The organism is Akkermansia muciniphila, from assembly GCF_018709685.1.
Classification (GTDB): Bacteria; Verrucomicrobiota; Verrucomicrobiia; order Verrucomicrobiales; family Akkermansiaceae; genus Akkermansia; species Akkermansia muciniphila_E.
In genome coordinates this window covers 1-55,177 of record NZ_JABDHQ010000010.1, presented here as the reverse complement: position 1 = coordinate 55,177, position 55,177 = coordinate 1, and the positions used below count along the sequence as shown (strand labels likewise).

General features: G+C 60.1%; 52 protein-coding genes. 25 read left to right on the top strand and 27 right to left on the bottom strand.

What is annotated here, in order from left to right; translation table 11 throughout:
- Positions 1-20: 20 nt before the first annotated feature.
- Both HHJ06_RS07940 and HHJ06_RS07935 read right to left on the bottom strand, forming a co-directional pair.
- Positions 21-743 (bottom strand): EpsI family protein, encoded by a 723-nt coding sequence (locus HHJ06_RS07940; protein WP_215428810.1) that lies wholly within the window; start codon positions 741-743, stop codon positions 21-23.
- Between the two features lie 14 nt (positions 744-757).
- Entirely contained in the window at positions 758-1,708 is a 951-nt protein-coding gene (locus tag HHJ06_RS07935) for an exosortase/archaeosortase family protein (protein ID WP_215428809.1), read from the bottom strand.
- Between the two features lie 82 nt (positions 1,709-1,790).
- Here HHJ06_RS07935 and HHJ06_RS07930 point away from each other — a divergent pair, with 82 nt between their 5' ends.
- The 6 genes from HHJ06_RS07930 (at position 1,791) to HHJ06_RS07905 (ending at position 8,100) form a co-directional block, all read left to right on the top strand.
- The gene (locus HHJ06_RS07930) at positions 1,791-2,720 is read left to right on the top strand and encodes a ribose-phosphate diphosphokinase (protein WP_102714780.1); all 930 of its coding nucleotides are present in this window, start codon (positions 1,791-1,793) and stop codon (positions 2,718-2,720) included.
- Between the two features lie 133 nt (positions 2,721-2,853).
- On the top strand, positions 2,854-3,459 hold the full coding sequence (locus HHJ06_RS07925; protein ID WP_215428808.1) for a 50S ribosomal protein L25: 606 nt from the start codon (positions 2,854-2,856) through the stop codon (positions 3,457-3,459).
- Positions 3,460-3,598: 139 nt separating this feature from the next.
- Positions 3,599-4,825, top strand: coding sequence for a hypothetical protein (locus HHJ06_RS07920; protein WP_215428807.1), 1,227 nt, complete (start codon positions 3,599-3,601; stop codon positions 4,823-4,825).
- A 279-nt stretch (positions 4,826-5,104) separates the two neighbouring features.
- Positions 5,105-5,695 carry an imidazoleglycerol-phosphate dehydratase HisB gene (gene hisB / locus HHJ06_RS07915; RefSeq protein ID WP_215428806.1) on the top strand — a complete coding sequence of 197 codons (591 nt, stop codon included), beginning with the start codon at positions 5,105-5,107 and terminating at the stop codon, positions 5,693-5,695.
- 4 nt (positions 5,696-5,699) lie between these two features.
- Positions 5,700-6,308 (top strand): imidazole glycerol phosphate synthase subunit HisH, encoded by a 609-nt coding sequence (hisH, locus tag HHJ06_RS07910; RefSeq protein ID WP_215428805.1) that lies wholly within the window; start codon positions 5,700-5,702, stop codon positions 6,306-6,308.
- A 244-nt stretch (positions 6,309-6,552) separates the two neighbouring features.
- Entirely contained in the window at positions 6,553-8,100 is a 1,548-nt protein-coding gene (locus HHJ06_RS07905) for a serine hydrolase (RefSeq protein ID WP_215428804.1), read from the top strand.
- Between the two features lie 122 nt (positions 8,101-8,222).
- Here the strand turns inward: HHJ06_RS07905 and rpsF are convergent, their stop codons facing one another.
- Positions 8,223-8,507, bottom strand: coding sequence for a 30S ribosomal protein S6 (rpsF, locus tag HHJ06_RS07900; RefSeq protein WP_102714517.1), 285 nt, complete (start codon positions 8,505-8,507; stop codon positions 8,223-8,225).
- 212 nt (positions 8,508-8,719) lie between these two features.
- Here rpsF and HHJ06_RS07895 point away from each other — a divergent pair, with 212 nt between their 5' ends.
- The gene (locus HHJ06_RS07895) at positions 8,720-9,694 is read left to right on the top strand and encodes a hypothetical protein (protein WP_215428803.1); all 975 of its coding nucleotides are present in this window, start codon (positions 8,720-8,722) and stop codon (positions 9,692-9,694) included.
- Here HHJ06_RS07895 and pdxA read toward each other — a convergent pair.
- The 3 genes from pdxA to HHJ06_RS07880 all read right to left on the bottom strand — a co-directional run bounded on the left by pdxA (position 9,691) and on the right by HHJ06_RS07880 (position 11,404).
- Positions 9,691-10,560, bottom strand: a complete 870-nt coding sequence (gene pdxA / locus HHJ06_RS07890; RefSeq protein ID WP_215428802.1) for a 4-hydroxythreonine-4-phosphate dehydrogenase PdxA — start codon at positions 10,558-10,560, stop codon at positions 9,691-9,693. The two genes, HHJ06_RS07895 and pdxA, sit on opposite strands and share 4 nt — an antisense overlap.
- A 22-nt stretch (positions 10,561-10,582) precedes the next feature.
- Positions 10,583-10,843, bottom strand: a complete 261-nt coding sequence (locus HHJ06_RS07885; protein WP_215428801.1) for a hypothetical protein — start codon at positions 10,841-10,843, stop codon at positions 10,583-10,585.
- A gap of 150 nt (positions 10,844-10,993) precedes the next feature.
- The gene (locus HHJ06_RS07880) at positions 10,994-11,404 is read right to left on the bottom strand and encodes a thioredoxin family protein (protein ID WP_215428800.1); all 411 of its coding nucleotides are present in this window, start codon (positions 11,402-11,404) and stop codon (positions 10,994-10,996) included.
- Positions 11,405-11,577: 173 nt separating this feature from the next.
- On the opposite strand from HHJ06_RS07880, the gene HHJ06_RS07875 reads away from it, so the two are divergent.
- On the top strand, positions 11,578-12,549 hold the full coding sequence (locus HHJ06_RS07875; protein WP_215428799.1) for a D-alanyl-D-alanine carboxypeptidase family protein: 972 nt from the start codon (positions 11,578-11,580) through the stop codon (positions 12,547-12,549).
- Between the two features lie 44 nt (positions 12,550-12,593).
- Positions 12,594-13,673 carry a 6-phosphofructokinase gene (locus tag HHJ06_RS07870; protein ID WP_215428798.1) on the top strand — a complete coding sequence of 360 codons (1,080 nt, stop codon included), beginning with the start codon at positions 12,594-12,596 and terminating at the stop codon, positions 13,671-13,673.
- Positions 13,674-13,740: 67 nt separating this feature from the next.
- Here the strand turns inward: HHJ06_RS07870 and HHJ06_RS07865 are convergent, their stop codons facing one another.
- From HHJ06_RS07865 to HHJ06_RS07845, 5 genes are all read right to left on the bottom strand, one after another.
- Positions 13,741-14,949 (bottom strand): DUF805 domain-containing protein, encoded by a 1,209-nt coding sequence (locus HHJ06_RS07865; protein ID WP_215428797.1) that lies wholly within the window; start codon positions 14,947-14,949, stop codon positions 13,741-13,743.
- Positions 14,950-15,049: 100 nt separating this feature from the next.
- Positions 15,050-15,862 carry a zinc transporter ZupT gene (gene zupT, locus HHJ06_RS07860; protein WP_215428796.1) on the bottom strand — a complete coding sequence of 271 codons (813 nt, stop codon included), beginning with the start codon at positions 15,860-15,862 and terminating at the stop codon, positions 15,050-15,052.
- 51 nt (positions 15,863-15,913) lie between these two features.
- Positions 15,914-16,936: a thioredoxin family protein gene (locus tag HHJ06_RS07855; protein ID WP_215428795.1), complete on the bottom strand. Its 1,023-nt coding sequence runs from the start codon at positions 16,934-16,936 to the stop codon at positions 15,914-15,916.
- 18 nt (positions 16,937-16,954) lie between these two features.
- Complete coding sequence (locus tag HHJ06_RS07850; RefSeq protein WP_215428794.1) at positions 16,955-17,959, bottom strand: hypothetical protein; 1,005 nt, start codon at positions 17,957-17,959, stop codon at positions 16,955-16,957.
- Between the two features lie 22 nt (positions 17,960-17,981).
- A complete protein-coding gene (locus tag HHJ06_RS07845) occupies positions 17,982-18,461 on the bottom strand; it encodes a hypothetical protein (RefSeq protein WP_102714497.1) in 480 nt (159 codons plus the stop codon).
- 90 nt (positions 18,462-18,551) lie between these two features.
- Here HHJ06_RS07845 and HHJ06_RS07840 point away from each other — a divergent pair, with 90 nt between their 5' ends.
- From HHJ06_RS07840 to gmk, 3 genes are read left to right on the top strand one after another with little or no spacing between them, the layout of a single operon-like run.
- Positions 18,552-19,826 (top strand): valine--pyruvate transaminase, encoded by a 1,275-nt coding sequence (locus HHJ06_RS07840; RefSeq protein ID WP_215428793.1) that lies wholly within the window; start codon positions 18,552-18,554, stop codon positions 19,824-19,826.
- A 20-nt stretch (positions 19,827-19,846) separates the two neighbouring features.
- Positions 19,847-20,722, top strand: a complete 876-nt coding sequence (locus HHJ06_RS07835) for a YicC/YloC family endoribonuclease (protein ID WP_215428792.1) — start codon at positions 19,847-19,849, stop codon at positions 20,720-20,722.
- A gap of 5 nt (positions 20,723-20,727) precedes the next feature.
- Positions 20,728-21,324 (top strand): guanylate kinase, encoded by a 597-nt coding sequence (gene gmk, locus HHJ06_RS07830; RefSeq protein WP_251841464.1) that lies wholly within the window; start codon positions 20,728-20,730, stop codon positions 21,322-21,324.
- Positions 21,325-21,524: 200 nt separating this feature from the next.
- Here the strand turns inward: gmk and HHJ06_RS07825 are convergent, their stop codons facing one another.
- The gene (locus tag HHJ06_RS07825) at positions 21,525-23,399 is read right to left on the bottom strand and encodes an SLC13 family permease (protein ID WP_215428790.1); all 1,875 of its coding nucleotides are present in this window, start codon (positions 23,397-23,399) and stop codon (positions 21,525-21,527) included.
- 132 nt (positions 23,400-23,531) lie between these two features.
- On the opposite strand from HHJ06_RS07825, the gene gluQRS reads away from it, so the two are divergent.
- Entirely contained in the window at positions 23,532-24,377 is an 846-nt protein-coding gene (gluQRS, locus tag HHJ06_RS07820; RefSeq protein WP_215428789.1) for a tRNA glutamyl-Q(34) synthetase GluQRS, read from the top strand.
- 49 nt (positions 24,378-24,426) lie between these two features.
- Here the strand turns inward: gluQRS and HHJ06_RS07815 are convergent, their stop codons facing one another.
- The 7 genes from HHJ06_RS07815 to HHJ06_RS07785 form a co-directional block, all read right to left on the bottom strand.
- Positions 24,427-24,912, bottom strand: coding sequence for a hypothetical protein (locus HHJ06_RS07815; protein ID WP_215428788.1), 486 nt, complete (start codon positions 24,910-24,912; stop codon positions 24,427-24,429).
- 6 nt (positions 24,913-24,918) lie between these two features.
- Complete coding sequence (locus HHJ06_RS07810; protein WP_102714483.1) at positions 24,919-25,350, bottom strand: hypothetical protein; 432 nt, start codon at positions 25,348-25,350, stop codon at positions 24,919-24,921.
- Between the two features lie 39 nt (positions 25,351-25,389).
- Complete coding sequence (gene menA, locus HHJ06_RS07805; RefSeq protein WP_215428787.1) at positions 25,390-26,316, bottom strand: 1,4-dihydroxy-2-naphthoate octaprenyltransferase; 927 nt, start codon at positions 26,314-26,316, stop codon at positions 25,390-25,392.
- 27 nt (positions 26,317-26,343) lie between these two features.
- Positions 26,344-27,051 carry a type I 3-dehydroquinate dehydratase gene (locus HHJ06_RS07800; protein ID WP_215428786.1) on the bottom strand — a complete coding sequence of 236 codons (708 nt, stop codon included), beginning with the start codon at positions 27,049-27,051 and terminating at the stop codon, positions 26,344-26,346.
- 179 nt (positions 27,052-27,230) lie between these two features.
- Positions 27,231-28,157, bottom strand: a complete 927-nt coding sequence (locus HHJ06_RS07795; RefSeq protein ID WP_215428785.1) for a ThuA domain-containing protein — start codon at positions 28,155-28,157, stop codon at positions 27,231-27,233.
- A 158-nt stretch (positions 28,158-28,315) separates the two neighbouring features.
- Positions 28,316-29,236, bottom strand: a complete 921-nt coding sequence (locus HHJ06_RS07790) for a phage capsid protein (RefSeq protein WP_215428784.1) — start codon at positions 29,234-29,236, stop codon at positions 28,316-28,318.
- A gap of 227 nt (positions 29,237-29,463) precedes the next feature.
- Positions 29,464-30,153: a polyphenol oxidase family protein gene (locus HHJ06_RS07785; protein WP_215428783.1), complete on the bottom strand. Its 690-nt coding sequence runs from the start codon at positions 30,151-30,153 to the stop codon at positions 29,464-29,466.
- Positions 30,154-30,340: 187 nt separating this feature from the next.
- Between HHJ06_RS07785 and HHJ06_RS07780 the strand changes: the two genes are divergently transcribed.
- The 3 genes from HHJ06_RS07780 (at position 30,341) to secD (ending at position 34,765) form a co-directional block, all read left to right on the top strand.
- The gene (locus HHJ06_RS07780; RefSeq protein ID WP_215428782.1) at positions 30,341-31,030 is read left to right on the top strand and encodes an outer membrane lipoprotein-sorting protein; all 690 of its coding nucleotides are present in this window, start codon (positions 30,341-30,343) and stop codon (positions 31,028-31,030) included.
- A gap of 137 nt (positions 31,031-31,167) precedes the next feature.
- A complete protein-coding gene (locus HHJ06_RS07775) occupies positions 31,168-32,136 on the top strand; it encodes a polysaccharide deacetylase family protein (protein WP_215428781.1) in 969 nt (322 codons plus the stop codon).
- A 196-nt stretch (positions 32,137-32,332) separates the two neighbouring features.
- Positions 32,333-34,765, top strand: a complete 2,433-nt coding sequence (gene secD / locus HHJ06_RS07770) for a protein translocase subunit SecD (protein WP_215428780.1) — start codon at positions 32,333-32,335, stop codon at positions 34,763-34,765.
- A gap of 304 nt (positions 34,766-35,069) precedes the next feature.
- Here the strand turns inward: secD and HHJ06_RS07765 are convergent, their stop codons facing one another.
- The 3 genes from HHJ06_RS07765 to HHJ06_RS07755 all read right to left on the bottom strand — a co-directional run bounded on the left by HHJ06_RS07765 (position 35,070) and on the right by HHJ06_RS07755 (position 38,744).
- The gene (locus HHJ06_RS07765) at positions 35,070-36,230 is read right to left on the bottom strand and encodes an EF-hand domain-containing protein (RefSeq protein ID WP_215428779.1); all 1,161 of its coding nucleotides are present in this window, start codon (positions 36,228-36,230) and stop codon (positions 35,070-35,072) included.
- Between the two features lie 281 nt (positions 36,231-36,511).
- Complete coding sequence (locus HHJ06_RS07760) at positions 36,512-37,627, bottom strand: prepilin peptidase (protein ID WP_215428778.1); 1,116 nt, start codon at positions 37,625-37,627, stop codon at positions 36,512-36,514.
- Positions 37,620-38,744: a TIGR00730 family Rossman fold protein gene (locus HHJ06_RS07755; protein ID WP_215428777.1), complete on the bottom strand. Its 1,125-nt coding sequence runs from the start codon at positions 38,742-38,744 to the stop codon at positions 37,620-37,622. Before HHJ06_RS07755 ends, HHJ06_RS07760 begins: the two co-directional genes overlap by 8 nt.
- A 210-nt stretch (positions 38,745-38,954) precedes the next feature.
- Between HHJ06_RS07755 and HHJ06_RS07750 the strand changes: the two genes are divergently transcribed.
- The 3 genes from HHJ06_RS07750 to fabD all read left to right on the top strand — a co-directional run bounded on the left by HHJ06_RS07750 (position 38,955) and on the right by fabD (position 41,617).
- Entirely contained in the window at positions 38,955-40,079 is a 1,125-nt protein-coding gene (locus tag HHJ06_RS07750) for a DNA-directed RNA polymerase subunit alpha (RefSeq protein ID WP_102714459.1), read from the top strand.
- Between the two features lie 36 nt (positions 40,080-40,115).
- Positions 40,116-40,526: a 50S ribosomal protein L17 gene (rplQ, locus tag HHJ06_RS07745; protein ID WP_102714457.1), complete on the top strand. Its 411-nt coding sequence runs from the start codon at positions 40,116-40,118 to the stop codon at positions 40,524-40,526.
- A gap of 164 nt (positions 40,527-40,690) precedes the next feature.
- On the top strand, positions 40,691-41,617 hold the full coding sequence (gene fabD, locus HHJ06_RS07740) for an ACP S-malonyltransferase (protein WP_215428776.1): 927 nt from the start codon (positions 40,691-40,693) through the stop codon (positions 41,615-41,617).
- 145 nt (positions 41,618-41,762) lie between these two features.
- Here fabD and HHJ06_RS07735 read toward each other — a convergent pair whose 3' ends face one another.
- The 3 genes from HHJ06_RS07735 to HHJ06_RS07725 form a co-directional block, all read right to left on the bottom strand.
- Positions 41,763-42,194 carry a DUF4339 domain-containing protein gene (locus HHJ06_RS07735; protein WP_215428775.1) on the bottom strand — a complete coding sequence of 144 codons (432 nt, stop codon included), beginning with the start codon at positions 42,192-42,194 and terminating at the stop codon, positions 41,763-41,765.
- 68 nt (positions 42,195-42,262) lie between these two features.
- The gene (locus HHJ06_RS07730) at positions 42,263-42,946 is read right to left on the bottom strand and encodes an HAD family hydrolase (protein WP_215428774.1); all 684 of its coding nucleotides are present in this window, start codon (positions 42,944-42,946) and stop codon (positions 42,263-42,265) included.
- Positions 42,933-44,327 (bottom strand): LptF/LptG family permease, encoded by a 1,395-nt coding sequence (locus HHJ06_RS07725; RefSeq protein WP_215428773.1) that lies wholly within the window; start codon positions 44,325-44,327, stop codon positions 42,933-42,935. Before HHJ06_RS07725 ends, HHJ06_RS07730 begins: the two co-directional genes overlap by 14 nt.
- Before the next feature lie 179 nt (positions 44,328-44,506).
- Here HHJ06_RS07725 and HHJ06_RS07720 point away from each other — a divergent pair, with 179 nt between their 5' ends.
- The 5 genes from HHJ06_RS07720 to HHJ06_RS07700 all read left to right on the top strand — a co-directional run bounded on the left by HHJ06_RS07720 (position 44,507) and on the right by HHJ06_RS07700 (position 51,356).
- Positions 44,507-45,619 carry an alpha/beta hydrolase family protein gene (locus tag HHJ06_RS07720; RefSeq protein WP_215428772.1) on the top strand — a complete coding sequence of 371 codons (1,113 nt, stop codon included), beginning with the start codon at positions 44,507-44,509 and terminating at the stop codon, positions 45,617-45,619.
- A gap of 29 nt (positions 45,620-45,648) precedes the next feature.
- Entirely contained in the window at positions 45,649-47,055 is a 1,407-nt protein-coding gene (locus HHJ06_RS11930; protein WP_215428771.1) for an OmpA family protein, read from the top strand.
- A 10-nt stretch (positions 47,056-47,065) separates the two neighbouring features.
- A complete protein-coding gene (locus tag HHJ06_RS07710) occupies positions 47,066-47,932 on the top strand; it encodes an HAD hydrolase family protein (protein ID WP_215428770.1) in 867 nt (288 codons plus the stop codon).
- Positions 47,933-48,075: 143 nt separating this feature from the next.
- Entirely contained in the window at positions 48,076-50,022 is a 1,947-nt protein-coding gene (locus HHJ06_RS07705) for a M60 family metallopeptidase (protein ID WP_215428769.1), read from the top strand.
- 83 nt (positions 50,023-50,105) lie between these two features.
- Positions 50,106-51,356 (top strand): MFS transporter, encoded by a 1,251-nt coding sequence (locus HHJ06_RS07700; RefSeq protein WP_215428768.1) that lies wholly within the window; start codon positions 50,106-50,108, stop codon positions 51,354-51,356.
- Positions 51,357-51,415: 59 nt separating this feature from the next.
- Here HHJ06_RS07700 and HHJ06_RS07695 read toward each other — a convergent pair whose 3' ends face one another.
- Both HHJ06_RS07695 and HHJ06_RS07690 read right to left on the bottom strand, forming a co-directional pair.
- Positions 51,416-53,053 (bottom strand): SpoIIE family protein phosphatase, encoded by a 1,638-nt coding sequence (locus HHJ06_RS07695; protein WP_215428767.1) that lies wholly within the window; start codon positions 53,051-53,053, stop codon positions 51,416-51,418.
- A 128-nt stretch (positions 53,054-53,181) separates the two neighbouring features.
- A complete protein-coding gene (locus tag HHJ06_RS07690; RefSeq protein WP_215428766.1) occupies positions 53,182-53,868 on the bottom strand; it encodes an RNA polymerase sigma factor in 687 nt (228 codons plus the stop codon).
- Positions 53,869-53,990: 122 nt separating this feature from the next.
- On the opposite strand from HHJ06_RS07690, the gene HHJ06_RS07685 reads away from it, so the two are divergent.
- Entirely contained in the window at positions 53,991-55,004 is a 1,014-nt protein-coding gene (locus HHJ06_RS07685) for an endonuclease/exonuclease/phosphatase family protein (RefSeq protein WP_215428765.1), read from the top strand.
- Positions 55,005-55,177 lie beyond the last annotated feature (173 nt).

Sequence of the window (55,177 nt, the reverse complement as noted above, 5' to 3'; positions counted from 1 at the left end):
CGCCGCAGGCCGGGCATGTGCTACCTGTCCAGTTCATTCCACTTGACCAGCCGGGAGAGAAGCTGGCTGATGAGGCGTTCCGTCTGTTTCCGGGCTTCCTCCTCCGGCACCTTGATTTGGTCCCCGTACGCGGTGGATATCTGGAAATAGCACCAGCGCTGGTCCTCGCCGTACAGGACCCTGTCCTTCATGTCCATCAGGGTGCGGGCAAGGTGGTCTTCCGTCATGTGGCGGTGGCCGATGAAGACGTAATAGTGCATGCTGTCCAGAATGATGGGCCGCGGCTGGCCCGGAGTGATGTTCTGCTGGGACTTCAGCTTGGTCATCCTGATGGTTCCGTGGCCTTCCACGGGCACCTCCACCCTGGTTCCCGTCAGGTTGAAATGGCCCTGGGCCGGGAGGCAGCGTTCCGGGCGGTGGATGGAGTTGTTCAGGTCGTGGCCGGATTTGACGATGGAGACCCGGCACAGCACGGGCGCGGTTTCCGGCGTGTCCAGGCTGATGGGGATTTCCTGCACGTAGTCCGCCTTGGAGAATTCCGTGTCCGGGGCCAGAATGCCCCGTTCCTGTTCAGACTCCTGCCGGCGCGTGCCGTGCCAGCCGTCCGGATTCATGCCGGTGGGGAGGTTCATGCTGATGGATGAATCCTGCACCTCTCCCTTGCGCGGCATCAGGTAAATGCCGCCGAGCATGACGGCCAGGAAAAAGGGAAGGATGAGAATCTTGAGCTTTTTAATATTCATGGCGGCGGAAACGCTTAGTGGGAGTTGTTTATTTTAACGACCAGCTTTTTCCGCCGGGACGGCTTCCAGATCAGCTCCCCGGCCAGCAGGGAGTGGACGGCCGCCAGGCCCGCCAGGCAGATGGGGAAGAAAAACAGCAGGCCGGACCAGTCGTGCCAGGTTTTAGCCGCAAATTCGGGGTCTCCGTATTCCGCCATTACCACAATGCTGGTGATGCGGACGCCGTTGCCGATGACGGCCAGGGGAATGGCGCTGAGGAAAAGCACGCATTTTTTCCAGAACTTCAGGTCGGACAGGTAGGCCCACGCGGCGGACAGCATGAGCAGGGCCATCAGGGAGCGCATGCCGCTGCACCCCCCTGAAATGTTGAAGGCGTCCCAATGGCCGTCCGTGGAGCGGATATTGGTGCCTTGCAGGTATGTATCCACCCCGAAAAGGGCCCCCCCCAGGTGCCCCAGCTCCGTGGCGAGGATTTGCAGCTCCACCGTGGCCTGCTGGAAGGAAGGCAGGGGAATGCACAGCCAGAAGAAAAGCAGGGGGAAGGCAAGCAGCCTGGCTACCTGCGGCCCGGCAAGATACCAGGCGCCTCCCAGCAGGATCAGGGGGAGCGCCCCTACGGCCACGCGGGGCTGCCCCACACGGTAGGAGAGGGCCAGCAGCAGGCATGCCGGGATGAAAAGAACCAGTCCGCGCCAGTCGATGCGCTTGGCGGCTTCCGCTACCTTCTTCCTGGCGTGGTACAGCATGAAGGCGATGATGGGGACTACCAGCCAGCCGTGTTCATAATCCGTCTGCTTGTTCCAGGAGGAAATGAGCCACTGGATGCTGTTGTCATTCCCGGAGGAGCCGAATTCCGGAAACGCCAGGTACGACCACGCCAGCAGGATGGCGCAGGCGGCCAGGACGGCGGCCATGGGAACGGTTAGAAATCTCTCTTTTGCATCTGGAGCGGATGAACCCATCATGGAGAAAAATCAAATTGTGAGAATTAAGTATTGCGATTATGTGGACCTGTGTTCAGAATGCGTCCGCTTTTCAGTTTCCGGTATGAAGATTATCAGCGGTACAGCACACAGAGAACTTGCGGAGCGCATTTCGCAAAGCGTAGGCATTCAGTTGACGGACGTCACGGTGAACACTTTCCCCGATGGGGAAAGTTTTGTAAAGATAAATGAAAACATCCGCGGCAAGGATGTCTTTCTCATTCAGCCCACCTGCCCCCCCACCAACCATAATATTATGGAATTGTGCGTGATGGTGGACGCCGCCCGCCGCGCTAGCGCCGGACGCATCACTGCGGTGGTGCCCTTCTTCGGGTACGCCCGGCAGGACCGCAAGGACCAGCCCCGCGTTCCCATTACCGCCAAGCTGGTGGCCAACCTCCTCACCGCCGCCGGCGTGGACCGCGTGCTCACCATGGACCTGCACGCCGCCCAGATCCAGGGCTTCTTTGATATTCCGGTGGACCACCTTTACGCCGCTCCCGTCCTGATCCGCCACCTGCGTGAAAACTACGTGAAGGACCTCCAGAAGCTCGTCGTCGTCTCCCCGGACGTAGGCGGCGTGAAAATGGCCCGCGCCTATTCGGACGCCTTGGGCGCGGAACTGGCCATCGTAGCCAAGCACCGCGTCAATGCCACCCATGTGGAAGCCATGAACGTCATTGGTGACGTGGAAGGCCGTGACGCCGTCCTCATTGACGACATGACGGAAACCGCCGGCACCCTGTGCGCCGCCGCCAACATCCTGAAGGAACGCGGCGCCCAGCGCGTATTTGCATGCGTGTCCCACGGCGTGCTGGGAGACATGGCCCGCGAGCGCATTGCCGGCTCCTGCATTGAACGCGTCCTCACGTCGGACACCGTTCCCATGGCCCATGGCCCCAAGGTGGACTGCATCAGCGTGGGAGACCTGCTGGGTCATGCCGTGCGGCGCATTCATGACGGAGAATCCGTATCATCATTGTTTGACATTTAGACAATTTTAGTGCAGAGTCCTGCGCCCTGACCTGAGTATCGGTTTACGCGGGTTCAGAAATCCCGGCGGGGCCTCTGCCTGAACCCGATTAGGAAACATTATCAATCAACACTCAATATTGCCTCTATAAGACATGGCTACATCCCATTCCCTCAAGGCCGAAACGAGAGCCTGCGGCTCCGGTAATCTGAAGCAACTCCGCAGCCAGGGCCTGGTCCCCGGCGTGGTTTACGGTCCCGGTTTTGACAACGTCAATGTACAGGTTGACGCCCGCGAATTCTCCCGCATGCTGGCTTCCGCCGTTTCCGAACACATTCTGGTGGCTCTGGACATCGACGGCAAGATCGTGAAGGCTCTTCTCAAGGAAGTGCAGCACAACCCCATCACCAACTCCTGCGTGCATGTGGACTTCCAGGCCGTTACCGATACCACGGTCATCCACTCCATCGTTCCCGTCATTCTGGAAGGTGAAGCTGCCGGCGTGGCCCTGGGCGGCGTGCTGGACCAGACCATTCATGAACTGGCCATTACCTGCCAGGTGAAGAACCTGCCTGAAGCCGTCACGGCTGACATCTCCGGCCTGAAGCTGGGTGAAACCCTCCGCATTGCCGATCTCAAGCTGCCCTCCGGCGTGAACACGGAACTGGCCGGCGACGTGATCGTGGCCATCGTGGAAGCCCCCCGCGTTTCCACGGAGGAAGCCGCTCCGGCTGCTGAAGAAGCCCCCGCTGCCAAGTAAGCCTGACAGCCTGATTTTATCTCTCAGGGCCCGGAACCGTTTTTACGGCTCCGGGCTTTTTTTTGTCGCCAAGATGGTGTCTTCTGGTAAAGTGCAGGATACGTACTCGTCAGATCAATTTGGAAAAAGCCTTAGATTTATGAACAAGTCCCTCATGTTGGCACTGGCCGCACTCGTTCCGCTTGCTGCGGCGGATGAAGTAAAACTCAAGGATGGAACCATTTACAAGGATTGCACCGTGGAGGTGGAAACCCCGGAAAGCGTGAGCCTCCTGGTTCCCGTGGCCGGAGGAATCAAGGATTCCCTGACCATCAAGAGGGAATTGATTGAATCCATCAAGAAGGCGACTCCGGATGAACTGGAGGCCGCCAAGATCGCCAAGACATACGCCAAGCCGGAAGCCATGAACGCCAAGGAGCTGGAGAGCGCCGTGGCCGATCTGGACAAGGTCATCAAGAAGAATCCCCAGGGGCTGGCCCATGACGCCGCCGTGAAAGCGCGGGCCAGGGTGGTGGTCCTGCTGGAGGAAAAGAAGCTGGTGGAAGGCGCCCAGGCCGCGCAGGAAGCCAAAGATGAGGCGGAAGTGACCGTGCGCACCAAGTACGACCATGAGGCCGGCAAACTGCTGAAGCGCTTCAAGGCGCTTGCCGCCCGCAATCCCTACCAGGCCATGGCCGTGTATGACCGCATGCGCGACGGCTACCCCGGCTCCGCCGCCCTGGCGGACGCCTATCCGGATGCTGTTAGAATCTCCGGCCAGCTTAACCGGAGGCTGGAGGTCATGATAGCCGCCAAGGAAAAATCTCTGGAAAAGGAACGTGAAACGTTGAGAAAAGAGGAGGAAAAGCGCCGTGGGGATCCCAAGCTGACGAAAGAACAGCGCCAGCTCCTGATGGAAGCTTTCCAGAAAAAGCAGACCGCCATCCGCGAGCGTGAAAACCAGCTCACGGAAGTGTACCGGGCCTACCGCAAGAAGGTCAAGGAGCGCGGGGACCGCTGGTATGAACCTACTGCAGGTTCCCTGGAAGCCATGAGGGACGTCAAGCTGGTTGCCAACACGGATGCGGAACGCCTGAAAAACCAGGAACCGGAAAAAGGCGCCGGCTCCGCCGCTCTGGAAAAGGCCTGGAGCCTGTGTGACGAGAAGAAATTTGACGAGGCCATGGAGGCCCTTGCGGATGTACGCACCGCCCAGGTTCCCCGGGAATACTATGAGGAACTGACGGAAACGGTGCGCGTGGGCCTTCAGGAACAACGCGCCCGCGAACGCGCGGAACGCGCGGAAGCCGCGCGCAAGGCCCGTGAAGACCGGGACAAAAAACGCCAGGAAGAGCGGGCTGCCGCCGCCAAGGCCAAGAAAAAATAATCCGGCTCCTTCCCGTAGAAAACATCCTCCGGAAAGCGCCGCGGGAACGGGCTTTACGGACAGGACGGATTAAATAAAAACTCAGTCCGCCCTGTTTGTCGGGTCCATTCCGTTCCTTCAACCTGCAAAATCCTCCCGGGACTTTTTCTGACGGCGGAGGCCCTGCGTCATGGCCCTTTTACCGGGCCATGCCGTTTTTTGAGGAAAAAAGGGGGCAAATCTTTCCCCATGGGGTATTTCCTGCTTTCTTCCGTAGCGGCTTCGGTATAGAAGAGTCGCATGAGGAACGCTTCTTGCAAACGGGTCACCGGTGAAACGGACATCAGCATGGAACTGAACCTGGACGGCACGGGATGCGCCGCTATCGCCACGGGCCATGCGTTTTTTGACCACATGCTGGATTTGCTGGCCCGCCATTCCCTGACGGACCTCACTCTTCAAGCCAGGGGAGACCTGGACGTGGACGCCCACCACACGGTGGAGGACGTGGGAATCGTTCTGGGTGAATGCATCAAAAACGCGCTGGGGGACAAGAAGGGAATTGCCCGTTACGGCTGTTCCTACCTGCCCATGGATGAAACCCTGACGCGCGTGGTGATGGACCTGAGCAACCGCCCGTACGTGGTCTTCCGCATTCCGGAGGGCGGCCTGCCGGACGCTCCCAACTTTCCGCTGACCCTCTGTGAGGAATTCTGCCGCGCCCTGGCCAACAACCTGCGCTGCAACCTGCACGTGGAAGTGCTTTACGGCCGGGACGGCCACCACATCGCGGAATCCATCTTCAAGGGCATTGCCCGCGCGCTGCGCCAGGCTGCCGCCATTGATCCCAGGGCTGCCGGAACCCTTCCTTCAACCAAGGGAATGCTGTAAGCCCATGAAACTCGGCGTGATTGATTACGGCGCGGGCAACCTCCGCAGCGTTCTGAACACCTTTGAGGCCGCCGGCGTGAACGGGCATCTGGTCCGCACGCCGGAAGATGCGGCAGGCGTCACCCATCTGGTGCTGCCGGGCGTGGGAGCCTTTGGGGACTGTGCGGAAAAACTGCGCCGCCAGGAGCTGGTGCCGCTGATCCGGACCTGGATAGAACGGGACAGGCCGTTCCTGGGTATCTGCGTAGGTTATCAGGTCCTCTTTGAAAGCGGTGAGGAAGACGGGGAGGTGCCCGGGCTGGGCATCTTCAAGGGAAGCGTTGTCCGTTTCCCGGAATCGGAACTCAAGGTGCCCCACATGGGATGGAACCGGCTCACCCTCTCCGATCCTGCGGACCCCGTCTGGAAGGGCATGGGGGAGGACCCGTACTTCTACTTTGTGCATTCCTATTATCCCCGTCCGGAGGATGACTCCCTGGCGGCCGCCTTCTGCACGTACGGCGTGCGCTTTGCCGCCGCCATCAGGCGCGGGAATCTGGTAGCCACCCAGTTCCATCCGGAAAAAAGCCAGAAGCTGGGCGTAAAGCTGCTGGAAAACTTCGTGTCCCTGTAATCCTTCCGTGGCGGGAACCTGGCCTGGCGGAACTCTTCCCCGGAGGAGGGGAGAGGGTGGTGTTGTATTTTTTTTCTGCGGCATTTTGGGAATGCTGATGACAAGCTGAATGAACCGTATGCAGGAAATGGGGTCTTATAAAACAGGCGCCATGAATAATTCGTTCAGGTTAACAGGGGAGATACTCGCATGCGCGTGCATGCTGGGCGGCATCCCCGCGCATGCAAACAAAACCCCCAATAACATGTCCACTCAAGATTCAGCAGCCATTCATCTCCCGTCCCAGGGGCGTGGAGACTCCAGGGTAGAATACCTGGGCCAGTCCATGGACCAGTTGATTTACGATTTCATGCAGGAGGAAAAAATTCCCGGCATGACCCTTGCGATTGTCCAGGCCCCCTACATTCCCCGCGTAGTGGGTTACGGCGTGTCCAATGCGGAAACCGGCCTTCTCGCTTCCACCAACACCCTGTGGCCTGCGGCGGAAATCTCCCAGGGATATGCCGCCATAGCCGCCTTCCAGCTGGTGGAGAAAGGGAAAATGGACATCCATGACAAGATTTCCCGCTACGTGGCGGGGCTGCCGGAAGCCTGGCAGAACGTCTCCGTGCTCCAGCTGTTGCAGCACTCTTCCGGCATTCCGGATTACAGGAAATCCCCCCAGTTTGACATGGGTAGGGATTATGATCCGGGAGAACTCCTTTCCCTGGTCAGGCTGAACGGCCTGGAATTCCCCTCCGGAACGGACGTGCGCCAGAGCGCCACGAACTTCCTGCTCCTGTCCATGGTCATTGATGCGGTAGCGGGCATGCCTTATGAAGAATTTGTCCGGGAAAACCAGTTCCAGCCCCTGGGCCTTCAGCACACGGTGTTCGGCAAGGATCTGGGAGCCGTACAGCAGGATAACGTGCGTGGGCATGACAATGAGCATACCCTCTTCAAATCCCGTGTGGGATATGTGAACCCGGCGGAAACGGCGGCGGGATATGCCGTGAAGGACGGGGCCGTGAAATCCGTTCCTCCGCCTGCGCGCTCCTCCCTGCGCGGCTTTTCCGACATCTGGTCCACTCCGCAGGAAATCAGCTTCTGGGACATTTGCCTGGCCGGCTCCATCCTGGTGAAGGATGAAAAGCACCGGGACATGATTTACAAGCCCATCCGCCTGGACAATGGAAAAATCGTCCCGGCCATGGCGGGCTGGCAGTTCCCGCACCACAAGGGCCTGATGGACATCAAGGGCGGCGTTCCCGGCTTTTCCTCCTACATCTGCCGGTTCACGGCCCCTTCCGAACTGGTGTGCGTGACCCTGACGGCGAACAAGGAAGGCGTGGACCTGACCAACCTGGCGCGCCGCATTGCCGGAGCGCTGGATCCCAAGCTCGGCTCCGGCCAGCTGGATGACAATTCCCTGTATCTTTATGAAAGCGTGTTCGGCGTGGATGAAACCATGGAACGCATTGAAAAGATTCTGGAGGAAAAATCCATCCCCGTCTTCGCCAGGATTGACCACGGAAAAAATGCCCGTGAAGCGGGGCTGGAAATGCCTCCCTCCAAGGTGGTCATTTTTGGCTCCCCCAAGGTAGGCACCAATCTGATGCTCGGAAATCCGGGCATTGCTACGGAACTGCCCCTGCGCATTGCCGTGTGGGAAGATAAGGAAGGCAGCACGTGGATCAGCTTTCCCCACATGGAAAAAATTGCCAGGGAATACGGCGTGGAAAATCTGCCTCCTGTTGCCCCCATCCGCCAGTTGCTGCGGAACATCGCCTCAAAAGCGGCCAATGTCTATTAAAGAGGCGCAAGCGTGCGTTTTTGAAGAGTAAATTACCCGTAAAGAAAAGGACCGCCTCCGTAAAGAGGCGGTCCTTTCAGTAAAAAAGCAAGGAGCAGATGCTTCGTCCGCATGTGCCGGATTTAGGCGATCACCTTGTAGTACTGAAGGTGAATCTGGGGATTCAGGCGGAGGCGTTCGCGGATGGTCCTGATGGCGGAAGGTTCCGCGGAGAACGTGTAGGTCACATACTGGCCGGCGGAAAGGTGGTTGGATTCATAGGCGAATTCACGGCGTCCGGCGTTTTCGGTCTTGGTGATGTCGGCGCCTTCTTCCTTCATCGTAGCGGCTACGGTATTGATCAACTCCTCAACGGGGGTTTCCGTACCCTTCATGTTGAATACGATAAGAGCTTCGTAATTTCTCATGGTCTTGTGATAATTAGAAATGTGTCGTGCGAACGGTGCGCACCTTGCGGGCAAGTAAGGTGCAATGATTGCCGCCAGAAAGCAAGCCTATTTTTTACCTTGTTTTGGGGAACGGCCCGTTTCCCGCATTTTATTCCCGCCTTGGGTGGGAATAAAGGAGGCAAAGCCCGGAAGGGGTTGACTTTCCGTGCGCGGTTGACAATGATCCGTTCATGATGAAATTGTTTTGCATGGCGCTTCTTGCCGGGTGCCTTTGCTGCGGTAGCGCCCGTTCCGGCGTCCGGATGGTGGATGTGGTGGAGGACATGGTAGAGGATGATGCATTTGCCAGGGCTGTGGAGACGATCAGCAGCCGGGTGAAGGACTCCGCCTCCTGTAAAAAAGTGGTGGAGGAATTGAACCGGGAGGCGGATCGGCTGGAAAAGTCGTGGCGGGAAGCGTTCATGTCCGGTGAGCCTGCCACGAGGGAGTGGTGCCGAATGGCTGACGCGGAAGTCCGGTTGTACAGGAAATTGGAGGAAAGGTGGGAAAAGGACGGGGAGGAGAAGACCGTCTCCCTATCGGAACTTGAAAATGACGGCGTCATAACCCATGAAGAGGCGGAAGAGGGATTTGCCGCGCTGGGCAGGCTGATGTGGGTCTCCAAGACAGCGATTGATTCCCTGGATGACCTGATCGCCGGCGCGGAATTGCCCTTGCCGTCCTCCCCGGACGGTGACTCCTATGAAAAATTGCTGGCCTGGAAATTGACTCATGAATATTCCCTGTCTTCCATGCTGAGGAATGACCCGCTGGTCAACGGGCGCCTGGAGAAGGCCCTGGAAAGCTGTTGGAATGACGGGGTTCTGGAGATGATGAAAGATGCGGTTTCGCGGATTTCCCGGGAAAGGAAGTTTCTGCTGATCCGGCGCAGTGCGGATCGTAAGGTGGAGGAGACGGAAAGAATTTCCAAACTTCCTCCGTTGACTCCTGAACAATGGTGCTGGCTTCAAAAGCAGGAACATGACCCGCAGTTGATGGAAAATTCCATCGGAGACCTGTTGACGGTCTTTCCTCTCCTGCTGAAGCAGGAGGAGGGAGAGAAGGCCGATCCGCTGGAGGAGGAAACGATTCGATACTGGATGTCCTTTCCGGCCCGGCGCGCCCGGGTGTGGCGGGAAAAACTCCGGAAGGAAGAGGGCCGTTAACGCGGCTGCGCCATCCGGACGGCCAGTTGGAAGGCATGGATGGTGCTGGAAGGATTGGCCTTTCCGGTGCCCGCCAGGTTGAAAGCGGTTCCGTGGTCAGGACTCAGCCGGGGACGCGGAAGGCCCAGGGTGACGTTGACGGCGGTATGGAAGTCCACCAGTTTCAGCGGAATCAGACCCTGGTCATGGTACGGGGCCAGCACGGCGTCATAGCAGCCTTCCACGGCGTCACGGTATACGCAGTCCGGGACGGCAGGACCGTCAAACACGGCATCCGGGCATGAAATGCCCAGTTGTTCCACGGCCGGGGCAATGATGGCTCCGTCCTCATTCCCGAAAGCCCCGTGCTCTCCCGCATGGGGGTTCAGGGCCGCCAGGGCGATGCGCGGGCGGCGGATTCCCTTGCGGAGGCAGAAATCCTTCAGCAGGGTCCCGATGCGGACCAGCTCCGCGGTGTTCAGCAGGGACGGCACGCGTTGAAGGGACGTATGGATGGTTGCCAGGCCCACCGTCAGCCGTTTTCCGGTCAGGCACATGGCGTAATTGTCCGTTTCCAGGCGTTCCGCAAAGAATTCCGTCTGTCCGGGCCAGCGGAACCCTGCTTCATGCAGGGTCTCCTTGCAGACGGGGGCGGTGACCACGGCGTCAACGGCTCCTTCCCGGAGGGCTTGTGCAGCCTGTTCCAGATGTTCAAAGGCGTATTTGGCGGATTCAGAATTAGGCCTTCCCACCGGAACGTCCGCTCTGGCGCCGATGAGGCGGTATTCCGCTTCCTCCGGGAGTTCTCCGGAGGCGAGCGCGGCGGAAATGACTTCCGGGCCTATGCCCGACTGGTCGCCCAGCGTGTATCCGATGACCGGTTTCATGAAATGGAACAGGGGGGAGGGGTTAGGATTCCGCGGCTTCCGCCGGGGCGGGCGCGGGAGCCGGAATCTCTTCCGCAAAGGGGATGGGTTCTTCCGCGGCAGGGGCGGGTTGAGGAGAGGCGGCGCGCTTTTCCATGTTGATGACCTGGATGGTTTTCTCCGGTTCGTCAGGATTGCGGAGTTCGAATTCCAGGTGGGAATTGGTGGACCAGTGGTAATAAATGGTGGCGCCAAGGGCGGCCAGCACCAGGATCAGGAGAATGGAACCGAAGAAGGAGCGCATGCCGCTACTGTGTCCTGCTGGAGAGGGGAATTCAAGAAATTATCAAGCCTGCTCACGTGGACGGAATAAGAGTGGGCCTGCCGCTTGGAAAGCCGCCGTGGGGAGGGGAAGGCGCATCCATTCGCGGCGCTTTCTGCGCACGGGGAATGGTCAGGAGAGGATTTTTACCGCCGTGAACAGGATGATGAGCAGGATCACAAAGCCGATGATTTTGCCCGCCATGCCGGGGTTCCCTCCGTTCTTCCCGCACCCGGCGCAGCCCGCCGCACCATTCATGCCGCCGCACTCCATGCCGCACGCTCCGCAGAAGGATTCCTCTTCCTGCATCCGCGCGCGGTCTTCAAAGAGGAGTTCCAGCTCACGCACGGAAGGCTCCACGCCGGAAACGACGATTTCCCCGTCAATGGCGAGGGCGGGCAGCGTGCATTCAGCCTGTCCCGGAGAGGCTTCCGTCTCCTGTATTTCCACATTCATGCCCAGATGCTCCAGCGCCTGGCGGGCGTTGGAGCGCAGGGCGTTTCCCGGGAAGTCCCGGCTGTAGAAGAATTGAATGCTGGTCATGGCGCTGGGCAGGTCGTAACGCTCCCGTTGGAGGGGACGGCTTCCTCCAACAAATAGGATAGGAGGCGAAAGGTCAATGCGTTTTTCCGTGTCATGACATATAAGTGGTGCATGGAAAACATTTTAGACTTTCCAAATGCGGGGGGAACGGGCACTATCCCGCCGGTCCCGCCATGAAAAAGCTATCTCTATTCCTCCTGACCCTGGCCTGTGTATTCCAGTTCTCCGCCCGGGCGCAGGAAAAGCCCAGTTACATCGCCATTGAGGCCAATTCCGGCAAACTCCTTTTCAGCTCCAATGCGGAAGCCAGAAGGCCAGTAGCCAGCCTTTCCCAGGTAGCCACCGCCATGGTCGCGCTGGACTGGGTGGCCCGCACGCGCCTGCCGCTGGACACCTTCATCGCCGTTCCCCAGGAGGCATTCGGACTCCGCGCCGGCAATCCCATGGACCTTCAGCCGGGCGACCGCCTGACGCTCCGGGACGCGCTGTACTCCACCCTGCTGGGCTCGGACAACGTGTCCGCCCTGACGGTCGCCTCCTTTGTGGGCCGTGATTTGGTCTCCCGCCGTGGCGGCGGTTCCCCCATTGGCGCCTTCGTGACGGAAATGAACAATCTGGCCCGCTCCCTGAAAATGTCCAAGACGCGCTTCACCGCCCCCCACGGGCTGGACGCGGGCAACTCCGTTTCCGAATCCTGCGCGCTGGACATGGCCCTGCTGGGCGCGTACAGCATGCAGAATCCGGCCTTCTGCTACATTGTCTCCCAGGCGAGCCGCCGCATCGGCGTGCAGTCCCAGACCAAGGGAATGACGATGTACGACATCTCCAACAACAACAAGCTCATGAGCTCCCCCGGCGTGGACGGCATCAAGGCGGGCACCTCCCGCGCCGCCGGCCCCTGCCTGCTGCTCAGCGTCACGCGCAACGCCATTTCCCGCCGCAGTCCCCAGACGGGCACGGAGGTGATTTACCCCCAGCGCATGATCATTGTGGTGCTGGGCTCTGCGCAACGTTATCCCCTGGCCAAGCAGATGATGACCAGCGGCTGGCGGGTGTGGGAAAACTGGCAGGCTTCCGGCATGGACATGAAGGACCCCAAGGAGTTCGTCCAGCTTCCCGTGAAATCTGGAGCAGAGAAGCGATAGGAAGTAGACGGCCCCGGAATTTTCTGCTATAAGGGACACCGAATATGAACATCGGTGTTTTGAATAGCGGGGGTGACTCTCCCGGGTTGAATGCAGTTATTGAAGGTGTCGTGGGCGCGGCTTCCCGCCGCGGCTGGAACGTTGTCGGTTTTTACGATGGGTTTGAGGGACTTCTGTCCACGGAGGATGATGAACGGTTTGAATGGCTGACCCCTGCCGGATGCCGCGGATTGCGCGCCAAGGGAGGCACCATCCTGGGAACCGTGAACAAGGGAAACTTCGCCATCAAGGTGGGCGTGGACCAGAAAGGGGCGATTGAGCCCGCCGTGCTGGAAAAGACAAAAGCCACCATCCGGCGATTGGGCCTGGATGCCCTGATCGTCGTCGGCGGGGACGGCTCCCAGTCCACGGCCCTTTTGCTTTCTGAAATAGGCCTTCCCGTGGTGGGAGTGCCCAAGACCATTGACAACGACCTGGGCGCGACGGATGTGACCTTCGGCTTCTACAGCGCCGTTTCCATCGTCTCCGAATCCCTGGACCGCCTGGAAACCACGGCGAATGCGCACCAGCGCATGATGGTGGTGGAAGTGATGGGGCGCCATGCGGGGTGGATTGCCCTGGAAGGCGGCATCGCCGGAAGCGCGGATGTGATTCTGCTGCCGGAAATACCGTTCTCCATTGAAAACGTGGTGGAATGCATCAAGGCGCGCAAGGCTGCCGGGCAGCGGGAAATCCTGGTGGTGGTGTCCGAAGGCGCGCGCCTGGCGGATGAACTGGTGCTGCTGGATGAAAAGACCCAGGGGGAAGTGCGCCTGGGAGGCATCGGCAAGGTGATCTCTAAAAAACTGGAAGAAGCCACGGGTATTGAAACCCGCTCCTGCGTGCTGGGCCACATCCAGCGCGGCGGCTCCCCTTGCGCCTATGACCGCATTCTGGGCGTCCGGTTCGGCAGTTACGCCGTGGAACTGGTGGAAAAGGGCAAGTTCAGCTGCATGGTGGCCCTGCGGGGGACCAAGATGACGGCCGTCCCCATTGAGGAGGCCGTGAAGACCCTGAAGCTGGTGGACCCGGACTGCCAGCTTGTGCGCACGGCTCGCGACCTGGGCGTGTGCTTCGGGGACTGACGCTCCGCGCCTTCAGGCAAAAGCCGCTGCCTGTGCGGCTTGATTGCTTTTCAACCGTATCCTGTTCTCAGGATACGGTTATTTTTTGCGGAAGCACGCCGTAGTCATTGGCGCCGGAAGAGCTTTTGAGCAGCATCATGGACAGGAAGAGGATGGAAAACAGGTCCATCAGGTTGGAGGCCATGGCCAGATAGGCCACGTAGGGGGCCATATCCCCCGGAATCAGGCGCAGCAGGAAAACCAGCACAAAGGTGACGATGAAAATCAGGATGGGAATCAGGATGAATTTTCCGCTCAGGTTGCTGTCATGCAGGCGCCGTACGGCCACGGGTATGTTGAACAAGATATTGAGCCCGGCCACGGTGGCCAGAAGCTCCAGGGAAAGCATGCTCAGCTCCCCGGACTGGTAGAAAAAGTAAAAGGTAGGATTGAAACAGGCGTGGGCCAGCAGGATGAGGGCATCCTGCGGATGGGTGGTGTATGCCAGAATTTGCCGGGACGGGGAAACATAGAACCCCAGCGGGTTGCTGCCCACGTCGATCATGCTGTAGCCCAGCGGCAGGAACAGAAGCACGGAAAGGAGGAAGAAGGACCAGAACTCCGCACGGGAGGCGCGTCCGGCCAGCGTGGTCAGCTTCCTGAGGCTGATGAGCCAGTAAAGGTAAAACGGCGTGAAGGGCTTTTCAGGCGTGTCTCCGGCAGTGGCGGGAGCGTTGGCGGGCGGTGCGCCCGGACGGCGGCAGTACTTATTGCCGGCCGTCTTGCTTTCACCCAGCGTCAGGTAGAAAAAGATCAGGTGCCCCAGGCCGAAGGGAAGCAGCAGGGAAAGAACCCAGAAGCCGCTTCTGCCCGTGTCATGCAGGCGTCTGAATGCCGCCGCGGCGCAGGGAACGATCAGGGCCGCCCACAGGAGGATGGTCAGCGCGTCTCCGTAAATGCTCAACCTTGTATCCGGAATATGGAGCCAATCCGTCAGGATGTACCCCGCCAGGGCCGGAATCAGGGCCAGAAGGGGAAGCGCCATGAACCACCAGAATTCCGCGCGGGAGGCGCAGCCCCGGAAATCCGCATAATGCCGGAACCCTTTTTTCCAGCAGGCAAGGGGGGATGAAGGGGAAGGAAGGGCGGGGGAAGGTGCCGGAGCGGCGGGAGCAGGGGTAGCAGGGGTAACAGGGGTAGCAGGAGTAGCAGGAGTAGCAGGAGTAGCAGGAGTAGCAGGAGTAGCAGGAGTAGCAGGAGTAGCAGGGGTAGCAGGGGTAGCAGGGGAGTCCGGCATGGAGGAGAAAGGGGGTTTCCGGTTAGACCCCCTGATGCCGGGAAATGCTCAATGCGGCGTGTTTTCAGGACACGGAAAATTTTCCCCGTCAGGAGCCGGTTCAGATCAGCACGACAGCCATCAGCAGCATGCCGGCAATGATGCCCATGATGGAAATGTGATGGTGGCCCCAGCGTTCCGCCATAGGCAGCAGTTCATCAAAGGAAATGAACACCATGATACCCGCCACGGAGGCAAAGAGGATGGCCAGCACGGTGGGCGTGAGGAAGTGGAACAGGAAGAGCATGGCGATGGCCGCGCCCACCGGTTCCGCCAGCCCGGACAGGAAGGAGTAGAAGAGGGCCTTTTTACGGTTGCCCGTGCCGTAGTAAAGGGGAACCGCTACGGCGACTCCTTCCGGAATGTTGTGGACGGCCACGGCCAGGGCGATGGACGTGCCCAGCGTCAGGGAATCCAGCCCGGCGGCAAAGGTGGCGATCCCTTCCGGGAAGTTATGGATGCCGATGGCCAGGGCAAAGAGGATGCCGGACCTTTTAATCTTGGCGGAGGAGAATTCCCCGCTGGCCTGTCCGTGGATATCCTCCGGGCCGCGCGCTTCGTGAGGGTTTTCGTCTTCCGGCACCAGGTAGTCAATTAGGGCCGCCACGGCGATGCCTCCGAAGAAGGAGGCAATGGCGATCCAGGCGCCTGCCGTGTGGCCTTCAAATTCCATCAGCCGGTGCCGGGCCTCCCCCAGCAGCTCCACCAGGGAAATGTACACCATGACTCCCCCGGAAAACCCAAGGGCGAAGGTAAGCGTCTTCGTATCCGTCCTCTTCATGAAGAAGGCGATGAAGCCCCCTATCCCGGTGGCAAGACCTGCCAGCGTGGTGAGCAGAAAGACGGTGAGGATGTGGTTGGTGGAAAGATCCATGTGCGGACCTGCCGGGCACGGAGACTCCGGTACCCGGCAGGAAAGGACGGGTTATTTTTTTGCGGGGGCCGGGGGAATGATCATTTTAGTGGCCCGGATGGCTCCGGGGGGGAGCGGGGGTTCTTCCCCCGGCTTCAACTGGCCCCGTTCCTTCTTGATCTCTGGCAGCTTTTCCAGGAGCCTGCCGCACATCTTTCCTTCAAAGCTGTCCGGAAGAAGCGCGACGGATTCTTTAAGGGGCTGCTCCAGTTCATTCACCCTGTTCTGCTGCATGAGCAGGTTTACCTTTTGCATGAGGACGGCCTGTTTGACTTCCGGAAGAAGCCCGTCCTTCTTCAGGTAGCCGTCCATAAGGGAAAGGGCTTCGTCAGGCTTTTGTTCCGCCAGGATGTGGACGTTTTTCTGCCGGAACGTATCGGCCAGCTCTTCTCTCTGGGTATTGAGCAGTTCTTTTCTGTTCAGTTCGGCACGGATGCCGGAAGCATCCTCCGGGTCAAGTTTTGCCAGTTCTTCCAGGGACGGCTTGTAGAAAGCGGGGATGCTGGACTGGGGAACCGTTTTCAGCAATTGGACCAAGGCGTCCCGGCGCTGCTCGTCCGTGAGGCTGCCCGCCAGCTTGTTTGTCAGGGCCTGCTGGGTTTTCAGGGCTTCCGCCGCCTTGGCCGCATCTTTCATGACCTGGTCCGGGTTGGCGTAGCCTACGACGGTGTGGACGGGGCGTCCCTGGGCGTCTGCAAAGACCAGCGTGGGGAAGCCGGTGATGCCGTAGGACTTCTTGTAGGTTTCCAGCATGGCCTTGGTCTGTTCGTCCTGCTGCTTTTTACGCGGGAAATCCAGTTCCACGGGAATAAAGGCGGCGGTGATGCCTTCCTGCACCTTGGGGAGGGAAAGGGCCTGCTTCTTCTGCATGATGCAGGCGCCGCACCAGTCGGAACCGGTGAATTCCAGCATAACGCCCTTCTTCTGGGCCGCGGCCTGCTGCATGGCTTCCGCAGGATTGGTGCTCCACGCTTCGGAAGCTCCGGCAATTCCGGCAACGAGCGCGGCCACGACGGGGATGATGATAGTTTTCATGATTTGGAAATAAATCAGTTACATGGGGGGTAGCGGAGAATGGGCAGGAGGCACCCACATGCCGCCGGAAGAGGAGGAGTCCGAATCTCCCGTATGGGTGGGCGTTTCAATCTGCGGCTTGCCGGAAGGCGGGTCCAGGTCTTCCACCACCACTTTCTTCTTGGCGGGCTGGGGATCCGGGGCGGGAGCGGGAGCCGGGATGGGAGCCCGGCGGATGACGGGGGCCTGAAGGGAGGCGTCCGTCTGGTTCATGGCCGTAATGTTCAGCGGGTCGCCGTAAGCCAGCATTTCCCGGATATCGTCCGGAAGGTCTCCGGCGGGAATGGAAGTGCTGCCCTGCTCGTGCATGATGCGCACAAACTCATTCTCCACGCGGGTGATTTCAACGTTCAGATAGGTCTTTCCGGAATGGGCCGTTCTGAGGATGTCAAACTTGCGGCCGCGGGCCTTCGCGCGGGCATCCTGGCGGTAGCGTTCAAAGTAGGAGCGGATTTCCCCCCGGATGCCGGCCACGCGCATTTTTTCCTTCTCAATGGACTTCTGCGTCTCATCCAGGTCGGTCGCCGTGTTTTCAAAAATGTCCAGCAGGCTGAGAAGCTGTTCCTTGGGAGCGGTCTTATTCCGTATTTCCCTGAACTGTTCCTGCTTTTTCAGGAGGGCGGCATGGTTGGCTTCCAGCGCTTCCCGGGTGTCCCTTACCGGATCGGGAAGCTGGGAAAATTTTTCATAAACGATGTATCCGGCCCCGATGACGATGATGCCGAACAGTCCCAGGCACAGGTTCCAGAACAGGGCGTCCCCCCTGGCTTTCTTCTGCGCCTCCTCCTGCTGGGCTGATTCCTCTTCCGCGGCGTGTTCGGAGACGACGTCCATGGATGTTTTCAGGCGTTTTTTAGGGGCGGAAGCGCCGTCCTTGTTTTCTCCGTCGCCGTTCCTGTCCTCCCTGGGGGCGAAGCGGGTTTCATCTTCGGAAGGCGGGAGCGTTTCGCCGGACGGCTGTTGCGGGGAAGGTGAGTCAGTCATGGGATGGGTCAGGGGAGTGGGATTAGTCTACCGGGTGGGACTGCTTGAATTCCGCCAGTTTGGCGGCATACGCGTTGTACTGGTATTGCAGGGCGTGGAACTCCTGCTTGCGCTGCGCCAGCGTCTTGCGCATGTCTTCAATGTCAAAGCACAGGTGCTCGAAGTCGCGCCGCTTGGACGGCAGGACGTCAATATCCTTCACCGTGAAGGGAGTGGTGATTTTGCCCGGATTGGAAAGGCGCTTTTGAAGATTGTAATTCACGCGCGCGTCATGGGATTCCGCCTGGCTGATCTCCTGGTCAAGCTGGGCCAGGGCGTCCTTCGTCTGCTGGAGCTGGGCCTGGAGCTGCTGGTGTTCCGAAGAGGAATTGCCCGTAATGAAGGAGGTCAGGGCTTCATTCGTGCCGCTGTCGCATGAGGTAAGGGCCAGCGCAAGGGCCAGCGCCGGACAGGTACGCCTGGTAAATCGCACGATGTTGAACATGCCGGGGATTATGAACATTAACGGGGGGGAAAGTCAAACTGTTCATGCGCCCTGCCGAACAATGATTTTTCTCGCATAAAACGCGCATGCGGCTACAATGCCCGCGGCATGATGCAATTATCGGAGATCGGAGGCCACCTGACGGCCAGAACGGGTATTGATGATTTGATGGAGGATTTATTCAAGGCCCTCCATTCGGGGGATGCCGGCCTGTGCCAGCTGAACGGCGGCAGCCCCGCCGTCATTCCGGAAGTAACGGAACTCTGGCGCCGCAGCATGGCGGAGCTGGTGCGGAATGGAAAATTTGACGTGCTAGTAGGGCATTACGCCCATCCGGGCGGGGACCCCGGCTTCATCCGCGCCCTGGTCCGCTTCCTCAATGAACGCTGCGGCTGGAACCTGAAGCCGGAGAACGTGGCGATCACCCAGGGCGGCCAGATGGCCTGCTTCACGCTCTTCAACATGCTCGCGGGTCCCTGCAAGAATGGTTGCGTGCGTGAAATCCTCTTCCCCCTGTGCCCGGATTATGTGGGCTACCAGTCCCAGTCCCTGTGCGGCGGCATGATGTTCCGGGGCATCCGGCCCGGCATCCGCATGCTGGACGGCCATACGTTCAAGTACGTGATTGACTTTGACCGCCTGGACATCCGCCCGGAAACGGCCGCCATCTGCATGTCCCGCCCCACCAATCCCACCGGCAACGTGGTGACGGATGAAGAGCTGGACCGCCTGCGGGAAATGGCCGCCCGTGCCGGGGTGCCCCTGATGATTGACAACGCGTACGGACCGCCGCTGCCCAACATCTGCTTTGTGCCCGTAAATCCGGCGTGGGACGAAAACATGATCCTGACCATGAGCCTGTCCAAGATCGGATTGCCCGGCACGCGCACCGGAATTGTCATTGCGCGTCCGGACATCATCCGGGCGGTGGTCAGCATGGTCACCACCTCCTCCCTGTGCCCGAACAACCTGGGCCAGGCGCTGGTAACCCCTTATCTGGAAGACGGCACGCTGGAACGCGTGTGCCGTGAAACCCTCACGCCGTTCTACCGCCGCCAGGTGGAATTCGCCCTCTCCCTGCTGCCTGAACTCTTTGGAGAATCCATCCCGTGGCGCGTCCACAAGAGTGAAGGAGCCATGTTCCTGTGGCTCTGGTTTGAGGGGTTGCCCATCACGTGCCAGGAACTCTATGAACGGTGCAAGGCGCGCGGCTGCTTTGTGAATCCGGGCCATCACTTCTTCTTTGCCCTTCCGGAAGAAGGGGAACCCTGGCCGCACCGGCATGAATGCATCCGCATCAGCTTCACCCAGGCGGAGGACTTGCTGCGCAAGGGCCTCTCCATCGTGGCTGACGAGGTGAAAAAAGCCTACTCCCATTCTTAATCCCAATCTGAACCGTATCCATGAACAGCATGACCGGCTTTGGTAGAGCCGTTGCCCAGACAGACCGTTACAACATCCTTGTTGAAATCTCCGGAGTAAACCGCAAGCAGACGGAAATTGCCGTCAACGTGCCCCGCAGCTATGCGGAATGGGACGCCTCCGTGCGCTCCATTGTCCAGGGGGCCGTTTCCCGCGGCCGCGTAGGTGTTTCCGTCTCCGTGGAACGGCTGGAGGAAGCGGACGGCTCCCTCCAGCTTGATGAAAAAAAACTGGCTTCCCTGGCGGGGCTCCTGAACCGCGCGGCTGACCTGGCCGGGCAGCCCATGCCCCTTCAGGCGTCCGACCTGCTGAGGCTGGAAATCATCACCTCCGCGGCGGAAACCGCCCTGTCTCCGGAAGAAGCGTGGCCGGTGGTGGAAGAGGCTCTCAAGGGTGCCCTGAAAGACTTCATCGCCATGCGCGCGGCGGAAGGCGCCAACCTGAAAACGGATGTGCTGGGCAAGCTGGACACGCTGGAACAATTCCGTCTCAAGATTGCGGAACACGCCCCGTCCGTCCCCGCAAGATTGCGTGAAGCCATGCTCAAGCGCCTGGCGGATGCCGACCTGTCCGTCTCTGCGGACGATGAACGCATCATCCGGGAGGTGGCCCTGTTTGCGGACAAGTGCGACATTTCCGAGGAAATCACGCGTCTTTCCTCCCACTTTGACCAGTTCCGCACCCTGTGCGCGTCCTCCGCTCCCGCGGGCAGGCCCCTGGACTTCCTCTGCCAGGAAATCTTCCGGGAATTCAACACCATCGGTTCCAAGGCGAATGACTCCACGCTGTCCCATCTGGTGGTTTCCGCCAAGACGGAACTGGAAAAAATCAGGGAACAGGTTCAGAACATCGAATGACAGCCATGAAACAGCCATTGGGATCTTTGCTGGTAGTGTCCGGACCGTCCGGTTCCGGGAAAACGACCCTGTGCCGCCGCGCGACGGAAGACGGGCTGTGCGTGTACAGCATCTCCTGCACCACGCGCCAGCCCCGGCAGGGTGAGGCGGACGGGGTGGACTACCACTTCCTGACTCCTGAAGAATTCACGGACAGGGTGCAGAAAGGGCATTTTCTGGAACATGCGGAGGTACACGGCAACCATTACGGGACATTGAAGGCGGACATCCTGAACCTTCTGGAGCAGGGTAAAAGCGTGGTGATGGACATTGACGTTCAGGGGGCGGAGCAGATCCGCGCCTGTGTGGACGGCATTCTTCCCAAATGCTATACGGACGTTTATATCTACGTGCCGCAGGAGGAGCTGAGAAACCGCCTCTGCGGCCGCCAGACGGATGAAGACGAGGTGATCTCCCTGCGCCTGCGCAATGCCGCGCAGGAGGACGCCTGCCTGCCCCGGTACCAGTATTGCCTGGTTTCCTCCGACCGGGAAACGGACTACGCCGCCTTTGCCGCCCTGCTCAAGTGCCAGTCCATGCGCGTGGCGCTGATGCGGGAATAGGACTCCTGGGTGCTGGATTCCCGAAATCCCGTGTGCCTTTTTTCTCCGCTTTCCGGTTGTTCTGGAAAGATTGGACGGGATGCTTTCTCCTTGTTCTGCGGTCAGGGTCCCATGACCCGGAAAAACCGGTTCGTCCTTTTCCTCATCCATAAAGAAGCCAGGGGTATTTTCCCTGGCTTTTTTCCAGAAAACACGCGCCTCTATTTAAGAGGGTACAGCCAGCCGACGGTGCAGGTGAAGATGATCCACAGGAGGATGTTGAGGGGGAGGCCCACCTTGACGAAGTCCTTGAATTTGTAACCGCCGGCGTTGTAGACGTAGGTATTGGTCTGGTAGCCGATGGGGGTGGAGAAGCTGGCGCTGGCGCCGAACATGACGGCAAGGATGAAGGGGATGGGGTTGGCGTCAAATTGCAGGGCCATTTCATAGGCCAGCGGCCCCATGACGGCGGCCACGGCGTTGTTGGAGATCATTTCCGTCATGATGGAGCAGATCAGGTACAGGCCGGAGATGGCCACCAGGCACCCCATGGGCCCTATGTTGTCCACTACGCCGAAGGCGATGGCCTTGGCGAGCCCGGTTTTGCTCATGGCGTCCCCCACGCAGAGCATGCCCAGAATCAGGAAGATGATGCCCCAGTCCACGGCCTGGTATGCTTCCTTGGGCTTGATGCAGCCGGAGATGACGACGATCAGGGCGCCGATGAACGCCAGGTAGAAGGGGTTGAAGCGGGCGAAGAATTTGAAGAAGTCCCCGTATTGTTCAAAGGAACCCAGCAGGCCGATGAGGATGAACAACCCCATGGCAAAGATGGCCCAGCCCTGCTTGCTGCGGTTATGCGCATCCGCGGGGCGCTGGCTCAGGGGGATGATGCGCTGCTTGGTCAGGATGCGGTTCATGCCTTCCTGCGGCCCTTCCAGCAGCAGGGTGTCCCCGGCGGCCAGCTTGGTGTCCGGCCCCATGTCCGTGATGTTCCTGCCCTGCCTGTGGATGGCGAGCACGAAGATGTTGAACCGCTGGCGCAGTTTGAGCTCGGACAGGGAAAGCCCGGCGAATTCCGAGTTGTTGGCGATCATGCCTTCCACGATTTGCACGTCGCGCTGTTCCAGGGTTTCCAGGCCGCGGCTGTCGTCCCAGCCCAGGTCCACGCCCTTGGCCTCCCGGACCTGGTTGACTTTCCTGGCGTTGCAGAGGAAGAGGATGCGGTCGCCTTCCTCCAGGTTGATGTGCTGTAGTTCCTCCTGCATGGAGAAGCCCTTGCGGCGCACTTCCACGATTTTGGTGCCCAGCAGTTCGGATTGCATCAGGCTGATGGGAGTGGTGCCGATGTGGGGGGAGCCTGCGGGAATTCTGACCTGGAGCAGGAAGTCCCGCTGGATGCCGCCCGGCAACATGGTGGACAGGGTGGGGCGGGAGGGCAGCCATTTGCGGCCCACCGTCCAGAGGTAGAGCAGCCCAGCCGCCGCATAAATAAGCCCCATGGGCGTCACCGTGAACATCTGGATGCCTTCATAGCCCAGTTTCTGCACCTGGCCCAGCACCACGACGTTGGTGGAGGTGCCCACCACGGAGCAGGTGCCTCCCAGGATGGTGGCGTAGGAAAGGGGGATGAGCAGTTTGGAGGCCGCGATGTTGTGGTCCCGGCAGAAGGCCAGGACAATGGGCATCAGGATGACGACCACGGGCGTGTTGTTGACGAAGGGGGAGACCATGAACGCTCCCAGCGTGATGACCAGCAGGGCGGTCAGTTCCCTGCCTTTGGCTACCTTGTTGAAGAGTTTGGAGAGGTCTCCGATGAGCCCCGTTCTTTCCAGGGAGGCGCTCAGGATGAACATGCATACCACGGTCAGCGGGCCGCTGTTGGCAAAGCTGGACAGAACGTCGCTGGTGCTCAGGATGCCCGTAAGCATGAGCACGGCGGTGCCGGCCAGGGCGGTTATTTCCACGGGCATCCATTCCTTGATGAAGCAGATGAAGAGGAGGAGGAGCAGAATACCCACAATCCATTGCTGGGCGGCTGCCGTCTCCATCCAGCCCATGACGGCGGCGGAGTTGAAGTTGAAGAGGGAAGGCATGTAGTGAAAGGTGAATTTACCGGGAGAGGGCCCAACTCTCCTACTTTCCCGGCCCCTTTCTGTCAAGCCGCAATAATTTTCCGGAAAGGGTTTGAAAAGGCGCCTGCGCTTTTTTATGGTGGAATGCGCCGCATGGAATCCCCCATAGTAACAAGGTTTGCCCCCAGCCCTACGGGGCGTCTTCATTTGGGGCATGCCCTGGCCGCGTGGGAGGCCCGTTCCCTGGCGGACCGTTTTTCCGGAAGGTGCGTGCTGAGGATGGAGGATATTGACCAGACGCGGTGCCGTCCCGGTTTTGTGGAGGGGATTCTGGAAGACCTGGATTGGCTGGGCATCCGTTTTGACGGCCCCATGATGGTCCAGTCCTCCCGCTTCAGCGCTTATGAAAACGCCCTCCAGGTGCTGAAGGACCGCGGGGTGCTTTACCCCTGTTTCTGCACGCGCCGGGAGATTGCGGAAGAAGTGGCCGCCATGGGCGGCGCGCCGCAGGGGGGGCAGGTGGATATTTATCCGGGAACCTGCCGCCAGCTTGACAAGGGGCGCAGGAAGGAGCTTCTCAAGTCCGGCAGGCCCTTTTCATGGCGGCTGGACTGCCGCGCCGCCGCGCGTATTACGGGACCTCTGTTGTGGAGGGACATGCGGTTCGGCGGCCAGGTTTGCCGCCCGGAGGAGCTGGGGGACGTGATTCTGGGGCGCAAGGATTGCCCGGCCAGCTACCACATTGCCGTGGTGGTGGATGATGCGGCGCAGGGGGTCACCCATGTGAGCCGGGGGGAGGATTTGCTCCCCGTTACCGGTATTCACCGTACGCTCCAGGCCCTGCTGGGGCTCCCCGTGCCGCAGTGGTACCATCACCGGCTGGTGAAGGATGCCGCCGGAAAGAGGCTTGCCAAGAGAGACCGGAGCCTGAGCCTTCAGGAGATGCGCGCCGCGGGCATGAAGCCGGAGGACGTGTTCCGCCTGATGCGGGAGAGCTGAGAATGCCGCCGCGTTTCCTTGGCCGGGGCGCCGTGTTCCGGAGGGGGAGTCAGGCGCGGGATTCCGGCCGCGGTTTTCCCGCGACGGGGCGTATTCCGCCTTTTCCCATGCAGAGAAGGCACGCCCAGGCCGCCGCCAGGGTAAGCAGGAGAAGCGCGCAGAAGGAGACCAGCAGGTTCAGGTGCCCCAGCGGGATGATCCACGCGGGCGGCATGAGTCCCATGCCGGCCAGTACCTCCGGCAGCCACGCAAAGGCGCTCTGGGAAAGCAGGAGGACAGCCGTGAAGGCCAGTCCTGCGGCCAGGGAGAGCCGTACCGCCGGAAGAACGGGGCCCAGCGTTTCCCGGACGTTTTTTCCCATGGCCCGGATGGTTCCGGCAAGCAGGGCTGTGAAAAACAGCGGGGCCAGCAGGGCTGCGGAGGGCAGGCTGTTCCAATAGCTCCATGCGCACAGGGGGGAGGCGGCCGCCAGGATGCCGGCGCTTTTAACCAGAAGGCCCCGTTGCGGCGGGGCGGATGCCGCGGCGTGGTTCATCTCCGTTTAATCAGGCCAGACGTTGCCGGGCGTGCTGCCCTGCGTGATGACTACTTCCTGGCCTATTTTCAAGGTGAAGGTGGGCGTTACTTCCTGCTGGACTTCCACCAGCTCGTTCGTGTCCTTGAGCTTGACGCGCACGCGGATCATTTTGGTGGCTTCCACCCTGCCGTCCACGATGGAGCCGGTGGCGGACGCCAGCTTGGAGGTGCCCATGCCGATGATGCCGGGCGTCATGGCTTCCGCCGCCGTGCCCGCCATGTTGGCGAAGGTGCCGTCATCAGCGGAGGTCAGCACGTTGATTTCCTTGATGCGGACCACGTTGCCCAGCTTGATTGTCGTCACCTTGCCGGTGGCGATTTCCAGGGTGCTTTTTTGAGTGCAGGAGAAGAAGACGGGCAGAATGAGAAAAACGGGAATGAATTTTAGCAGATTCATGAATACGCAGGTTACTACGTTGGAAAAAGGGAGGCTTTTTCAGTGCGGGGGCAGAATTGTGTATGTAGCCAGGTACAGGAGCAGGTGCACGGAGGAGAGGGCCAGGACCTTGTTCATGCGTTTGTCCGCGGGCGTTTTGCGGATCAGGAGCATCAGGTAGCCGCCGAAGAGGATGGAGGGAATCCACATCCACCACGTGTGGGACAGGTTCAGGTGAAGAGCCCGGCTGGAGGTGGGCAGCGTGATGTACGCCGCCAGAATGAAGGACTGGGCCATGGCGCGCGCCTTTCCCTCCCCCAGCCGGACGGCCAGCGTGCGCTTGCCCGTGGTAAGGTCCTCCTTCCTGTCGCGTATGTTGTTGACGGCGATCATGACGGCGCACAGGAGGCCGCATTGAATGCCCACCACGATGCCGGCGTTGTACACCGCCAGGGATTCCACCAGCGTGCCGGGAACTACCGGCGCCGTGCCAATCTGCACCAGGATGGTGCCCAGAACGGCCACCAGGCCGAAGAAGAGGATGACGAATATTTCCCCCAGCCCCTTGTAAGCCAGCGGCCACGGGCCGCCCGTATACCCGTAGGTGAAGTAGAGGGAGGGAATGCCGATGGCGACGATGGGCCATCCGCGCAGTTCAATGAGGGGAAGGGCCAGCAGGCAGGCCCCCAGCAGGAAGGCGGCGCCTGTGAGCATGACCGTTCCGTGGGAGAGCGCCCCGCTGGCCGTCATGCGCACGGGGCCGGTGCGCTTGTCCGTGTCCGCGTGCTTGGCGTTGTCAATGGCGTCATTGAAAAAATTGCAGGCAATCTGGAGGCACAGGCACGCGGCAAAGGTCAGGAGGGCCAGGCGCAGGTCCCAGTTACCCGTCAGTTTCTGCACCACCATGCAGCCTGCCCACACCGGAATCAGGGAGGCGGTGAGCGTCTTGGGGCGTGCCGCCAGAAAGGCGGAAGTAATGATGTTCATGAGAGAGCGTAAGAAGAGGCGCGGGTATCAGCGGAGAATGGGGCCGAGATGGCGGAGGGTTTCCTTGATGAGGGAGACGTGCCACTGGCCCGGAGCCGTTTCCCGGTCTCCCAGGTAGCCGTATACCAGGCGGCTGCCAAGCTGGGAGTACAGCAGGCGGGATACGGGCCCCATGGGTCCCATGCCCATCACGGCAATAGGCCCCTTTGGCTTGGTGAAAAGCTGCACGCCCGTCTGGATGTCCGAGGCAAGGCAGGGCGTGAACGCGAATTTGACGATGTCCGCCTTATGCGCGCGCGCCCTTTTTTCCAGCTCCCGCAGGTAGTCCACGCCGGGCGTAATCTGGAAGTCATGGGTGGAGCCGATGACGAGCACGTCCCGCTCCCCGGCTTCCATAATCAGTTCCCTGGCGTGGCGCATGGCCTTGATTTCAATGTCAATGGCGGTAGCGTACGGCAGGTACGCCCGCAGCAGGGAGAAACGTTCTTCCTCCGGAATGCGGCGCAGCCCCCCTTCCTCATGGCAGCGTACGGTGACCAGCAGGGGCATTTCCGGCCTGAACTTCATGACCTCCTCAGGCGCGAGTTCCGGAGGAAGGGCGTCCACACGCAGTTCCACACAGTCGCACTGGTCCGTTAAATCTTTTCCTTTCAGCGTTTTCCACAGCTCCCAGGAGGTAACGGACGCAACGATTTTCGGCGGATAGGTTTGATGTTCACGTAAAATCTGCTGCATACATCCTACTATCCCAGCTAAGGAAGGAAGGTCAATCTTCTATTGATGACATTACCCCATTTTGGCGCACGGAAAATGTCAGCTTTTCCATGGAGGCGCAACGCTACGCCACCGGAGCGGGAACATGGGCCGGCTCCGGGTGTAAAAGCGCGGGGCGGCATGCGTAAATGCGTGCCCGTTCAGGGGGAAACCATCTGAAGGAGGATATGGGGGAGGGGGCGCAGGGAAGGTTTTTCCCGGTCCGGAAAATCTCCGGGAACGGCGTAGTGGACCGGTTTTCCCGCCAGCCAGTCCAGGGCGCGGAACAGCAGGGTCTGGAAGGCGGCGCATTGAATCCCCTTCAGATTGGCGTCTCCCGGCCAGACGTGGCCCAGCGTGGAGGTGTACACGCGCCCTTTTCCGTATTGGACCGTCCATTCCACCGGGAAATTGAGGCCCGTCAGCGGGTCGCGCGCATAGGAAAGCACCTGGACTTGTTCCGCCGGGCCGCGTACGTAGCGGTACACTTCAATGTCCGCCGTTCTCCAGCGGCGCGGCAGTTCCGCATGGATGGGGTGTTCTCCCAGGCGCGTGACCAGCGCATCCACGCGGTCGCCGTGGGACGTGGGGCCCCCCTCGCCAGGTGGAAGGCGCAGGATGGTTTCATCATCCGTAATGACCAGGGATGTACCGTAATCCCGCGGCCTCCATCCCAGCCCGATCATGCGGTTGTATTCCGGCCACCGGGGAAAGGCGTTGTTGGCGGAATGAAAGGCCAGCATGCCGCCTCCGTCCGTGAGGTACTGCTCCAGGGCTTTTTTCGCTCCGGCGCCCCATTCGGGGCCGTTCGTTCCGCCATTGGTATTCTGGATGACCACGTCGTAGCTTTTGAAATCCGGCTTCCATGCCTCCCGCTCCGCCTCCGGAGCCCGGGCCGGGAAGGTGCTCACGTCCACGGAATAGCTGCCCTCCTTCTCCAGCAGCATCCGGAGGCAGGCGGTCGTGCGCTGCCAGTCGTGGTTGGAAAAGCCGTCCACGATCAGAACGCGTGTTTTCTCTCCGCGTGCCGTGGCGCATGCCGCCAGCAGGAGCATGCAGAGTACCAGATGAAAGCGTTTCCAGTTCATCCGGGCAATGTATCCGGTATGCCGGGAAAGTCAAATTTACGTTTTGGGAGCGTGCGCGCGTACCGGCGGAAAAACGAAAGCCCCGGACCGCAGGGCGGGTCCGGGGCGCCTCCCTTCATGAAAGAGGGGAGGGGTTCAGGGTTAACGTGGTCCGGGGATTAACTAACCCCTTCGTCACACAGGATTTTGACAAAGCCTTCTTCCTGGAGGCGGGTGGCTCCGCAGGCGAATTTGGCGCGGATCTGGAGGGCTTCCTCCATGTCGTCACGCACGGAAAGCTTCACCTTGAAGTCGTTCCAGATACCGAACTGCGCCTTGCTCTTCACCCAGGCCAGGCAGGAACGGGTGCCGTTGTCCGCCTTGGGCAGCCGCTGGGTGCGGATGAACTTGAAGCCCATGAAGGTATCTATCTTCCCTTCCACCAGGGCTTTCACGTTATTGAAGTCATAACTGCTGACCTCCGTTTCCCGCAGCAGGCTCATGATCTGGGAACTGGTGACCGCAATGACGAGCTGGTCGCCGAACTGCGGGGCGTCCTGGTTCCAGGCTTCATTTTCCTCAAAAAGCTGGAGAGCCGCGCGCAGCTTGGCCACGGTGAGGTTGCTGGCTCCCTTGGTGCCGCTGTCCACGTGGTCCACGGGGATCTGCTGGCTTTCCTTGAACGGAACGGCGGTCATGCCGTCCTCGCCCACGTAATTCGTGTCCAGGAAGCCGGAAATCATCACGTCGTCCATGCGGCGCCCGGCGGCGGCCTGGAGGCCTTCGATCGTCTTGCTGACGGGAAGGTCCATGTCGCCCAGGCGGGTTGCGTCAAATTCATCGTAGCCGATGGCCTTGGTGAAGGTGCGCGGACGCATGGAGCGGCGCGTGGTGGGCGCCTCGTTCAGAACGGTCTGGCCCACGCGGGTTGTTTTTTCCGTGAAGTCCAGAACGCCGAATTGGTCCAGAAAGACCACCTTGCCGCTCAAGTCGCGCATGACGCTGACGTACTTGTCCAGCCGGGAGGCGTGCTGCTGGAGCAGGGTGCCCCATTTCCTGGTGTATTTTACCTGATAGTTGTCGCTGATTGTTACTGCCATGATTGCAAATGTAATGATGTTTGAATGCGGGAACGGCAACTCGGATTGTCGGGTCCGGCGTAACCGGAACGGTCCTGCCGCGGCGGGCTGCGGCCTTGTCCCCTGCGGGATTGCGCGGCCGTGCCCTCCAGCGCCAACGGGTATGGGGCATACGGAAAAAAAGCGCACCACGGCGGAACCGTGATGCGCTGGATAAAAGGGGAGGGGAAGGCCGGGCCTTCCCGCGGTTAAAGAATGATCGGGTGCGGGCGCGTGGCGTGGTCCGGACCGAAAAGGGCCAGCATGCGGCCCGTCTGGCCTTTTTCCACGCGGTAGGAATAAAAACGCTTGGTATCGGACGCCGTGTCCAGGCCGGAGTCATGAATCTGGTCTTCCGGCACCCCTTCCTCCAGAAGCTGGGTCTTGATGGCCGTGGGGATGTCTTCCTCGTAGTGGGGGGGACGGATGCAGGGGGAAATGACGGCGATCAGGTTGGCCGGGTCCACCCCCAGGCATTTTTTCATGGACTTGATGGTGTTGGCCACAATGTTGCCGGCGGTTCCCGCCTTTCCTGAATGGATCAGGGAGCGGTGGCAGTGTTCCTTGTCATACAGCCAGACGGCGGCGCAGTCCGCCACGTAAATGGCAAGCACGCAGTCGGAAACCCCGGAACAGATCAGGCTGTCCGCGCCCTCTACGGGATAATTGGAGCCGATGTCCCCCACCAGGGCCGCCTTGGTGCCGTGCACCTGCTCGGCGCGGCGCAGGTCCTTCCACCGCCAGCCCAGGGCTTCCACTTCCGCGCGGTGGTACGGTTCCAGCCGTTCCAGCACGGTTTCCCGGTCTCCGGTTACGTCCACTCCCGGAATTCTTTCAATGAACTGGACGATTTCCCCAGGGTAGGACTGGATGGGCTTCAAGAATGCAGGCGTTTCCATAATTGATGGATCAATAGATGTCGTTGGGCACATCTTGTCGTTTTGTATAACCTAGTCGAGCAAAATCGGCGCAAAATGTCATGGACGCCGTCCGGTGACTGAGAAAAGGTTTTTTTCCGCGTTTCCGGAGTGATATGAGCAGTTCATGCTGAGCAGACGTTCTTTATTTTCCGCTTTCCTTTCGGGGATGGCCGCCGTGGTCCTTTCCCTGGCTCCTTCATTCTCCCAGCAGGCGGCCCCGGATGCCGGGCAGCTGCTGAAAAGGGTGCGCCAGGGGGCGACCCTTCAGGAAAACAAGGACGTGAAGGGGCAGATACGCAGGCGCAGCGTGAAGGTTCCCTTTTCCATGAGCCTGCGCGGCAACCTGATTGCCTTCCAGTACCAGCTGGACAATGCCTGGAACAGGTTTGACCTGAAGTTCAAGGACCGTGGCCAGGAAATCCTCTCCTGGAAAGGCGGCAAATCCGGCGTTCTGCCGGTCTCCCAGTACGCGGTCCCCATTGCCGGGACGGACGTGACGTATGAAGACCTCTCCATGCGCTACCTGTACTGGCCCCAGGCCAAGATCGTCCGGGATGACGCGGCGAGCACGGTAAAGGGCCGGGACTGCTGGATCGTTCAGATTCCGAACCCCAACCCCAAGGTGGGGCAGTATGCCTGGGTGCGCGTCTGGATTGACAAGGAAAACGGCGCCATGTGGCAGGTGGACGGCATTGACGGCCGCGGGGAGCTGGCCAAACGGTTCATGATTGATTCCGTGATGAAGCTGAAGGACGGCTCCTGGTTCTTCAAGAGGATGAAGGTGGAAGTGAGGGACCCCGCCAACCCCCGCAGGACGGTATCCGTCAGCTACATTGACATGGACAGCCCGGAGTAGGCCCCTCCTCCATTCCGGGGTATTCCCGCACGCATGGCGCCTCTCAAGCCGGGAGGCGTCTTTTTCATGCCGCACAGATGGATGATTTAGGACGTGACAAGTAGGCGGGATGGGCGTAAATCCTCCAAAAACCTGTTATGAAGAAACGTTTATTCCTTGCATGCGCCCTGGCGCTTGGGCTGTCCGCCTGTTCCCATCAGGACCAGACTGAGCAGCCGGTCCAGCCCGGCGCCCCGGTGAAGACCTCCTTTTCCCCGGTGACGGCCCCCGGAAAGAAGCCGGACCGCCCCGCCGTGAAACTGCCTGACAAGTCCGTGCCGCCGCCGTCCGTGAGCCCGTCCTACAATGACACCCCCCTTTCCCCCCGCATTCCCGGCGTTACGGTGAACCGCGTGGCCGTGCCGGACAAGGTGGTGGCCCTCACCTTTGACGACGGCCCCCACGGGACGCTGACCCCCAGGGTGCTGGACATCCTCCGCGCCAACAACGTGAAAGGGACCTTCTTCATGCAGGGCTGCAACGTCAAGGCCCACCCGCAGGTGGTCCAGCGCATGGTCAATGAAGGCCATGAAGTGGGCAACCATACGTGGAACCACGTTTACCTGAGCAAGGTTTCCCGTGAAAAGGCGGAATCCCAGCTCCAGAGCACCAATGAAGCCATCCGCAACGCCTGCGGCGTGGTTCCCGTGGTCATGCGCCCCCCCGGCGGTTACACGAACGCCGGCGTGGCCTCCTGGGCGCGCCAGCGCTTCGGCTTCACCACCATCATGTGGGATGTGGATACGAATGACTGGCGCAAGCCCGGCTCCTCCGTGGTGGCCGCCCGCGCCGTAAACGGCGCCAAGCCCGGCTCCATCATCCTGGTGCATGACATCCACGCCTCCACGGTAGCGGCTATTGACGCCATAGTGAAAGGGCTGAAAAACCGCGGGTACGAACTGGTGACCGTTTCCGAACTCATGCGCCGCGGCCGCGCGGCCTCCGGTCACGCGCCTTCCATGCCTCCTTCCCCGGCTGTTCCGGATTCCGCGCCTCTTTCCGCGCCTGTAATCGTCACTCCCGTGACGCCCGCCCCGGTCCCCGTGGAAACGGTGGCCGGCATGTAATTTCAGCGTTTCCGGTTTTCCCTTTAACCCGGTTTCCCTGCGGAAACCGGGTTTTTCATGCCCGTGGAGCGGCGCCTTTTCCGGCGTTCCGCGGGGGCGCCCTTCCTCTTAACGGGTACACGCACAGAAGGCTTGACCTGCTGGTGAAATTCTCCACAATCCCTTGCCGTATTACTCACACCCAATCCGGATTGAAATGTCTATGAATCTCCTGGCATCTGCCGATACTCTACCCGCGGCCGGCGGAACGTCCGCTCCCCTTGCGTTTATTTACGATCTCTTCAGCAACCCTCTTTTCATTTTCATCGGCGGTCTGGTATTGCTGGGCGTGTTTTTCTGGTACCTGGGTTCCGACCAGGACAGGGTCAAGCGCAACGCCGGGACGATCTTCATCATCGGCATCGCGTCCTTCTCCCTCTTCTCCCTCTTCCAGCAGGGCCTGAAGTACGGCATTGACATTGCCGGGGGCGTCTCCTTCACGCTGAGCGTGGAACCGAACATCGGGGATGACGGCAAGCCCATTCCGCTGACGGACCAGGCCATGGAACAGGCGTGCGTCATCCTGACGGAACGCCTTAACAGCACCGGAGCCAATGACGTCATCATCCGCCCGAAGAAGAAGGACAACCTGAACCTCATTGAAGTGCAGATTCCCGCCGCGGACCCCGCCAAGCGCGAGGAAACCAAGGCCATTTTGACGAAGGTCGCCAAGCTGCAAATTCTCCCCGTCCATCCGCGCAACAATGAACTGGTGGCGGAGGGCCGCATCCGCGTTCCCGGCTACCGCCTGTATGAATACACCTTCAAGAACGGCAAGGGCGAGGACGTTAAGGAAAAAATCTTCCTGGAAAAGCGTGAATCCCTGACGGGCAAGGACATTGTCCGCGCCGGGGTGGACCTGGCCCGTCCCGGCCATGTCAACGTCACCCTCAGCAACGAGGGGGCGGACAAGATGTACAACCTCACCTCCCGCATGCAGCTGGGCCATGACCGCATGGCCATTGTGCTGGATGACGTGGTCAAGAGCGCCCCCACGGTCCAGGCCATTCTTTCCAAGAGCTTTGAAATCAGCGGGCTGGACGCCCCAGGGGAGGCGGAAGCGCTGACGAAAGTGCTTTCCAATCCCCTGACCAACAAGCTCAACTTTGAATCCGCCAGTGAAATCTCCGCCTCCCTGGGCCGTACGGCCCTGCTTCAGGGGGAATATGCGGGCATTACGGGCCTGATCCTGTGCTTCATCATGATGATCATCTACTACCGCTTTGCCGGGCTGGTGGCTATCATGGGCCTGACGATCAACGCCCTGCTTCTGCTGGGGGCCATGTCCATCTTCGGCTTTGAACTGACGCTGCCGGGCATTGCCGGTATCGTGCTGACCCTGGGCGTGGCGGTGGACGCGAACGTGCTGATTTATGAACGCCTGCGGGAAGAAAAGGAAGCGGGGCGCCCCTTCCGCGTGGCTATCCGCAATTCCTTTGACAAGGCCTTCTCCGCCATTTTTGACTCCAACATCACCTCCCTCATTACCGCCGTCATCCTGTATTGGATGGCTACCGGCACCATCAAGGGCTTTGCGGTTACGCTGACGGTGGGTGTCATTACCTCCATGATCGGGGCCATCCTGGTCACCCGCGTCCTGTTCTACTGGGCGGATACGGTGGGCCTGATGAAGGACGTCAAATTCCTGAACCTCTTCAAGAACAAGAGCAACATCAACTTCATGGGCCAGAAGATATGGTCCTGCTCCCTGTCCGCCATCCTGCTGTTAATCTGCCTGGTCGTGGGCGCCATGAAGGGCAAGGACTGCCTGGGCATGGACTTCACCGGCGGTTCCTCCATCTCCTACCTGGTGAACAAGGATGAAGTTCCCTTCCGGGAAGCGGAAAATGTGGTCAACAAGCTGGCCCTGACCCAGAAGGCCACGGTGCAGGAAGTGGCTGAATCCACGGACAGCAGCAAGGTGAACATCCTGGTCAACTTCTCTGACAACGCCCAGGACAAGACGGCCATCACCAACGCGCTGAACAAAGCCTTCCCCGTGTTGAAGGATGCCCCGTTCAGTGAAGAAACCATTGGCCAGTCCATGGGTTACGACACGCTCATCACTTCCGCCTGGGCCCTCTTCTTCGGCATTCTGGGCATCATGGTTTACCTGACGGTGCGGTTTGAATGGACCTTCGCCATCGGTGCCGTTATCGCCTTGACGCATGACGTGCTGCTGGTGCTGGGGCTGGTGATCATCAGCGGAACGGAGCTGAACGTCATCCACATCGGCGCGCTGTTGACGGTGGCCGGCTACTCCATCAATGACAAAATCATCGTGTTTGACCGCATCCGTGAATTCCTCCGGTTCTCGGACCCGAATGAAAGTGCGGAAAACATCATGAATGAGGCCATCAACCAGACGCTCTCCCGTACCCTTCTGACCTCCCTCTCCACGCTGTCCGTGCTGGTGTGCCTGTACTTCTTCGGTGGTCCTTCCATGGAAGACTTCGCCTGGACGATCTCCGCGGGCATCCTGATTGGCACGTACTCCTCCATCTTCATCGCCTCCCCGGCGGCCCTCCTGTTCTCCAGGAAGCATGGTCTGCACGCGGAAGTGAAGGAAGCCATGAAGGCCGGAGCCTGAGGGGCGGCAGGAAATTGATTCATTAACTCTGACCGGGGGAAGCTGCATGCCTCCCCCGGTCCGTTTCTTGGTGGAAGGAAGGGGAAGGGTTAAGTAAGTCCGAGAGTTTGCTGGGTAAGAGGGGTAAGAGGGGTAAGAGGGGTAAGAGGGGTAAGAGGGGTAAGAGGGGAATTCCCTATAATCCCTAAAGTTCCCTATGATTCCTATAACCCCTAATTCCTTTTCCCTGATAAGAAAAACCCCGCCTGCCGTAAGGCAGACGGGGCCGTCTCTCTGTTTCTGCTATGCGTTGCTGCGGGTGAACTTATTCATCATCCCCGTCTTCCTGCACCGGGGCGGGAGGAGGAGGCATGTCGTTATTGCCGCGGGCCGCCTTTCTGGCTTCCCTGCGGGCGGCGCGGCGGGCTTCCAGAGCCTTGGAGGCGTCCGCATTAAGCTGCGCCATTTCAGCTTCATTCAGCTTGCCGTCCTTGTCGGCGTCATACTTCTCTTCGATCAGGATCCAGCCGGCGGCCATGATCGGGGCGCGGTTGGGGTCCAATTGGGGGCGGGGGCCGTCCGGACGGTTGCCGCGGGGGCCGCGGTCTCCGTCTCCACGGCGTCCTTCACCGCCTCTGCGGCCTTCCGGTCCCCTGGGCGCGCGGGGGCCTTCAGCCCTGGGGCCTCCGGGACGGCGCGGACCGTCCATTCCGGGCGCTCCCGGTCCCTTGGGACCGCCGGGGGCCGCATGGTGCGGACCGGGCTGCCCGTGATGGGGCGGAATGGCCTGGAGCTCTTCCGGGGAAAGCTTGCCGTCGCCGTCCTTGTCAAACTCCTTGACCATTCTGGCGGCGTGGACTTCCTGGCGGGCCTTCATTTCCGCCATGCGCTTGGCGGCTTCCGGATGGTCCTTGGCCCAGTCGTCACGCATGGCTTTCTTTTCTTCGTCGGAAAGCTTGCCGTCGCCGTCCTTGTCATATTTCTTCAGCATCTCGGCCTTGCGGGCTTCCTGGCGGGCCTTCATCTCTTCCATGCGCTTGGCGGCTTCCGGATTGTCCTTCAGCCATTCGTCCTGCATGGCCTTCCTCTCCTCCTTGGAAAGTTTGCCGTCTCCGTCCTTGTCAAACTTCTTCAGGATGGCGGCTTTCTTCGCTTCCTGGGCTTTCTTGACGTCCGCCTGCAGAACGGCTATTTCCTCGTCGGAAAGCTTGCCGTCCTTGTCGGTATCGTACTTGGCCATCACCAGTTCTTCACCGATGATCATGATGCCGGGATCAATCCTCTTCAGCCGGAGTTCGGCCTGTTGCGGACGGGGACCCTGGCGGTTCGGGCCTCCTGCCCGGTTGCGGGGGCCTCCCCTTCGTTCAGGGGGCGGCTGCATTCCCGGAGCGTCGGAAGGGGAGACCGGGGCCGGGGGCGGCGGTGCGTCCTGGGCGAACGCGGAGCATGCGGCAAAGGCCGCGGCCATCAATATTTGCTTGGTCATATCTTTGAGTGGTGAGGTTAATGCGTTTCGGAAAGGAGCGCTGCCCTGCGGCGGTTTGAACGGCGGAGGCGCCTCCCTTTGCTAGGATGAACACCCGGTTTCCGTCCTGGTTGCAAAATAAAAACGTATGCGCCCCCGGCAGGGACGCCGGAACAGGCTAGGGCATTGCCGTCAATCCGGCTTTGGCGCCGGATTGGAAAGCGGCTGAGAATGAAAGAGATTGATAAAAAAAGACCGCAACCCCGGAAGGTTGCGGCTACAGCCGTGTCATGCGGGAAAAATTATTCTCCGGAAATGAAGCGGATATAGGCCAGCCACCACCGGTCGCCTCCCAGCAGCCAGATGAAGGCGGCGCTGAGCAGCGCGGGGCCGAAGGGGAGATTCCGGCCGAAGCCCATGCGTGAAATGACCGCCTGCACAATCCCCAGCAGGGAGCCGATGAAAAGGCAGAACACGGCGCCCTGCCAGCCGCCCATGCATCCGGCCATCATCAGAATCCACGCGTCTCCGGACCCCATGGCCTCCCGCTGCGCATGAATATCCGTCAGGCTCCCCTCCACGCTTTCCAGGTCTTCCAGCTGGAAAACGTCACCGTTCTCCAGCTCTATTCTGTCCTGGCGCAGGGTGACGGCGCCGGGCGGAAGAACTTTCCCGTCAATGGTGACGGAGCCTCCGGAAATGACGGCCTTGTCCGAGGCGCGGTGGAAAAGCATGGACCAGTCATGAGGCTGCCCGTCAATGATGAGCTGCAATTCCTCCTGCTCTGATTCCGGTTCCCTCAGGCTCCACGGGGCCGGAGCGTCAAAATGCTGCTTCCAGGTCCCGAACAGGAGTTTGCCCAGTTCAATCACCAGCCTGATGACGGCATATCCGGCGGCGCCTCCCAGCACCGCCGCCGTGAAGGCGTCTGTCCAGGTCATGACGTCATTGTCCGGCAGGAGAAAAGGATAAAGGGAGCAGGCCCCCACCCCTGCCGCGGCGCCGATGAGCGTCTGGGTGCGGAAGACGATCAGATGCTCCGCGTCAATGAAGATGATGACGATGGCCATGGCGCTCCATGCGCAGAGCAGGACGGCGGCCCCCGCGGAGGCATCCGCATACTTCCATCCCATGGCCGCGAAGAGCAGGGCCGTGAGCAGCTCCACCAGGCAGTAGCGGAAGCTGACAGGGGTTTCGCAGCAGGCGGATTTTCCCCTGAGAACCAGCCAGCTCAGCACCGGAATGTTCAGGTACCACGGGATGGGTTCCCCGCATTCCGGGCAGAAGGAGCGCGCCGGGTCATTCACGGAGATGCCCAGGGGCACCCGGTAAATGACCACGTTCAGGAAGGAACCTATGCACGCTCCCATCAGGCCGAAGACCAGGGGAACCAGCCACGCGGGAAAGGCTTCAGACATGGGATGGGGGGGAATAAGTCCTGCTGGGCGTCTGGTTGATGCGGTCGATCAGCAGCCTCAGCCTGCCGTAATTGCCGCGTTTGATGGGGAAGACGAGGCGCGGCAGGCGGTTCAGATGGGGCTCGTCCGCCTCGTCGGGCAGAGGCCCGGTCTGCACCATCTTTCCTCCGGGCAGGATAAGGTCCTGGAAGTCCCGTTCCAGATGCTCCACCCACTGGGCGGGCAGGTGCGTGTTCAGGCGGATGACGATGGTATCCTTGATAAAACGGTAGGAGTGGAAAATGCGGTAGAACCGGTCAATGTGCTCCATGGCCTCCGCCGGGTTCTTGGTGACGTGGATCAGGTGCAGGTCATCCTCGGAAATCAGGCCGGAATCCACCAGCTCCACGCGGATGAAGGCCAGCCAGTTCAGCCAGAAGGTCTTGCCGGGGGAGTCCAGCAGCACGACGGGGTAAATGGTGGCCTTTCCCGTCTGGATCAGGGTGAGGGTTTCAAACACCTCGTCCATGGTGCCGAAGCCGCCGGGGAGCGCCACCATGGCGTCGCTTTCCGCCACGAAATTCAGCTTTCTGACAAAGAAATAGTAAAAATTGATCAGCTTGTCGCTGTGGGCCACCACGTGGTTGGAGGTTTGCTCATACGGCAGGGTGATGTTCAGGCCGAAGGAGCGTTCCTCCCCGGCGCCTTCATTGGCCGCCTGCATGATGCCGGGGCCGCCCCCCGTAATGACCAGGTAGCCCTGGTCGCTGGCCTCCCTGGCAAAATCCCGTGCCGTTTCATAGGCAGGCTCGTCCTCCCTGATGCGGGCGGAGCCGAAGACGGAAATCTTGCGGATGTGGCGGTACGGCGCAAAAACGCAGTTGGCGCGGTACATCTCCCGCCCGGAGCGGATCAGGACGGTGAAATCATGGTCGGAAGCGGCGGACTGCGCCATGTTGATGCCGGTCTTGATATATTCCTGGAGGTAGCGGGGATCGTGCCGGGTGGAGGCTATCTCGGAGAGCTTTTTGACGATTCCTTCCAGAGCCTGGTAGCTGTTGTCCATGGACATGGTGGACGGGCGCCGCTGGTCTTCCCCCGTGAAATCCCTATTGTCCAAAAAATCAGGATGCTTCATGCAATTGTTGTGTAGGTTTGCGTCCACTATGCCAGATGACGCACGTTAAGTCACAGAAAATTTGCGGGAGGACATGAAAAGAGTTGATTGTTGAAAACAGATCGTTAAATTGCTCCCCGCACGGGCGTTTCCAAAACATGCCGTAGGTCCTTCAGGCGGGTTCTCCGCCGTGCCCGTGCTGGAGGGAAACCCGGTACATTACATACGATTATGTCGGAAAACGAAACCACTACTGCAGAAGAAACGGCCGTGACCACGCTGGCCCGCTTTGAAGTCCCCAGCCGTCTGGAAAAAATTGAAGACCCGAATGATGCGAATCATCTGACCTTCGTCGCGGAACCGTTTGAAAACGGTTACGGCCACACGCTCGGCAACTCCCTGCGCCGCGTTCTTCTGGGCTCTCTTGAAGGCGCCGCCATCACCTCCGTCCGCATCGCCGGCGCGCAGCATGAATTCTCCTCTCTGCCCGGTGTGGTGGAAGACGTGACGGAAATTGTGCTGAACCTGAAAAAAGTCAAGTTCAAGCACAACGGCAAGGAACCGCGCCTGCTCTCCCTGCGCGTGCACAAGCAGGGCGTCGTGACCGCCGCCGACATCGCCGACGACACCACCTACCAGGTGGTCAACCCCGATCAGATCATCTGCACCCTGGACCAGGATACCCTGTTTGAATGTGAATTCCAGGTGCGCGTCGGCCGCGGCTTCTCCACCGGCGACGAAAACAAGGTGCCGGACATGCCCATCGGCGTGATCCCGATCGACTCTATTTTCTCCCCGGTCACCCGTGTGAAGTATTCCGTTCAGAATACCCGTGTGGGCCAGATGACCGACTATGACAAGCTGACGCTTGAAGTCTGGACGGACGGCCGCATTGCCCCGGCAGACGCCATGCTCCAGGCCTCCGCCATTCTGCGCCACCACCTGGACGTGTTCGTCAACTATGACGACAAGCAGGTCAACTTTGAAGAAGCGCCTTCCGCCGTCCAGGACGAGGAAACGGCCCGCCTGCGCAAGCTGCTCAACATGAGCGTCAACGAAATCGAGCTTTCCGTGCGAGCCGCCAACTGCCTCAACAACGCCAACATTACCACCGTTGGCCAGCTCGCCATGAAGAGCGAAAGCGAAATGCTCAAGTACCGCAACTTCGGCAAAAAATCCCTCAACGAGATCAAGGACAAGCTGCTGGAACTGGGCCTTTCCCTGGGCGTCCAGGTGGATCCCTCCCTGCTTACCGGCCCCGTGCCGCAGGCCAAGCCGCGCCTGGGTCTGGAAGAGGAAAGCCCCGTGGGCCTGGCAGACCTGATTGCCGCCAACATCGAAGACGACGACGACTAAATCTCACAAAACCAACACACATAGAAAAATATCATCATGAGACACGGTGTAAAAACCTCCAAGCTTCAGCGCAACGCTTCTCACCGCAGGGCTTTGCTCGCCAACCAGGCATGCAGCCTCATCCTCAACGGACGCATCACCACCACCCTGGCGAAGGCCAAGGCCCTCCGTCCCTACGTGGAAAAGCTCATTACGCTTGCCAAGCGCGGTGACGTGCACTCCCGCCGCCTGGCTACCGCCACCATTCATAACACGACCGCCGTCAAGCGCCTGTTTGATGAAATCGCTCCCCTCTGTGCGGAACGCAAGGGCGGTTATACCCGCATCATCAAGCTGGGCCAGCGCCTCACGGACTCCGCTCTCGTGGCCATGATCGAAATCATCGATCTGCCCCGTGAAACGGCTGAAAAGGAAGAAGCTCCCGCTACCACGGAAGCCACGGCCTAAGGCCGTTCTCCTGAACCATCCGGTTTAACCCTCCGCCCCGGCCTCCTGCTGAGACCGGGGCGGATTTTTATTCACATTGAACGTAAGGTATTTAAGCCGGGATTAAGGCGTCAAGATCGCTCTTGCTTCTTTCTCCCCGGAACGGTATAATTCACGCCTTAACTATGGACGCAGTACTATTGTTTTCCGGACAAGGTGCCCAGAAAGTGGGCATGGGTAAAGATTTGTATGACCAGTATCCTGCCGCCAGGGCCCTGATTGAGCAGGCGGACAAGGCGCTTGGGGAATCCCTCTCCTCCATCATGTTTGAAGGCCCCGGCGAAGAACTGACGCGCACCTGCAACTGCCAGCCTGCTCTCTACGTGCACGGCCTGGCCTGCCTGGCCGTCCTGAAGGAACTGGTGCCTTCCCTGAACCCCGTGGCCGCCGCCGGTCTTTCCCTGGGTGAATTCACGGCACATGCCGCCGCCGGAACCTACTCCTTTGAGGAAGGCCTGCGCCTGGTCCAGAAGCGCGGCGCTTTCATGGAGGAAGCCTGCAACGCCACAAAGGGCACCATGGCCGCCATGATTGGCGGGACGGATGAAAACGTCATCAAGCTCGCCCAGGAATGCGATGTGGACGTAGCCAACTTCAACTGCCCGGGCCAGACGGTCGTTTCCGGCACGGAGGAAGGCGTGGACAAGGCCATTGCCGGAGCCAAAGCCGCCGGGTGCAAGATCGCCAAGAAGCTCAACGTGGCGGGCGCCTACCACTCCCGCCTGATGCACAGCGCCATGGTGAAACTGGCGGAGGAACTTAAGAATGTCTCCTTCGGCACGCCCTCCATGCCCGTTTACTGCAACTATGAAGCCCGCGTGGTGGAAGGCCCGGACGACATCCGCAACGTGCTGGAACACCAGGTATGCGGTTCCGTGCGCTGGACGGCCTCCATGCAGAAGCTGGTGGATCAGGGGCACCGCTTGTTCATTGAACTGGGGCCGGGCAAAACGCTGGCCGGCATGATGGGGCGCATCTGCAAGGATGCCACGGTCATTTCCATTGAAGACGTGCCCAGCCTGGAAGCGGCCGTTGCGGAGCTGAACAAGTAATTCTCCTGCACGGTAAATTTTAAACCGCCGGGACCGTCAGGGTTCCGGCGGTTTTTTCATTTCAGGCTTCCGGGGCGGCGTCCTGCGGGGTCGAGGGGGAACTACGGGAAAGCTTGATTTAAAGCAGGGAACATTTCCCGCCCGGTCAGCGTTCCGGTTCTTCCGCGGGCATCTTCCTCATGCCTCCGGTGAGGAGGTGCAGGTACATCAGCACCTTCCCCATGAAAAACGCCGTGGCGGGGATGAACAGCACTTCCATGTAAAGAATGGAGCGGAGCATGATGGAGTGCGCCACGCCGCACGCCAGAAGAAGAAGGGCAATGATGTAAAACAGAAGGCAGCTTTTGGGCGGCCGGCAGGAAAGCATGAATGCGGAGGCCCTGAGGCGCGCCAGGCGCTCATGCCGGCGCAGTTCCGCCGTGAGCGGCATCCAGCCCTGGGAATTCTCCTCCCGGATCATGGTGTCAGGGAGAATCTTCTTGGAAGTAAGCAGGGCATGGAGGTCCGCCAGGGAGACGGGGCCCACAATCTTGTCTTTGACCCGGTAGTGATATAATGGAATGCGTTGGGAAGCCATCCTCCTTACATAAGGCATGGAGGGAATTCCGTCAAGAAACAAGAACAGGGAAAAGAAGGAGCGGATTCCTAAAGAAGCTCTGCCAGTGAACGGATTTTGCTGGTTGCCTGGGAAAAATCCGCTTGCTCCGTCACCCGGTTCGGAATGGAGATGACGGGAATGCCTGCACGGAACGCAGCCGTGGTGCCGTTCTGGGAGTCTTCCAGCACCAGGCATTGTGCGGGCGGCACGCCCAGGTTTTCCGCCGCTTTCAGGAACAGGGCCGGGTCCGGCTTGACGGGAAGGCCGTCGTCACGGCAGACGACGGTTTGGAAAAAGGACATGATGCCCAGTTTGTTCAGCCAGCCGTCCACCCAGCGGTGGGATGAGCTGGAGGCCACCCCCATGGGCGTTCCGGCTGCCGCCAGGCGGCGGATAAGTTCACACGCGCCGGGCAGAAGGCCGGCGTGCTCCAGGTCGCGGACGATTTCCTCCTGCCTGCGGGCGTTGATGTCTTCCCAGTCGTAGGTGCGTCCCGTCAGTTGTTCCAGATGGTCTCCGGGGTTCCAGTGGGTGTAGCCGCTGCCCAGGCACTGGTTGAACAGATCCAGGGGCAGGGAATGGCCGCAGGAGGAGAACACGCGTTCCCAGGAGGAATAAATGGCGTACTCCGTATCCACCAGCAGCCCGTCGAAGTCAAAAATCACGGCTTTTGCCTGCCGGAGCAGTTCGCGGGCTTTTTGGACGGCGGCAGGATGGTCAGGGTTGGTCATGGGCGGGCGTCTTTTTCAAGCCTTTCAGCATCTCCATGAAGCTTCTGTGGGCCAGCTTGGTCTGGAACAGGCGGATGGCGATGATGGTATAGATGATGTTGGGCATCCACGCTCCCAGCCAGGTGGGGAGGTAGCCTGCGGAGGCCAGGGTGGGGAAGAACTCATACAGGAACAGCATGGCCGCCGCCAGGAACAGGGCGATGCCGATGCCGGACATGGTGGACCGCCTCTGGAACGTGATGGCGGAGGGGATGGCGATGAATGTCAGGATGATGCAGGAGAACATGCGGGCTATCCTGACGTGCCATTCCGTTTGCAGGCTCCTGAGGTACTTGGCGTTCATGGTGCCGGCCTTGAGGATTTCCTGGAGGGCGGGAGTTCCCTGGGTGTCCACGCGTACGTTGGGGGAGATCAGCTGCCACGGAGTTTCGGAATACTGCTCTTTCAGCGTCCGGTACTCCAGGCCTTCAAAAACGGGCACGTCGTTCAGTTGCCGGGGCTCCTCCTGGGAATAATTTCTCCTGATGGCATGGCGGAACGTCCATGTTCTGGAAGCCGGGTCCCAGGAGGCCTCATCTGCAAACAGCTCGTATTCCATCTTGCCGGGCGCGCTGAACTGTTCCACGCGCACCTGCCTGAACGGTTCTCCGGGGGAGTCGATGCCGGGAGGATTGCCCAGGTACCAGATGCGGGACTCCGCATCGTTCTTGTAGATGGAGCTGCGGGAGGAGTCGTCATTTTTGTTCTGGCTCAGGGAGGAGAACATGAGTTTCCTGTACAGCGTGGAATTGGGCGCCCAGTGGAACCCGAAGATGCCGAAGTAGATAGCCGCGAACACGGCGCCGATGATGACCGGGGCGTTGATCCGGAGCAGGGACCTTCCGGATTGCAGCATGCCCGTGATTTCCGAGGAGGAGGAGAGCTTGGTAAGCGCCCAGAGCGTTCCCAGAAGAAGCGTATAGGGAAGGATCAGGTTCAGGATCATGGGCAGCTGGCTCAGGTAAAAGCGGAAGGTGCCTGCGAGGGGGGAGTCCAGGTTCATCAGGTCCCCCACGTTGTCCGCAAAATCCCCGATGATGTAAATCAGCGTCAGGATGGCCGTGCACATGATGAAGGCCGTGAACCAGGTGCGCGCCACGTACCTGTCCATGATGCCCGCCCGGTTGTACAGGAACATGCCCAGCGCCGGAAGAAAACACCCCACCAGGATGAGCCAGGGGCGCAGGAGCTGGGCCAGCGGATATTCGGACGGCGTGCCGGGAATCTCCCACTGCATCTGGGACCACTCCCGGGGCATCAGGAACCAGGCCGCCGTTCCTCCCAGCGCAAGCAGGAGGAGGAACGCGGACCATTGGCGGAAATGTCGGGCCTGGATTGCCATGAAAAAGGAAGGTGGGGCAAGGATGCCAGATCGGGGAAGGGAAATAAAGCGTTATTTGGCCGCCGGGAGGGTGCGGCAGGACGGCGGAGGATATTAGCCTGATAGAAGTTGGGGGTTGTCAACGTAAGCAGGATGGGATAGAACCTTTCCGATAACTGCCTTGCAGGCACCGTCTTTTCATGTTCAAACGTCTTGTTCAACTGTTTTTTCTGCTCATTCTTGCGGCGGTGGGCGTCCTGGTGTGGTTTGCCTGGTATGTGTCCACCCCGCTGCTCGTTCCCGTGGGCGGGGATGAGGCTGCCGATTCCCCTGTGGCGGATTCCCTGGCGATGGAGCCTGTGGAGGCCGTCTCCGCGGACGGCACGGCCATTGAAGGCTATCTGGTGCGTCCGGGCCGTCCGGAGGCCCTGTCCCCGCGCCAGAGCCGCGTGCGGGATGCCTTGAAACTGCGCGGCAACATGCCGCATCTGGAGGCAAAGCCGGAGCTGGTCGTGATAGCCACTTCCTGGGACCAGGGGGTGAAAGGTTCCCTGCCGCTGGCGGAAGGCCTGACCGGGGCCGGGTACACGTGCCTGGTATGGAATCCGCGCGGGAAGGATAACGCCCGGAAATTCTGCACTTACGGATTGAAGGAATATGCGGACGTGACGGCTCTGCTGGACGCTGTCTCCCGGAAAGAGGGGGGGCTGCCGCCCGTGGCCGCCGTGGGGCAGGGCTTTGGCGCCGCCGTGCTGCTGAAAGCCGCGTCTGAAGATCCGCGCATCCGCTGCATGGTCAGCATGGACTGCTTCCCGTCCCTTAAAACCGTGGCTGTGCGAGAGATGGAGCAGGACTGGGGCAAACCCCTCTGCTACGCCGCCTACTGGCTTCTGGACGCCGGCGTGGACTGGCGGGCCAATTTCAGCACGTTTGACGTGGCTCCGGTGGATGACGCCCTGAAGCTGGACTATCCGGTCATGGTGGTCTGTACGAACCAGTACTTCTTCTCCACCCTGGAGGACTGCCTGAGCATTTACGATTCCCTGAAAAACGAGAAAAAACAGTTGTATGAATCCATCCGTGAAGGGGAGCCCTACGGCACCCGGGAACGGACCTTCCTTCACTCCATTGAAGGAAAGAAGGGGGAGAAATTTGAGAAAACCTACAAGGTCAATGTCTACGCGGGGGATGACGAGCTCCAGGCTGGCATTGCGGAATGGATTCACGAGAATACGCGCATGCCCATGCCCAGGGTGTTGTCCCATGAATCCTACAGTGCGCCCGCTACGGGCACGGCGCCTTCCGGTTCATGAACCGGGCCTTCCCCTTTGCTGATGATCCCGTGAGTGCCAATCAGGAAAACACCCGTGAACTCCGCGAGAACCGCCGCAGGCGCAGCCGTTTCATCCTGCCTGCGCCGCGCCATCTGGCCGCCGTGGCGGTGGGCGCCCTTCTTGCCGCCGTGCTGGTGCACTACCTGGGCTTCATCGTTCTGAGCTGGTTTGACCTGGGCATCCATGTGCATAAGGCGCCCGCGCTTCCGGCGGACCGGATGCCCGTGCCTGAGAAAATTGTGCTGAGAGCGGATGACCGCCCGGCTCCGGAGGTGGCGGAAGCCGTTGAAACGCCGGACATCGAGCAGCTTGAGGATGCCCCCCCGGAATTGCCGGACCTGGAGGACATGGTGCTGGAAGACGTGGTGATCGCTCCCGGGGAAACCAGCTTCTCCGCTGATCCGGTAGCTCCGTCCGTGCCGGAATCACTCTCCCCCAAAATGCCGCAGGTGGATATGAAGGCCGTCGCGCAGGGACTGCCGGAGCCTTCTCCGCCGGAGGCATTGAAAACCTCTCCCAGCCCGGCGACGATCAAGACGGCGGAGCCGGACATGGTCAACCCGGACGAATGGTATAACAACAAGCTCAAGGGTGCGGGCGGCCAGGATGATTCCCACCTGCCGGACGGCAGCAAGTCCCTCTCCCAGTTGATGGCCCAGTCTTCCCTGGGGAAAGACAGCGGATACAGCAGGCTGGGCGCGGACCTTCTGTTTGAATACAACAAGGCGGTGATGAAAAATTCCGCCCGTCTCAGCATGCTCCAGCTCGCCGGGCTGATGATGAAAAATCCGGATACGATCTTCATTGTGGAAGGGCACACGGACAGCTTCGGTTCTGAAGAATACAACGCCGTGCTCTCCCTGATGCGGGCTAATGCCGTGCGCCAGTGGCTGAAGGATAACGGCATTGCCCTGACGCGGCCGAACGGGGAAAGCAGGCTGTACATCCGCGCGTGCGGGGCTTCCCGTCCGGTGGTCTCCACCAGGGGTGACCAGAATGCGCAGGCGGCCAACCGCAGGGTGGAAATCCATATGCGCAAGCCGGGAGAGGAAATCCCCGCAGGAAGCCTGCCCGCCACGTATGCCGTGGACATGAACACTCCGATTGCACGCCAGGTGCGTGCCGGAGTGGGGGCCCGGGCTAAAGTCCCCGCTTCCTCCGCAGAAAGGAAGGTTCCCGCCGCCCGTCCCCCGTCTGCCGTTCCGGCAGCGCGCCCCGCTCCTGCGCGTCCGGAGAAGCCCCGGCCGCGGCAGGAAGACATTCCCCAGGCGGAACCTGTTCCGGAAACCATTCCGTCCGCAGAGCCCGTGGATGAGCATATCCCTTCGGCGGAGCCGGTGGAGGAGGATATTCCCCTGGCGGAACCCGTTGTGCGTGCGGAAAGCCATGCCGGGGTGAAGGGAGGGCTGGCCTGAAATGGAATTGATGCGTTTTCTGCCGGTCCGCTCTCTCCCGTTGCCGGAGCAGGCCCGGTATCTTTTTTCCTTCGACTTTGACGATACCCTGTTCACGATGGGCGGTCCCGTGGAGGAAAGGCGCGTGTTTTTCAGCATCATGCGTGAACTCCGGGCACGGTACGGAGCGCTGTGGGGCATCAATACGGGGCGGGACCCCGTTTACCTGAGGGAAGGGCTGATGGACCTCTTCCATGATGACCCGGAGGCGTTTGCCCCGGACTTTACGGTTACGATGGAGCGCAACGTGCATCTGGCTGACGCGGAGGGAAGGCTGATGCCCGGCCTTCCGTGGAATGACGCCTGCGCGGTGGCCCATGATGACCTGTTCAGCCGTTACGGCGGCTTGCTGGAGGAGCTGATGGCTCATCTGGAAGGCCGTTTTTCCGGGCTGGAGCTGCGGAGGCAGGACAATGACGCCTTTTCCCTGGTGGTGAATGACGCCTGCGGTCTGGACGACGTCTCCTGCGTCATCCGGGACAGGGTGGGCCTGTATGAGGAAATCGTGACGCAGCGTGCCGGGCCCTACCTGCGCTTCAGCCACCGTGACTATAACAAGGGAACCGCGCTGGCTTTTGTGGCCTCCCGGTTCGGCGTACCGCCCGTCCGTGCCGCCATCTTCGGAGACGGGCACAATGACCTGGACGCCATGCGGCATTTGCCGGAGGCGTTCCGGTGCTGTCCCTCCAATGCGGCGGCGGAGGTGAAAGCCATGGTCGCTTGCGGCCATGGATACATCAGCCCGGAACCGCGCACCCGCGGCGTGCTGGACGGCCTGATGCACGGGGCGCTCCCCCATTTCCGCATGAACATGGATATTCCGGAGGCGGATTCCTGAAGACCGGGCGCGGGAGGCTGATCCCGGGAAGGCCTGTTTGGCGTATTCTTCCATGAAAAATGCCTGTGGAAAAGGAAGAATCAGATTGACAAGGAATGCCTGCAATGAGGAAATGATGACGATTCATTCCAAGTTCCGATCACATGAACAATCCTTCTTTCTCCCGTAACGTATTCAGAGGTTCCGCCGTGGGGTGGTTTTTAGTGCTGCTGCTGGTTTGCGGGGCTGGAGCCGGGTATTATCTGTACCGGGATAATGTGGAGAAAAGGGAAGCGGCCCGGGAACTGGCGGCGGAACGCAAAGTGAAGGAAAAGGCGGCCAGGGAAGCTGCTGAAAAGCAGAGGATAAAGCGGGAGCGGGAAATCCGGGAAAAGAAGGAAAAGGAACGGCAGGAGGCGCAGAAGGCCAGGGATGCGGCCTTGGAGAAGAAAGCCCGTGAGTCCGCGGAAGCGTCCCGGAAGCTCCGGGAGCAGGCGGCACAGGACGAAAGGGAGAAACAGAGGAGGGAGGAGCTGGAACGGCGCGAGCGTGAGGAACAGGCCCGCAGGCAGGAGGAGCCCGTTCCCGTGGAGGAAGAGGAGCCGGAACCGGAAGGGCTCTTCCCCCAGCCCGTGAAAAACGTGATGCCGGAGCTTTCCGTCTACGCCACCCCCAGCAAGGATGAAATCCCCATGGATGCGGACAAGCCGCTGGAAACCTGGTCATGGGACAAAGCTGAAAAGATGGCGGGAATGGAGGAATTCCCCACGGGCGCCGCCCCGTGGAAGAGTGGGAATGATGCCCGGCGCATGCAGGAGCTTCTGGAAAAATGCCGTGAATGGAAGGACGCCAAGCCCTCCGGGCTGAAGGCATGCCCGGCGGCAAAGGATTTCCCCGGCGTTCCGGAAGATGGCGCCCAGCTTGTCCGGCGTACGGTGGAAATAGACTCCAACATCGGCGGCTGGCACAGCACGGGGCTTTATGCGCCTCCCGGGGCGGAAATCTCTTTCTCCCTGTCCGGCGCGCCCAAGGACAGCTCCATCAGCGTCCGCATAGGGTGCCATACGGACAGCCTGCATAAGCTGGATGAATGGAAGCGGGTTCCGGAAATAACCATGCAGGTTCCGGCGGACCGGGGCCGCGTGAAAATGGCGAACCCGATGGGCGGCCTGGTATACGTGAATGTGGGCCAGCGTTCAAAGCGCGGGAAAGTCTTCAAGGTGCAGATTTCCGGAGCCGTTCCGGCGCCCCTCTTCATCATGGGGAAAACCACTCCGGAACAATGGGCCGCGCAATTGGAAAACGCCAGGGCGCCGTGGGGGGAAATCTCCATGCCCCGCCTCATTGTCACGATGCCCCTGGAGCAATTGAAACGGTGCCCGGACGTTCAGAAAGCGGCTGAATTCCTGCAAAAAAACATGGGGCTTCAGGACTGGATCATGGGGTGGGACACCAAGCCGGACCGCCTGCACCACCCCATGCGTTTTGTCGTGGACAGGCAGATTTCCGCCGGGGCCGGGCATTCCGGGTACCCCGCCATGGGCACGAAGGATTGGACGGACTCCATAGCCAGCGGCTCCATCATCCAGTCCGGAAGCTGGGGGCTGTGGCATGAACTGGGGCATAACCACCAGTCCCCCCCGTTTACGATGGAGGGGCAGACGGAAGTCTCCGTCAACATCTTCTCCATGGTCTGTGAAGTCATGGGAACCGGGAAAAACTTCGAATCCTGCTGGGGCGGCGGCATGGGGCCGTACGGAATGAGCGCGGAGATGAAAAAATACTTCTCCGGCGGCCAGACCTACAATGAAGCGCCCAACAAGGTTCAGCTCTTCTTCTGGGTGGAACTGATGTACTACCTGGGCTTTGACGCCTTCCGGCAAGTGGCTCTCCAGTTCCATGACAAGCCGTATGACAACGGCAAGCTGAGCGATGAAAAGAAATGGGAATGGGTCATGAACGCTTTCTCCAAAGTCACGGGAAAGAACATGGGGCCTTTCTTTAAAATCTGGCGCATGCCTGTCTCCGAACGCGCCATGGACAGGATGAAAAACCTCCCCGTGTGGCTGCCCTCCAAGGACTACCCGGCCTGTTACACGGCTGGGGAATAAACGGAACCCAGAGGGGGAGAGGGGACCGTTGCCGCACTCGCGTCTGGACGGTTCCGGCGGCGGGGGCTACGATGAAGGGGCTGATGAAATGGCTGAATGACTGGCTGGGCTTCTTCAAGCCCCTTCAGGTAAGGAACCTGCAAATCTTCTGGTCCGGACAGGCAGCCGCCCTGATCGGGATGTGGCTGCAGGTCACGGCCATGGGTATCCTCGTCTATGAAATTTCCGGCGGCTCCGCTACGGCGGTAGGATTGCTGGCGGCGCTCAATGCGCTCCCCTTCTTTCTGGGCGGCATGCTGCTGGCGGGGCTGGGAGACCGCTTTGACCGCAGAAAACTGCTGATCGCCGTGCAGTGCGTCCAGTGGCTGGTGGCTGTCGGCCTGTTTCTGCTCACGATTCTTGGCATGCTCCAGCTATGGCACCTGTATGCCGCCGGGCTGGTGATGGGCGTCAACCAGACGGTGGGCTTCCCCACGCAACAGGCTTTTGTGGGAGACCTGATCCCCCGCAGGCAATTGCAGGAAGCCGTGGGCATGTACTCCCTGGTATTCAATACCTGCCGCGCCATAGGCCCGGCGCTGGCCGGATACATCATTGCGGAATGGGGGGCCGGAACCGCTTTTGGCGGCAACGTGGTGGCAAGCCTGCCGTTGATTGGCTGCCTGGTTTCCCTGAAAGGGCGCATCACGGATGCCTGCGCCCCCAGAAAACAGCGCGGAGCCGGAAGAAAAGCCTCCGGGCTCAAGGCCGTCCTCTCCTCACGCAGCCTGCTCTTCATCATGATCAGCGCGCTGATTCAGAACATCTGCGGGCAATCCCTTTACCAAATTGTTCCGGCGCTGATGCACGGGAACCCCCGGAATACCGGCCTCATTCTGGGGGCTGTAGGGGCCGGGGCCATGGTCAGCATCCTCTTTGTCCTGCCGTTTGCGCGCAAAAGTGACAGGGTGGGGGCCAAGCTCTCCTCAGGCACGCTGTGGATGGGAAGCGCGCTGTGCGTGGCGGGCATCATCCCCGTGGTGGAAATACAGGCCGTATGTTTCTTCTTTGCCGGGCTGGCCACATCCTCCCTCTTCGTGACCTCCTCTTCCGCCGTGCAGCTTCTGGCCCCTCCGGAACGCAAATCCGCCATTCTGGGGTTGTTCAGCATCGTCACCATCGGAGTGCAGCCCCTGGCTGCCATGGGCTGGGGCGCGGTGGTGGATGCCTGGGGAGTCTCCACGACGATCATCATGGCGGGAGGGCTGGAAGCCCTCTTCTCCGTCTGGATGCTGAGCGTCCCGTTCTGGCGCAACTTCAGGTTCTCCCCGGAAGAAAGCCCCGGGACAACGTGACTTCTCCCTGCCGTTGGCGGGATGGACAATGCTTGCGGACTCCTGGCCACGTGCGCCCGTCAGTGACCGGGTTTTTCCCCGTGCTCGGAATAGCTGATGCCCAGCATGCAGATATCGTCCGCCTGATTGGTGCAGCCCGTGAATTTGGCCACGCAGGTGAGCGCCTGGTGCACGAAATCCTTGGTGCTCCTGGGAGAGGAGCTGTTGAAATAATCAATCAGCCTGTGCACGCCCAGTTCCTCCCCTTCCGGGTTGGCGGCTTCTGTCAGGCCGTCCGTATACATCAGGACGCGGGAACCTGCCAGTAGCGGGAACTGGGCGTTCTGGTAGGTGGCGTCATCCAGCAGGCCCATGGCGATGCCTTTTGGCAAGGGCATCTTGCGGGCAACGCCGTCCGGCCCCAGGATGATGGGGTGCGGATGCCCCGCCGTGGAGGCGGTCATGACGCCGGTTTCCAGGTCCAGGTAAACGTAAACGGCAGAGGCGAACATGGTGGTGTTAGCCCGTTGCAGAATCTTGGCCAGCTGGTGGTTCAGGGAGGTAAGGAACGCCGCCGGATTATCCGCCAAATGGGACAACTGCTCCATCAGGCCGCGGAGCATGGAGGCAATGAGGGCGGCGCGGATACCGTGGCCCATCACGTCGCAGACGATGGCCCCCACGCCCGAATTGCCCACGGGAAAAGCATCAAACCAGTCGCCCGCCACCCCCTCTGAAGGAGTGAAAATGTGGTGGAAATCCACATGGCGCGTCAGGCCGTGCTCCGTATGGGAGCGGGAAGGAATTTCATACGGGAGCAGCGCGAACTGGATTTCCCGCGCCAAATCTATTTCCTTCTCCAGGGACTTGTTCCGTTCTTCCAGAATGCGGGCTGTCTCCGTGGCCTTGATCTCCGTCTTCACCAGCTTGGTGACGTCGCTGGAAATGCCCACGATGCCCTTGAGGTCTCCGTTGCGGCCATACCACGGGAACTTGCTGATCTGGCTCCAGGAATCATCCTTGTGGAGCCATGTCTCATGGTGCAGGCGCGCGCGGATGGGGCGTCCGGTCGCCATGATGTCCAGCTCCTCCTTGCGGGAAATATCGGACATCGTCTGATCGAAAAAGTAACCGTCCGTCCGGCCCGTCAGGTCCGCCGGGGTGGGGACGCCCAATTTATTGGCCGTGGCCGTGTTCGCCAGGACGAAGCGCGATTCCCGGTTCTTGAAATAAATGCTGTCCGGAATGTGCTCAATCAGGGTGTGGAACAGGTCCCTGTCCTCCGCCGCGCGCAGCTCCGCCGTTTTCCGCCGGGTAATATTCACCCATACGCCCACCAGCATGACGGGGCGGCGCTGCTTGTCCCTGCGCGCCAGTCCGTTGATGCGGACCCAGCTCCAGCTCTTGGAATTGAGCTTCTTCATCCGGATCTCAATGCGCATGGGCATGTGGGAATGGCCGTCCAGATAACGGCGCACCTCCTGGGAAAAGAACGCCTGGTCCTCCTCATGAATGGTCAGCTCCGGCTGGGTAAAAATATTGGGAGCCTTCTCCTTGCGGCTGGCCCCCATCATCGTCAGGCAGCGGTCCGTGTAATGGATGACGCCCGTCTTGATATTCCAGATATAAAAACCCTCTTCCGCCGCCGCCAGGGCCATCTTGATCTTATCCCAGGTAAAAACCTTCTGGGCGGAATGTCTGTTGCGTGAGGGCGGCATTGCAGTTGCCGTTATCTAACGACAAAACGTCTGCCTTGGCAAGAGGCAAAATAAAGGAATCATTCCTGAAAAGGCGGACGGCAGGGGAAAAGCGGGGAATGCTCCAATCCCGGCGCAGGCGCCCGCGGCTACCTCTCCTTCTCTTCTTCCTGGTATTGAAGGAATTGCAGCTCTTTCTTCAGCGCGCTCCCCACGCGGTGCTTCGCCAGGTACACCTGGGCGATGGTGACGCCAAGCTGCCTGCGGACTTTGGCAGCATCCCACTCCCGCAGCACGTAATAATCAAAAATCTGGAACTGCTTGGGGGATACCTTCGCCTTGACGCGCTCCAGAGCCGCCTGCAGCAGGTTATTCTGCCACTCCCGTTCCCACACCTGGTCAAAATTATTCTTCCCTTCGTCCGGAATCTTGTCAATGGGGTGTTCCTGGGTCTCTGTGGCGTCCGGACTCATCAGCATGGCCGTATCCTTCTTCCGTTTGCGGAACTGGTCGTTGATGCGCCAGCGGGTCATATTCCAGAGCCAAAGCTTGAAGGAACCCTGTTCCGGCTTGTAAATATTCTTCTTGCTCTGCTTGGCAATGGAAAGGATGGTCTCCTGCACCACGTCCCAGGCTTCGTCCTCCCTCAAACCGGCCTTCAGGGCCACGGAATAAATCAGCCGCCAGTAGGTGCGGTAAAATTCATCCCACGTGCGCTGGTCCTCCCAATTCTCCAGGCGCGCAATCAGGCTTTTCCTGGTATGTTCCGCGTATTGGGAAAGTGACTGTTCGTCAGGCTGGGACTCGTTCTGGGGTTGCAATGGAGGCACATTCATGGTTTATCATGAATTACGGATGAAAGTGAAGTGAAAGCCGAGTAATAAGCTGAAAATTTTACGAGGCTGGACCTGTATATTCACTACGTCCTCCATGGAGAAAATCTTTCAAGACAACGGGCATGATCAGGAAAACGTCAAAACGCAGGGGATCCTCCGTCATTGCCGCCCTGATTGTACTATGTGCGGTGCTGGGCTACGGGCTGACGGAATGGAAACCGCTTCTGGATATGCCGGAGGCCGTCCCTGCCCAGCCGGGGGAAGCGCGACAGTCATCTGTTCCGGAAAAAGTGGAAATCCCGGACAAAGGGGAGCCTGTCCGGATGCTGACCATGAACGCGGGCAACTACTTTGTTCCGGAAGACCCGCGGAGAAGCAACTTCCAGGTAAAATACAAGCCCGTGGAGGCGCGGGAAGCCCTGGCGGAACTGGTCCGGCAATCCGGGGCGGAAATAGTGGGGCTGTCTGAAATGGGTGGAGAAGCCGCCGTGCGCGACTTGCAGATGCGGCTGAAAAGAAAAGGCGTTCAACTGCCGCACAAGGTGCTGGTCATGCGGAACGGGGAAGACCGGGGGCTGGCCCTCCTCTCCAAATATCCCATCGTGGACAACCGTTCTGTGACGGACATGCCTGTATCTGGAGAAACGAAGAGGAAAAAAACAATGCTGCGCGGCATTCTGGACGCCACGGTGAAAACGCCGGATGGGCGCCTCTTCCGCCTGATGGGCATTCATTTGAAATCCCGCCTCAGCCGCGACGGCTCTGCGGAAGACACGCGGCGCAGGGAGGCCTACGCCTTGCGGGACTACTTGAATAAAGTCATCGCCTCCCAGGACGGCATGCCGCTGCTTTTGTACGGAGACTTCAATGACGGTCCGGCGGACAGCGCCGTGCAGGTTATCCAGGGCCCGGCGAAAACGGAATACCGTTTAAACCGCCTGAAACCCAGGGATTCCCGCGGAGAAACCTGGACCATCTACTACGAAGACGGAGACACCTACCACTCCTTTGACCACCTCTTCCTGAACAATACCCTGAAAAAGCGCCTCGGCCGCAACCCCCCCATGGGCATCCTGGACTCTCCCCCCTCCCGCCAGGCCAGCGACCACCGCGGCGTATGGGTGGAATTAAGGTAGATAAGGATGATTTATTATAAAGGAGATGTGTAATAAATATTTGTTAGATTTTTCCTTTCATGCAATGGATATTTTTTTCAATATGAAAATATATTTGAAAAAAATATAAAAAATAATATTCTAACAAGAGTGAAATTGTAGTGCTGATCCTTAGCATTGCCAACTCCAATAAC

Excerpts from the sequence above, each read along its gene's own strand:
- HHJ06_RS07940 (WP_215428810.1), bottom strand. The coding sequence starts at position 743 with ATGAATATTAAAAAGCTCAAGATTCTCATCCTTCCCTTTTTCCTGGCC.
- HHJ06_RS07935 (WP_215428809.1), bottom strand. The coding sequence starts at position 1,708 with ATGATGGGTTCATCCGCTCCAGATGCAAAAGAGAGATTTCTAACCGTT.
- HHJ06_RS07930 (WP_102714780.1), top strand. The coding sequence starts at position 1,791 with ATGAAGATTATCAGCGGTACAGCACACAGAGAACTTGCGGAGCGCATT.
- HHJ06_RS07925 (WP_215428808.1), top strand. The coding sequence starts at position 2,854 with ATGGCTACATCCCATTCCCTCAAGGCCGAAACGAGAGCCTGCGGCTCC.
- HHJ06_RS07920 (WP_215428807.1), top strand. The coding sequence starts at position 3,599 with ATGAACAAGTCCCTCATGTTGGCACTGGCCGCACTCGTTCCGCTTGCT.
- hisB (WP_215428806.1), top strand. The coding sequence starts at position 5,105 with ATGAGGAACGCTTCTTGCAAACGGGTCACCGGTGAAACGGACATCAGC.
- hisH (WP_215428805.1), top strand. The coding sequence starts at position 5,700 with ATGAAACTCGGCGTGATTGATTACGGCGCGGGCAACCTCCGCAGCGTT.
- HHJ06_RS07905 (WP_215428804.1), top strand. The coding sequence starts at position 6,553 with ATGTCCACTCAAGATTCAGCAGCCATTCATCTCCCGTCCCAGGGGCGT.
- rpsF (WP_102714517.1), bottom strand. The coding sequence starts at position 8,507 with ATGAGAAATTACGAAGCTCTTATCGTATTCAACATGAAGGGTACGGAA.
- HHJ06_RS07895 (WP_215428803.1), top strand. The coding sequence starts at position 8,720 with ATGATGAAATTGTTTTGCATGGCGCTTCTTGCCGGGTGCCTTTGCTGC.
- pdxA (WP_215428802.1), bottom strand. The coding sequence starts at position 10,560 with ATGAAACCGGTCATCGGATACACGCTGGGCGACCAGTCGGGCATAGGC.
- HHJ06_RS07885 (WP_215428801.1), bottom strand. The coding sequence starts at position 10,843 with ATGCGCTCCTTCTTCGGTTCCATTCTCCTGATCCTGGTGCTGGCCGCC.
- HHJ06_RS07880 (WP_215428800.1), bottom strand. The coding sequence starts at position 11,404 with ATGACCAGCATTCAATTCTTCTACAGCCGGGACTTCCCGGGAAACGCC.
- HHJ06_RS07875 (WP_215428799.1), top strand. The coding sequence starts at position 11,578 with ATGAAAAAGCTATCTCTATTCCTCCTGACCCTGGCCTGTGTATTCCAG.
- HHJ06_RS07870 (WP_215428798.1), top strand. The coding sequence starts at position 12,594 with ATGAACATCGGTGTTTTGAATAGCGGGGGTGACTCTCCCGGGTTGAAT.
- HHJ06_RS07865 (WP_215428797.1), bottom strand. The coding sequence starts at position 14,949 with ATGCCGGACTCCCCTGCTACCCCTGCTACCCCTGCTACTCCTGCTACT.
- zupT (WP_215428796.1), bottom strand. The coding sequence starts at position 15,862 with ATGGATCTTTCCACCAACCACATCCTCACCGTCTTTCTGCTCACCACG.
- HHJ06_RS07855 (WP_215428795.1), bottom strand. The coding sequence starts at position 16,936 with ATGAAAACTATCATCATCCCCGTCGTGGCCGCGCTCGTTGCCGGAATT.
- HHJ06_RS07850 (WP_215428794.1), bottom strand. The coding sequence starts at position 17,959 with ATGACTGACTCACCTTCCCCGCAACAGCCGTCCGGCGAAACGCTCCCG.
- HHJ06_RS07845 (WP_102714497.1), bottom strand. The coding sequence starts at position 18,461 with ATGTTCATAATCCCCGGCATGTTCAACATCGTGCGATTTACCAGGCGT.
- HHJ06_RS07840 (WP_215428793.1), top strand. The coding sequence starts at position 18,552 with ATGATGCAATTATCGGAGATCGGAGGCCACCTGACGGCCAGAACGGGT.
- HHJ06_RS07835 (WP_215428792.1), top strand. The coding sequence starts at position 19,847 with ATGAACAGCATGACCGGCTTTGGTAGAGCCGTTGCCCAGACAGACCGT.
- gmk (WP_251841464.1), top strand. The coding sequence starts at position 20,728 with ATGAAACAGCCATTGGGATCTTTGCTGGTAGTGTCCGGACCGTCCGGT.
- HHJ06_RS07825 (WP_215428790.1), bottom strand. The coding sequence starts at position 23,399 with ATGCCTTCCCTCTTCAACTTCAACTCCGCCGCCGTCATGGGCTGGATG.
- gluQRS (WP_215428789.1), top strand. The coding sequence starts at position 23,532 with ATGGAATCCCCCATAGTAACAAGGTTTGCCCCCAGCCCTACGGGGCGT.
- HHJ06_RS07815 (WP_215428788.1), bottom strand. The coding sequence starts at position 24,912 with ATGAACCACGCCGCGGCATCCGCCCCGCCGCAACGGGGCCTTCTGGTT.
- HHJ06_RS07810 (WP_102714483.1), bottom strand. The coding sequence starts at position 25,350 with ATGAATCTGCTAAAATTCATTCCCGTTTTTCTCATTCTGCCCGTCTTC.
- menA (WP_215428787.1), bottom strand. The coding sequence starts at position 26,316 with ATGAACATCATTACTTCCGCCTTTCTGGCGGCACGCCCCAAGACGCTC.
- HHJ06_RS07800 (WP_215428786.1), bottom strand. The coding sequence starts at position 27,051 with ATGCAGCAGATTTTACGTGAACATCAAACCTATCCGCCGAAAATCGTT.
- HHJ06_RS07795 (WP_215428785.1), bottom strand. The coding sequence starts at position 28,157 with ATGAACTGGAAACGCTTTCATCTGGTACTCTGCATGCTCCTGCTGGCG.
- HHJ06_RS07790 (WP_215428784.1), bottom strand. The coding sequence starts at position 29,236 with ATGGCAGTAACAATCAGCGACAACTATCAGGTAAAATACACCAGGAAA.
- HHJ06_RS07785 (WP_215428783.1), bottom strand. The coding sequence starts at position 30,153 with ATGGAAACGCCTGCATTCTTGAAGCCCATCCAGTCCTACCCTGGGGAA.
- HHJ06_RS07780 (WP_215428782.1), top strand. The coding sequence starts at position 30,341 with ATGGCCGCCGTGGTCCTTTCCCTGGCTCCTTCATTCTCCCAGCAGGCG.
- HHJ06_RS07775 (WP_215428781.1), top strand. The coding sequence starts at position 31,168 with ATGAAGAAACGTTTATTCCTTGCATGCGCCCTGGCGCTTGGGCTGTCC.
- secD (WP_215428780.1), top strand. The coding sequence starts at position 32,333 with ATGTCTATGAATCTCCTGGCATCTGCCGATACTCTACCCGCGGCCGGC.
- HHJ06_RS07765 (WP_215428779.1), bottom strand. The coding sequence starts at position 36,230 with ATGACCAAGCAAATATTGATGGCCGCGGCCTTTGCCGCATGCTCCGCG.
- HHJ06_RS07760 (WP_215428778.1), bottom strand. The coding sequence starts at position 37,627 with ATGTCTGAAGCCTTTCCCGCGTGGCTGGTTCCCCTGGTCTTCGGCCTG.
- HHJ06_RS07755 (WP_215428777.1), bottom strand. The coding sequence starts at position 38,744 with ATGAAGCATCCTGATTTTTTGGACAATAGGGATTTCACGGGGGAAGAC.
- HHJ06_RS07750 (WP_102714459.1), top strand. The coding sequence starts at position 38,955 with ATGTCGGAAAACGAAACCACTACTGCAGAAGAAACGGCCGTGACCACG.
- rplQ (WP_102714457.1), top strand. The coding sequence starts at position 40,116 with ATGAGACACGGTGTAAAAACCTCCAAGCTTCAGCGCAACGCTTCTCAC.
- fabD (WP_215428776.1), top strand. The coding sequence starts at position 40,691 with ATGGACGCAGTACTATTGTTTTCCGGACAAGGTGCCCAGAAAGTGGGC.
- HHJ06_RS07735 (WP_215428775.1), bottom strand. The coding sequence starts at position 42,194 with ATGGCTTCCCAACGCATTCCATTATATCACTACCGGGTCAAAGACAAG.
- HHJ06_RS07730 (WP_215428774.1), bottom strand. The coding sequence starts at position 42,946 with ATGACCAACCCTGACCATCCTGCCGCCGTCCAAAAAGCCCGCGAACTG.
- HHJ06_RS07725 (WP_215428773.1), bottom strand. The coding sequence starts at position 44,327 with ATGGCAATCCAGGCCCGACATTTCCGCCAATGGTCCGCGTTCCTCCTC.
- HHJ06_RS07720 (WP_215428772.1), top strand. The coding sequence starts at position 44,507 with ATGTTCAAACGTCTTGTTCAACTGTTTTTTCTGCTCATTCTTGCGGCG.
- HHJ06_RS07710 (WP_215428770.1), top strand. The coding sequence starts at position 47,066 with ATGCGTTTTCTGCCGGTCCGCTCTCTCCCGTTGCCGGAGCAGGCCCGG.
- HHJ06_RS07705 (WP_215428769.1), top strand. The coding sequence starts at position 48,076 with ATGAACAATCCTTCTTTCTCCCGTAACGTATTCAGAGGTTCCGCCGTG.
- HHJ06_RS07700 (WP_215428768.1), top strand. The coding sequence starts at position 50,106 with ATGAAATGGCTGAATGACTGGCTGGGCTTCTTCAAGCCCCTTCAGGTA.
- HHJ06_RS07695 (WP_215428767.1), bottom strand. The coding sequence starts at position 53,053 with ATGCCGCCCTCACGCAACAGACATTCCGCCCAGAAGGTTTTTACCTGG.
- HHJ06_RS07690 (WP_215428766.1), bottom strand. The coding sequence starts at position 53,868 with ATGAATGTGCCTCCATTGCAACCCCAGAACGAGTCCCAGCCTGACGAA.
- HHJ06_RS07685 (WP_215428765.1), top strand. The coding sequence starts at position 53,991 with ATGATCAGGAAAACGTCAAAACGCAGGGGATCCTCCGTCATTGCCGCC.